This is a genomic window from Streptomyces sp. MBT65, assembly GCF_016612545.1.
Taxonomy (GTDB): domain Bacteria; phylum Actinomycetota; class Actinomycetes; order Streptomycetales; family Streptomycetaceae; genus Streptomyces.
In genome coordinates, this window is sequence record NZ_JAENRY010000082.1 from 1 (window position 1) to 53,062 (window position 53,062).

36 protein-coding genes and 1 pseudogene are annotated in these 53,062 nt (G+C 70.4%); 15 read left to right on the top strand and 22 right to left on the bottom strand.

The features are described from left to right. Nucleotides 1-121: 121 nt before the first annotated feature. Together JHN63_RS19915 and JHN63_RS19920 are read right to left on the bottom strand one after the other, a co-directional pair. Nucleotides 122-985 (bottom strand): acyl-CoA thioesterase II, encoded by an 864-nt coding sequence (locus JHN63_RS19915; protein WP_200682450.1) that lies wholly within the window; start codon nucleotides 983-985, stop codon nucleotides 122-124. A 19-nt stretch (nucleotides 986-1,004) separates the two neighbouring features. Continuing rightward, entirely contained in the window at nucleotides 1,005-3,518 is a 2,514-nt protein-coding gene (locus JHN63_RS19920; RefSeq protein ID WP_200682451.1) for a DEAD/DEAH box helicase, read from the bottom strand. Between the two features lie 145 nt (nucleotides 3,519-3,663). On the opposite strand from JHN63_RS19920, the gene JHN63_RS19925 reads away from it, so the two are divergent. Next, the gene (locus tag JHN63_RS19925) at nucleotides 3,664-4,455 is read left to right on the top strand and encodes a metal-dependent hydrolase (RefSeq protein WP_200682452.1); all 792 of its coding nucleotides are present in this window, start codon (nucleotides 3,664-3,666) and stop codon (nucleotides 4,453-4,455) included. Nucleotides 4,456-4,493: 38 nt separating this feature from the next. Here JHN63_RS19925 and JHN63_RS19930 read toward each other — a convergent pair whose 3' ends face one another. From JHN63_RS19930 to JHN63_RS19945, 4 genes are all read right to left on the bottom strand, one after another. Next, a complete protein-coding gene (locus JHN63_RS19930) occupies nucleotides 4,494-4,763 on the bottom strand; it encodes a type B 50S ribosomal protein L31 (RefSeq protein ID WP_200682453.1) in 270 nt (89 codons plus the stop codon). Nucleotides 4,764-4,814: 51 nt separating this feature from the next. Next, nucleotides 4,815-5,291, bottom strand: coding sequence for a DUF5709 domain-containing protein (locus tag JHN63_RS19935; RefSeq protein ID WP_200682454.1), 477 nt, complete (start codon nucleotides 5,289-5,291; stop codon nucleotides 4,815-4,817). 282 nt (nucleotides 5,292-5,573) lie between these two features. Continuing rightward, nucleotides 5,574-7,355: an ABC transporter ATP-binding protein gene (locus JHN63_RS19940; protein ID WP_200682455.1), complete on the bottom strand. Its 1,782-nt coding sequence runs from the start codon at nucleotides 7,353-7,355 to the stop codon at nucleotides 5,574-5,576. Next, nucleotides 7,352-9,274, bottom strand: coding sequence for an ABC transporter ATP-binding protein (locus tag JHN63_RS19945; protein ID WP_200682456.1), 1,923 nt, complete (start codon nucleotides 9,272-9,274; stop codon nucleotides 7,352-7,354). Before JHN63_RS19945 ends, JHN63_RS19940 begins: the two co-directional genes overlap by 4 nt. Before the next feature lie 208 nt (nucleotides 9,275-9,482). Between JHN63_RS19945 and JHN63_RS19950 the strand changes: the two genes are divergently transcribed. From JHN63_RS19950 to JHN63_RS19960, 3 genes are all read left to right on the top strand, one after another. Continuing rightward, complete coding sequence (locus JHN63_RS19950) at nucleotides 9,483-10,238, top strand: L,D-transpeptidase family protein (protein ID WP_200682457.1); 756 nt, start codon at nucleotides 9,483-9,485, stop codon at nucleotides 10,236-10,238. Between the two features lie 10 nt (nucleotides 10,239-10,248). Next, nucleotides 10,249-11,910 (top strand): peptide-N4-asparagine amidase, encoded by a 1,662-nt coding sequence (locus tag JHN63_RS19955; protein WP_307781927.1) that lies wholly within the window; start codon nucleotides 10,249-10,251, stop codon nucleotides 11,908-11,910. A 171-nt stretch (nucleotides 11,911-12,081) separates the two neighbouring features. After that, a complete protein-coding gene (locus JHN63_RS19960) occupies nucleotides 12,082-13,473 on the top strand; it encodes a cation:dicarboxylate symporter family transporter (protein ID WP_200682458.1) in 1,392 nt (463 codons plus the stop codon). An 84-nt stretch (nucleotides 13,474-13,557) separates the two neighbouring features. On the opposite strand, the gene JHN63_RS19965 is transcribed toward JHN63_RS19960, so the two are convergent. Then, complete coding sequence (locus JHN63_RS19965; protein WP_200682459.1) at nucleotides 13,558-14,418, bottom strand: SDR family NAD(P)-dependent oxidoreductase; 861 nt, start codon at nucleotides 14,416-14,418, stop codon at nucleotides 13,558-13,560. A gap of 59 nt (nucleotides 14,419-14,477) precedes the next feature. Between JHN63_RS19965 and JHN63_RS19970 the strand changes: the two genes are divergently transcribed. Beyond that, on the top strand, nucleotides 14,478-15,161 hold the full coding sequence (locus JHN63_RS19970; protein WP_234477410.1) for a TetR family transcriptional regulator: 684 nt from the start codon (nucleotides 14,478-14,480) through the stop codon (nucleotides 15,159-15,161). Between the two features lie 27 nt (nucleotides 15,162-15,188). On the opposite strand, the gene JHN63_RS19975 is transcribed toward JHN63_RS19970, so the two are convergent. Continuing rightward, nucleotides 15,189-16,157: a GlxA family transcriptional regulator gene (locus tag JHN63_RS19975; protein ID WP_200682461.1), complete on the bottom strand. Its 969-nt coding sequence runs from the start codon at nucleotides 16,155-16,157 to the stop codon at nucleotides 15,189-15,191. Nucleotides 16,158-16,276: 119 nt separating this feature from the next. Here JHN63_RS19975 and JHN63_RS19980 point away from each other — a divergent pair, with 119 nt between their 5' ends. Next, the gene (locus JHN63_RS19980) at nucleotides 16,277-16,915 is read left to right on the top strand and encodes an HD domain-containing protein (RefSeq protein WP_200682462.1); all 639 of its coding nucleotides are present in this window, start codon (nucleotides 16,277-16,279) and stop codon (nucleotides 16,913-16,915) included. A 282-nt stretch (nucleotides 16,916-17,197) separates the two neighbouring features. Here the strand turns inward: JHN63_RS19980 and JHN63_RS19985 are convergent. Then, nucleotides 17,198-17,626 (bottom strand): annotated as a pseudogene (locus JHN63_RS19985) (MarR family winged helix-turn-helix transcriptional regulator); the annotation flags it as partial. A 130-nt stretch (nucleotides 17,627-17,756) separates the two neighbouring features. On the opposite strand from JHN63_RS19985, the gene JHN63_RS19990 reads away from it, so the two are divergent. Beyond that, entirely contained in the window at nucleotides 17,757-19,559 is a 1,803-nt protein-coding gene (locus JHN63_RS19990) for an ABC transporter ATP-binding protein (RefSeq protein ID WP_200682463.1), read from the top strand. Nucleotides 19,560-19,602: 43 nt separating this feature from the next. Then, on the top strand, nucleotides 19,603-20,445 hold the full coding sequence (mltG, locus tag JHN63_RS19995; RefSeq protein WP_200682464.1) for an endolytic transglycosylase MltG: 843 nt from the start codon (nucleotides 19,603-19,605) through the stop codon (nucleotides 20,443-20,445). A gap of 873 nt (nucleotides 20,446-21,318) precedes the next feature. Here the strand turns inward: mltG and JHN63_RS20000 are convergent. The 6 genes from JHN63_RS20000 to JHN63_RS54720 form a co-directional block, all read right to left on the bottom strand. Continuing rightward, nucleotides 21,319-22,395: an NAD(P)-binding domain-containing protein gene (locus JHN63_RS20000; protein ID WP_200682465.1), complete on the bottom strand. Its 1,077-nt coding sequence runs from the start codon at nucleotides 22,393-22,395 to the stop codon at nucleotides 21,319-21,321. 42 nt (nucleotides 22,396-22,437) lie between these two features. Next, nucleotides 22,438-23,580: an LLM class flavin-dependent oxidoreductase gene (locus tag JHN63_RS20005; protein WP_200682466.1), complete on the bottom strand. Its 1,143-nt coding sequence runs from the start codon at nucleotides 23,578-23,580 to the stop codon at nucleotides 22,438-22,440. A gap of 1 nt (nucleotide 23,581) precedes the next feature. Next, nucleotides 23,582-24,607, bottom strand: coding sequence for an ABC transporter substrate-binding protein (locus tag JHN63_RS20010; protein ID WP_200682467.1), 1,026 nt, complete (start codon nucleotides 24,605-24,607; stop codon nucleotides 23,582-23,584). Nucleotides 24,608-24,664: 57 nt separating this feature from the next. Beyond that, nucleotides 24,665-25,432 (bottom strand): ABC transporter ATP-binding protein, encoded by a 768-nt coding sequence (locus JHN63_RS20015; RefSeq protein WP_200682468.1) that lies wholly within the window; start codon nucleotides 25,430-25,432, stop codon nucleotides 24,665-24,667. Further along, nucleotides 25,405-26,298, bottom strand: a complete 894-nt coding sequence (locus JHN63_RS20020; RefSeq protein WP_200682469.1) for an ABC transporter permease — start codon at nucleotides 26,296-26,298, stop codon at nucleotides 25,405-25,407. The genes JHN63_RS20015 and JHN63_RS20020 overlap by 28 nt, the downstream gene beginning before the upstream one ends. Nucleotides 26,299-26,425: 127 nt before the next feature. Then, the gene (locus JHN63_RS54720) at nucleotides 26,426-26,509 is read right to left on the bottom strand and encodes a putative leader peptide (RefSeq protein ID WP_315986669.1); all 84 of its coding nucleotides are present in this window, start codon (nucleotides 26,507-26,509) and stop codon (nucleotides 26,426-26,428) included. 147 nt (nucleotides 26,510-26,656) lie between these two features. On the opposite strand from JHN63_RS54720, the gene JHN63_RS20025 reads away from it, so the two are divergent. Then, a complete protein-coding gene (locus JHN63_RS20025; RefSeq protein WP_200682470.1) occupies nucleotides 26,657-27,079 on the top strand; it encodes a YjbQ family protein in 423 nt (140 codons plus the stop codon). Between the two features lie 267 nt (nucleotides 27,080-27,346). Here the strand turns inward: JHN63_RS20025 and JHN63_RS20030 are convergent, their stop codons facing one another. Further along, nucleotides 27,347-30,583 (bottom strand): alpha-L-rhamnosidase, encoded by a 3,237-nt coding sequence (locus tag JHN63_RS20030; protein WP_200682471.1) that lies wholly within the window; start codon nucleotides 30,581-30,583, stop codon nucleotides 27,347-27,349. Between the two features lie 415 nt (nucleotides 30,584-30,998). Beyond that, nucleotides 30,999-31,760, bottom strand: a complete 762-nt coding sequence (locus JHN63_RS20035) for a class I SAM-dependent methyltransferase (RefSeq protein ID WP_200682482.1) — start codon at nucleotides 31,758-31,760, stop codon at nucleotides 30,999-31,001. Nucleotides 31,761-32,533: 773 nt separating this feature from the next. Here JHN63_RS20035 and JHN63_RS54310 point away from each other — a divergent pair. Together JHN63_RS54310 and JHN63_RS20045 are read left to right on the top strand one after the other, a co-directional pair. Further along, nucleotides 32,534-39,067, top strand: coding sequence for an RHS repeat-associated core domain-containing protein (locus JHN63_RS54310; RefSeq protein ID WP_200682472.1), 6,534 nt, complete (start codon nucleotides 32,534-32,536; stop codon nucleotides 39,065-39,067). Further along, nucleotides 39,067-39,336, top strand: a complete 270-nt coding sequence (locus JHN63_RS20045; RefSeq protein ID WP_200682473.1) for a hypothetical protein — start codon at nucleotides 39,067-39,069, stop codon at nucleotides 39,334-39,336. The genes JHN63_RS54310 and JHN63_RS20045 overlap by 1 nt, the downstream gene beginning before the upstream one ends. A 215-nt stretch (nucleotides 39,337-39,551) precedes the next feature. On the opposite strand, the gene JHN63_RS20050 is transcribed toward JHN63_RS20045, so the two are convergent. Further along, the gene (locus JHN63_RS20050) at nucleotides 39,552-40,019 is read right to left on the bottom strand and encodes an RICIN domain-containing protein (protein ID WP_200682474.1); all 468 of its coding nucleotides are present in this window, start codon (nucleotides 40,017-40,019) and stop codon (nucleotides 39,552-39,554) included. 148 nt (nucleotides 40,020-40,167) lie between these two features. Between JHN63_RS20050 and JHN63_RS20055 the strand changes: the two genes are divergently transcribed. The 4 genes from JHN63_RS20055 (at nucleotide 40,168) to JHN63_RS20070 (ending at nucleotide 47,596) form a co-directional block, all read left to right on the top strand. After that, the gene (locus tag JHN63_RS20055) at nucleotides 40,168-43,131 is read left to right on the top strand and encodes a WD40 repeat domain-containing protein (RefSeq protein WP_200682475.1); all 2,964 of its coding nucleotides are present in this window, start codon (nucleotides 40,168-40,170) and stop codon (nucleotides 43,129-43,131) included. Between the two features lie 140 nt (nucleotides 43,132-43,271). Continuing rightward, on the top strand, nucleotides 43,272-45,185 hold the full coding sequence (locus JHN63_RS20060) for an N-acetylmuramoyl-L-alanine amidase (protein ID WP_234477413.1): 1,914 nt from the start codon (nucleotides 43,272-43,274) through the stop codon (nucleotides 45,183-45,185). Nucleotides 45,186-45,271: 86 nt separating this feature from the next. Continuing rightward, on the top strand, nucleotides 45,272-45,706 hold the full coding sequence (locus JHN63_RS20065; protein ID WP_200682476.1) for an OsmC family protein: 435 nt from the start codon (nucleotides 45,272-45,274) through the stop codon (nucleotides 45,704-45,706). Nucleotides 45,707-45,826: 120 nt separating this feature from the next. Further along, a complete protein-coding gene (locus JHN63_RS20070; RefSeq protein WP_374222928.1) occupies nucleotides 45,827-47,596 on the top strand; it encodes a hypothetical protein in 1,770 nt (589 codons plus the stop codon). Nucleotides 47,597-47,677: 81 nt separating this feature from the next. Here the strand turns inward: JHN63_RS20070 and JHN63_RS20075 are convergent, their stop codons facing one another. From JHN63_RS20075 to JHN63_RS20090, 4 genes are all read right to left on the bottom strand, one after another. Further along, entirely contained in the window at nucleotides 47,678-48,319 is a 642-nt protein-coding gene (locus JHN63_RS20075) for a cutinase family protein (RefSeq protein ID WP_200682477.1), read from the bottom strand. Between the two features lie 139 nt (nucleotides 48,320-48,458). Further along, complete coding sequence (locus JHN63_RS20080; protein ID WP_200682478.1) at nucleotides 48,459-49,688, bottom strand: CdaR family transcriptional regulator; 1,230 nt, start codon at nucleotides 49,686-49,688, stop codon at nucleotides 48,459-48,461. A gap of 122 nt (nucleotides 49,689-49,810) precedes the next feature. Then, nucleotides 49,811-50,800 (bottom strand): alpha/beta hydrolase family protein, encoded by a 990-nt coding sequence (locus JHN63_RS20085; protein ID WP_200682479.1) that lies wholly within the window; start codon nucleotides 50,798-50,800, stop codon nucleotides 49,811-49,813. A gap of 9 nt (nucleotides 50,801-50,809) precedes the next feature. After that, on the bottom strand, nucleotides 50,810-53,062 hold a 2,253-nt coding region (locus JHN63_RS20090; protein ID WP_200682480.1), incomplete at its 5' end, for an acyltransferase domain-containing protein.

A 53,062-nucleotide genomic window follows, 5' to 3' on the forward strand; every position in this document is an offset into this window, starting at 1 on the left:
GGGTTCCGGCGCCAACTCGAGCGGGTGGCCGCTCGAGTTGGCGCCGGAACCCGAGCGATCACGCGGCATGTTGGGCTGGCTGCGCCGCAGAAAAGCGTGAGTCACAGCGCGCGTCCACCGGCTACAGGGCCCTGAACAGCCCTTCCTGGACGACCGAGACGAGCAGGCGCCCCTCCCTGTCGTAGATGCGCCCACGCGCCAGGCCGAGGCCACCCGTCGCGATCGGGGACTCCTGGTCGTACAGGAACCACTCGTCCGCGCGGAACGGCCGGTGGAACCACATGGCGTGGTCCAGGGACGCCATGTCGAAGGTGCGCGGTCCCCACAGGGGTTCGACGGGGATGCGGACGGCGTCCAGGAGCGTCATGTCGCTGGCGTACGTCAGCGCGCAGGTGTGCACCAGCGGATCGTCGCCGAGCGGCCCGACCGCGCGCATCCACACGGCGCTGCGCGGCTCGGCGTCCTTGATCTCCTCGGCGCTCCAGCGCAGCCCGTCCGCGTACCGGATGTCGAAGGGCTGACGGCGCGCCATCCGCTCCAACTGCTCAGGCAGCACGCCCAGATGGGCCCGGACCTCCTCCGACACCGTCGGCAGGGACTCCGGGTCCGGGACCTCGCGGGCCGGCAGCTGGTGCTCGAAGGGACCTTGCTCAGGCTTGTGGAAGGAGGCGGTGAGATTGAAGATCGTGCGGCCCTGCTGCACGGCGGTGACCCGACGGGTGGTGAACGACCGCCCGTCCCGGACCCGCTCGACCTGGTACACGATCGGCACGCCCGGCCGGCCCGGGCGCAGGAAGTACGCGTGCAGCGAGTGCACGGGTCGGTCGCCCTCCGTGGTGCGCCCCGCGGCGACCAGCGCCTGGCCCGCGACCTGGCCGCCGAAGACCCGCTGCAGGGACTCGTGCGGGCTGCGGCCACGGAAGATGTTGACCTCGATCTGCTCCAGGTCGAGCAGGTCGACGAGCCGCTCTGCCGGGTTCGTCATGGGTGGGATTCTCCTGTGCTCACAGCTGGCCGACGTCGGTGACACGGACGACCGCACGGCCCTCCGTGTCGGAGGCCGCGAGATCGATCTCCGCGCTGATGCCCCAGTCATGATCGCCGTTCGGGTCGGCGAAAATCTGTCGAACGCGCCACAGGCCGTGCTGCGGCTCCTCCTCGATGAGCAGGAGCTTGGGCCCGCGGGCGTCGGGGCCGGTGCCGAGGTCCTCGTACTCGTCCCAGTACTTGTCCATCGCCTCGCCCCAGGCGTCCGCGTCCCAGCCGGCCTCGGCGTCCATCTCGCCCAGCTCCCCGACATGGTCGAGGGCGGCGAGCTCCACGCGGCGGAACATCGCGTTGCGCACCAGGACCCGGAAGGCGCGCGCGTTCGCGGTGACCGGCTTGACCTGGTCGGCCTTCTCCTGGGCCTCCTCGGCGGTCATCTCCGCCGGGTTGGCCAGTTGCTCCCACTCGTCCAGCAGGCTGGAGTCGACCTGGCGCACCATCTCGCCGAGCCAGGCGATCAGATCCTCGAGGTCCTCGGACTTGAGGTCGTCCGGGACGGTGTGGTCGAGGGCCTTGAAGGCACCGGCGAGGTAGCGCAGCACGATGCCCTCGGTGCGGGCCAGCTCGTAGTACGAGGTCAACTCCGTGAAGGACATGGCCCGTTCGTACATGTCCCGGATCACGGACTTCGGGGACAGTGGGTGGTCGCCGACCCACGGGTGGCTCTTGCGGTACGTGTTGTACGCGTGGAAGAGCAACTCCTCCATCGGCTTGGGGTAGCTGACGTCCTGGAGGCGCTCCATGCGGTCCTCGTACTCGACGCCGTCCGCCTTCATCGCGGCCACGGCCTCGCCACGCGCCTTGTTCTGCTGGGCGGCGAGGATCTGCCGCGGGTCGTCCAGCGTGGACTCGACGACGGACACCATGTCCAGCGCGTACGACGGCGATTCGGGGTCCAGCAGCTCGAACGCGGCGAGGGCGAAGGTCGACAGCGGCTGGTTCAGGGCGAAGTCCTGCTGAAGGTCGACGGTGAGGCGCACGATGCGGCCCTCGGCGTCCGGGGTGTCGAGCTTCTCGACGATGCCGCCGTCCAGGAGCGAGCGGTAGATGGCGATCGCCCGCCGGATGTGCCGCAACTGCTGCTTGCGCGGCTCGTGGTTGTCCTCCAGGAGATGCCGCATCGCGTCGAAGGCGTTGCCGGGGCGGGCGATCACCGACAGCAGCATCGTGTGCGTGACCCGGAAGCGGGACGTCAGCGGCTCCGGGTCGGAGGTGATGAGCTTCTCGAAGGTGCCCTCCGTCCACCCGACGAAGCCCTCGGGTGCCTTCTTGCGGACGACCTTCCGGCGCTTCTTCGGGTCGTCTCCCGCCTTGGCGAGGGCCTTCTCGTTCTCGACGACGTGCTCGGGAGCCTGGGCGACCACCAGACCCGCCGTGTCGAACCCCGCGCGTCCGGCGCGCCCCGCGATCTGATGGAACTCACGGGCGCGCAGCGTACGTACCCGGATGCCGTCGTACTTGGCCAGCGCCGTGAACAGCACTGTGCGGATGGGCACGTTGACGCCCACCCCCAGCGTGTCCGTGCCACAGATGACCTTCAACAGGCCCGCCTGCGCGAGCTTCTCCACCAGGCGCCGGTACTTGGGCAACATGCCGGCGTGGTGCACGCCGATGCCGTGCCGTACGTAACGGGAGAGGTTGCGGCCGAACTTGGTGGTGAAGCGGAAGTTGCCGATCAGCTCGGCGATCTGGTCCTTCTCCTCGCGCGAGCACATGTTGATGCTCATCAACGCCTGCGCCCGCTCCACGGCCTGCGCCTGGGTGAAGTGCACGATGTAGACCGGCGCCTGCCTGGTCTCCAGCAGCTCGGTCAGCGTCTCGGTGAGCGGGGTCAGCTTGTACTCGTAGGAAAGGGGCACCGGCCGGGTCGCCGAGCGGACCACCGAAGTGGGGCGCCCGGTGCGGCGGGTGAGGTCCTTCTCGAACATCGCGACGTCGCCGAGCGTGGCCGACATCAGGATGAACTGGGCCTGCGGCAGCTCCAGGATCGGGATCTGCCAGGCCCAGCCGCGGTCCGCCTCCGCGTAGAAGTGGAACTCGTCCATGATGACCTGGCCGACGTCCGCGTGCTTGCCGTCGCGCAGCGCGATCGACGCGAGGACCTCCGCGGTGCAGCAGATGATGGGCGCGTCCGAGTTGACGGACGCGTCGCCGGTCAACATGCCGACGTTCTCGGTGCCGAACATCTTGCACAGCTCGAAGAACTTCTCCGAGACCAGCGCCTTGATCGGGGCGGTGTAGAAGGTGACCTCGTCCCGGGCCAGCGCGGCGAAGTGCGCACCGGCGGCGATCATGCTCTTGCCGGAGCCGGTGGGCGTCGACACGATCACGTTCGCACCGGAGACCACCTCGATCAGCGCCTCCTCCTGATGGGGGTAGAGCGTGAGACCGCGCTCCCGGGCCCACGACTCGAAGGCTTCGTAGAGGGCGTCGGGATCTGCGGTCGGCGGCAACTGGTCGATGAGGGTCACGACCCCATCTTGCCTGGCGCCGTGGCCGATGGGGGAATCGGCCGCGGGGACGAAGATCGTTGCCGCTACGCTGTGTCGCCGACACAGTGTCAGGGCGCCCGAGCAACTGACCGGCGGCGTAAGAGGAATGGGGCGGGGAACGGCCATGATGGGACCAGCACACTCACTGTCGGGAGCGGCGGCCTGGCTCGGCGTCGGAGCGGCGACCGCCGCGGCCGGGCATCCGATGCCGTGGCCGGTGATCCTGGTCGGCGCACTGATCTGCGCCGGCGCGGCGCTCGCCCCGGACCTGGACCACAAGGCGGCGACCATCTCCCGGGCCTTCGGCCCCGTCTCCCGGACCGTGTGCGAGGTCGTCGACAAGCTGTCGTACGCCGTCTACAAGGGGACCAGGAAGCAGGGCGACCCGCGCCGCAACGGCGGGCACCGCACGCTCACCCACACCTGGCTGTGGGCGGTCCTGATCGGGGCGGGGAGTGCGGGCGTGGCGATCCTGGGCGGTCGCTGGGGAGTGCTGGCGATCCTCTTCGTGCACATGGTGCTGGCCATCGAGGGACTGCTGTGGCGGGCGGCCCGCGGCTCCAGCAGCGACATCCTGGTGTGGCTGCTGGCGGCGACCAGCGCGTGGATCCTCGCCGGAGTGCTGGACAAGCCGGGCAACGGTTCGGACTGGCTGTTCACGGACCAGCACCAGTACCTGTGGCTCGGCCTGCCGGTCGTGCTGGGTGCGCTGGTGCACGACATCGGGGATGCGCTGACCGTCTCCGGCTGCCCGATCCTGTGGCCGATCCCCTTGGGCCGCAAGCGCTGGTACCCGATCGGCCCGCCGAAGGTGATGCGGTTCCGCGCGGGCAGCTGGATCGAGCTCAAGGTGCTGATGCCGGTGTTCATACTGCTCGGGGGAGTGGGCTGCGCGGCGGCGCTCAACGTGATCTGAGGCCCGACCCCGGTTCCGGCGTCGGCGCGGTCAGTGGCTCACGCCCCGCCGGAACCCTCGCCCGCCCCGCCGCCGTAGCGCCGTTCGAACTGGGCGATGCGGCCCTCCGAGTCCACCGTCCGCGCCTTGCCGGTGTAGAAGGGATGGCTCTCCGAGGAGATCTCCACGTCCACGACCGGGTAGGTCTCGCCGTCGTCCCACTCGATGGTTCGGTCGCTGGTCGCGGTGGACCGGGTCAGGAAGGCGAATCCGGCGGCGCGGTCACGGAAGACCACGGGGTGGTAGTCGGGCTGCTTGTCCTGCTGCATGGCTGCTCCTCCTGCGGCGCTGGTGCGGTGGACGGCGGCGGGGCGGCGAGGTCAGCCGTAGAGGGAGTCCTCGTCCTCGTCGACGATGTGCATCGCGGCCTCCTCGGCGGAGGCGGCGGCGCCGTCGATGCCCACGTCCGTGGCGATCAGGGCGCTCTCCTCGTCCTCGTGCGCTCCCTCGTCGGGTGCCACGAGCCGGCCCGATCGGGTGTCGCCGACCTCGATGTCCAGGAGTTCGCCGTCGGTGTCCTCGGAATCGCCGAGGCCGTCCCCGTCGGGCACCGCGAGGTCCGGGACCTCCTCGGCGAGGCGTTGGTCGAGCGTCTCGCCGTGCTGACGCTCGGCGGCCGTCACGTCGTCGCGTTCCACCGCCCAGGGGCGGTCCGGCGGGGACCAGCCGCGGTCGAGGGGGTCCTCGACGCCGTCGGCCACCAGGGTGTCCTCCGCGTCGAGCAGACCCGCGTCGTCCTGCACCTCGGATCCGTCGGGCTGGTAGACGTCGTCTCCCCATCCGTCGACGCTGTTCACGGCTACCTCCAGGTGGTGGGGACCGGCCCGTTCTCACCGCGCTCGGCGGCGGGTCGCCGCCGTGCGGGGCACAGGCGACGCCCGGCACGGACCACATGGTCCCCGGGCACTTCCCGAACCGGTGCCGCTCCCCAGCCTTCCACCCCTTTTCCCCACCGCGCAACGGCACGGCTCGAGTGGTCCGGCTTCCCACCAGCCCCCACCGACCCGCGGACCGGTCACTTCGCACTCCGACCGGCGCGGCAACCGACCCGCGGATCGGTCACCGCTCCACCGGCGGAGCTACCCGTGCCAGGACCGCCAGAGCGCCGCGTACGCCCCCTCCGCCGCCACCAACTCGTCGTGGCTGCCCAGTTCGCTGATGCGGCCGTTCTCGACGACGGCGATGACGTCCGCGTCGTGGGCGGTGTGCAGGCGGTGGGCGATCGCGACGACCGTGCGGCCGTCGAGGACGCGGGCCAGGGAGCGTTCCAGGTGACGGGCCGCGCGCGGGTCGAGCAGCGAGGTCGCCTCGTCCAGGACCAGCGTGTGCGGGTCGGCCAGCACCAGCCGGGCCAGCGCGATCTGCTGGGCCTGGGCCGGTGTGAGCGCCAGCCCACCCGAGCCCACCTCGGTGTCGAGGCCCTCGTCCAGCGCCCGCGCCCAGCCGTCCGCGTCGACCGCGCCCAGCGCCGCCCACAGCTCGGCGTCCGCCGCGTCGGTCCGGGCGAGCAGGAGGTTGTCGCGCAGGGAGCCCACGAACACGTGGTGCTCCTGGTTGACGAGGGCAACATGGGAGCGGACGTGTTCCGCGGTCATCCGGGAGAGTTCGGCGCCGCCCAGGGTGATCCGGCCGTCCCGGGGCGCGTAGATGCCGGCGAGGAGCCTGCCCAGGGTGGACTTGCCCGCGCCCGAGGGGCCCACAAGGGCCAGCCGGGTGCCGGGCGCGACCTCCAGGGACACCTTGCGCAGCACGTCGACGCCCTCGATGTAGCCGAAGTGCACCCGGTCCGCGTGCACGTCCCGGCCCTCGGGCGACAGTGCGGCATCCCCGGCGTCGGGCTCGATGTCCCGGACGCCGACCAGCCGGGCCAGCGAGACCTGGGCGACCTGGAGCTCGTCGTACCAGCGCAGGATCAGGTTCACCGGGTCGACGAGCATCTGCGCGAGCAGGGCACCCGTCGTCAGCTCGCCCACCCCGATCCAGCCGTTCAGGACGAACACCCCGCCGAGCATCAGGACCGAACAGAGCACGGTGACATGAGTGATGTTGATGACCGGGAAGAGCACCGACCGCAGCCAGAGCGTGTAGTTCTCCCAGGCGGTCCACTCCTTGACGCGGCGTTCCGAGAGGGCGATGCGCCGGTCGCCGAGGCGGTGCGCCTCGACGGTGCGGCCGGCGTCCACGGTCTCGGCCAGGGCCGCGGCCACGGCGGCGTACCCGGCGGCCTCGGAGCGGTAGCCGGCCGGTGCGCGCTTGAAGTACCAGCGGCAGCCGATCACCAGCACCGGCACCGCGATCAGCACGGCGGGCGCCAGCGACGGCACGGTGACGACCAGACCGCCGAGCAGCAGCAGCGCCCACACCACCCCGATCGCCAGTTGCGGCACGGCTTCGCGCATCGCGTTGGCGAGCCGGTCGATGTCGGTGGTGATGCGGGACAGGAGGTCGCCGGTGCCCGCCCGTTCCAGGACCCCCGGAGGCAGCCCGACCGACCGGACGAGGAAGTCCTCGCGCAGGTCGGCCAGCATCCGCTCGCCGAGCATCGCGCCGCGCAACCGCACCTGATGGGTGAACACGGCCTGGACGACGAGCGCGACCGCGAACACCCCGATGGTCAGGCCCAGATGCAGTTCCCGCGCTCTGTCCGACACCCGCTCGACGAGATCGCCGAGCAGATAGGGGCCCACCATCGAGGCGACCACGGCGACCGTGTTCACGCCGACGAGAAGGAGGAAGGCACGGCGATGCCGGTGGAACAGTTCGGACACGTAGGCCCGTACGGTCGTGGGGGCGCCGACCGGCAGGGTGTTCGCCGTGGTCGGGGCCGCCGGGTCGTAGGCCGGGGGCGCCACGCCGATCATGCGCTCTCCTCGATTTCTTCCAGTGCGCTCCGCAGCGCGGCTTCGTCGTCCAGGGCATCGTCGTCGGACAAGGCACCCCGCAAGGAGGCTTCATCGTCCAAGGCACTCCGGAGGGAGGCCTCGTCGTCCAAGGCACCCCGCAGGGTGGCCCCGTCGTCCGTCGGCGGGCCGCCCCGCGACGCGGACTCCTCCTCGGTCTCGCGGGTCACCACGGCCCGGTACCGGGGCTCGCTCCGGAGCAGCTCGCGGTGGGCGCCGACGGCCACCACCGCGCCCTCGTGCACGAGCACGACCCGGTCCGCCTGGTCCAGGAGCAGCGGCGAGGAGGTGAACACCACCGTGGTCCGGCCCGCCCTCAACTCCCGTACGCCGTCGGCGATCCGGGCCTCGGTGTGGGAGTCGACGGCGGAGGTCGGCTCGTCCAGGACCAGGACCTCCGGGTCCGTGATCAACGACCGCGCAAGGGCGAGCCGTTGGCGCTGGCCGCCGGAGAGGGAGCGTCCGCGTTCGGTGACGCGGGAGTCCATCGGGTCCTCGGTGCCGAGGGAGCCCTGGGCGAGCGCCACCAGCACGTCCCCGCACTGCGCGGCGGCCAGGGCCTCCGCCGCGCCGACCGCACCCGAGGCGGGCACGTCGAGCAGCTCGCGCAGCGAACCGGACAGCAGCACCGGGTCCTTGTCCTGGACGAGGACGGCGGTGCGCGCCGAGTCGAGGGGGAGTTCGTCGAGCGGTACGCCGTCCAGGAGCACGGAGGTGCCGGCCTCGGCGGGGTGTCCGCCGAGGCGTTCCGCCAGCCGCCCGGCCGCGTCCGGATCGCCGCACACCACGGCGGTGAGCCGGCCGGAGGGCGCCAGCAGACCGGTGTCCGGGTCGTACAGATCCCCGGCGGGCACCTCGGCCGCGCGCGTCCCCACGGTGTCGGTGACCCGCTCCAGGGACAGCACGTGCGCGGCGCGCTTGGCCGAGGGCCGGGAGAAGGAGTACGCCATGGCGATCTCCTCGAAGTGCCGCAGCGGGTAGGACATGATCATCACCGCGCTGTAGACGGTGACCAGTTCGCCCACCGTGACCCGGCCCTGGCGGGCGAGTTGCACACCGTGCCAGACGATCGCGATCAGCAGCAGACCCGGCATCAGCACCTGGATCGCGGAGATGACCGCCCACATCCGGGCACTGCGCACGGCCGCGTGGCGGACCTCCTGCGAGGCGCGGCGGTAGCGGTCGAGGAACAGTTCCTCGCCGCCGATGCCGCGCAGCACCCGCAGTCCGGCGACGGTGTCGGAGGCGAGCTCGGTGGCGCGGCCCGCCTTCTCGCGCTGTACGTCGGCACGCCGGGTGGCGCGGGGCAGCAGCGGCAGCACGGAGATCGCCAGCACGGGCACACTCACGGCGACGACGACACCGAGCGCCGGCTGGTACACGAACAGACCGACGCACACGATGACGATCGTCAGCGCGGCGGCCAGGAAGCGCGACAGCGCCTCCACGAACCAGCCGATCTTCTCGACGTCCCCCGTGGACACGGCCACGACCTCACCGGCGGCGACCCGCCGGGTCAGCGCCGAGCCGAGGTGGGACGCCTGGCGGGCCAGCAGTTGTTGGACGCGGGCGGCGGCCGTGATCCAGTTGGTGACGGCGGTCCGGTGCAGGAAGGTGTCGCCCACGGCGATGCCCGCCCCGCACAGCACCATCAGCCCGCCGGTCAGGGCCAGCCGGCTCCCGGAGCGGTCGACCACGGCCTGCACGGCGAACCCCACACAGAACGGCAGCGCGGAGACGGACACGAAGTGCAGCAGCCCCCAGGCCAGGGACTTGAACTGTCCACCGAGCTGATTCCGGCCGAGCCACCACAGGAATCGAGGCCCCGAGCGCGCGTCCGGCACACCCGGGTCGGGATACGGAAGGTCTTGAATCTGCATGACGTCCCAGTGGCTCTTGTCAGACGGGAAGGGGAGGGGAAAGGAGGGAACCGCGGAACGCGGCAACAAACCGTGAAAGGTTCGCGTCGCAGAGTGGTCGGAAGCAAGGGGTTTTCCCGGCCGGGGGTCAGAACCGGCGTTCACCCATCAGGGGCGAGATGTCCGTGACCTCACACAATGCCGCTGAACGCGATGTGACCATGGCCGAATGCAGAGTGGCGGCACACGACGTGCGACGGTCGCGATGGCGGCTCTCGGTTCCCTCCTGACGATGACGACCCTGTCCGCGTGCGGAAGCGCGCACACCGGACACCCCGGCGGCCGGGAGGGAAGACCCGGCGCACCGGCGACCCACCCGAGAAAGGCCGTAGCCACCCCGGACCCGACCCGCATCCCGGATGTCGGCGACCGGCTCCAGCGCGCCCTCCCCGCCGACACCGGCCAGGTCCTCGCGGTCTACGGCGACGGCAAGGACTCCCCGAACTCCAGCGCCGTGCTGTTCACCAAGCACGGCTCCACCTGGCACCGGGACGCCAGTTGGCCCGCGCACAACGGCAAACGGGGCTGGACCACCGACCACCACCTCGACGACAAGCGCAGCCCCGTCGGCGTGTTCACGCTGACCGCCGCGGGCGGTGTCCTCGACGACCCCGGCACCGAACTCCCGTACTTCCAGGACGAGTCGTACGAGGCGCCCCGCGACTGGGACGAGTCGCACTGGCACGACTTCGACTACGTCATCGCCATCGACTACAACCGCGTGCCCGGCACCCCGCCCGACGACGGGGAGCAGCCCGAGGGCGAGGACAAGGGTGGCGGGATCTGGCTGCACCTGGACCACGGCAGCGGTACGTCGGCGTGCGTCAGCCTGTCCAAAGAGGCGCTGGAACATCTGCTGCGCACGCTCGACCCGGACCGGCATCCCGTCGTGCTGATGGGGGACAGGACGCATCTCAAGGGGTAGGACACCGCCCATGAGAAGCCGGATAGTCATGTCCATGCTCGCCGGAGCGACCCTCCTGGCGAGCACCCTCCTAGGAGCGGGCCCCGCCCAAGCGGCCGATATGCAGACCCAGTTGGCCCTCGCGAAGACCCGTGCAGTCGACACGCAAGCCCAAGTCGCCTACGTCCCCGCCGAGTTCGGCACCGACTGGCACGACCCCCTCACCGCCGCCCCGCCCATCGCCAAGCCCAAGACCAAGTCCTGCCAAGTCACCCTCGCCGACACCGAGTTCCGCGACTTCACCCCGTACCGCGGCACCTACACACCACCCACGGCCTGCGGCGACCACTGGAGCAAGGTCGTCCTGCGCCTCGACGGCACGGTCAAGGGACGGCAGTACGACCGGCTCGGCTATCTGCACGTCGGCGGTGTCGAGATCCTCCGTACCTCGACACCGGAGCCATCCCCCGACGGCATCGCCTGGTCCGTCGAGAAGGACGTCACGCGCTACAGCGCCACCTTCCGCAGCACCCAGGACGTCGAGATGCTCATCGGCAACGTCGTCGACGACACCTACACCGGTGTCATCGGCGTCAAGGCCACGCTGACCTTCTACGAGGGCAGACCCGCCGCGGCGCAGACCCCCGACCGCGTCCTCACCCTCGCCGCCGACTCCACCGTCACCACCCCGCGCAACAGCGAACGCATCGTCGCCGAGGTGTACGCCACCGGATCCGGCGGTGGCTGCGAGGAGTTCTGGTATCTCGCGGTGCCCGACTCGGCGCCGTACTCCTGCCAGGCCGACAAGGGCCCCTACCGCGAGGTGCAGATCAAGGTCGACGGTCAACTCGCCGGAATCGCCGCCCCGTTCCCGAACGTCTGGACCGGGGGCTGGTCCGACCCCTTTCTCTGGTATGTCATTCCGGGCCCGCGTGCCTTCGACGTGAAGCCGATCGAATACGACCTCACCCCCTTCGCCGGGCTGCTCAACGACGGTCGCCCGCACCACGTGGACGTCTCCGTCGTGGGCGTGCCCGAGGGGCAGAGCGGTTGGAGCGCGCCGGTGAACGTGCTCGTCTGGCAGGACGCGCAGCGCGCCCACGTCACCGGGAAGCTCACCCTCGACCGGGCGGGCGAGCTCGCCAACTCCTCGACGTACACGCCCGGTTCGGAGGAACGCGTGGACACCGACGCGGGCCATCGGCTGACCGTCGCCGGGTACGTCGACACCTCGCACGGCCGGGTGCGGACCACCGTCGACCGGACGCTCGCGAACACCTCCGTACACCGTTGGACCGACGGCGAGAACATGGACGGGCTCGACGCGACCTGGACGGACGACGAGTCGGTGACCGTCGACGGGCGTGGACCGGCGCGGGCGACGGCCACGCACCGGACGTACACGATGAACGGCGTGACGACGATCGGGGCGGACGACCGGCTGCGTACCGTACTCGCGCTGGGCGACCGGGCGGCGGTCGTCGACACGCGGGACGGGCGGCGGACCGGGTGGTCACGGCTCGACGACACCTACAGCGGGGACGCGACCTACACGCTGAATGTGCCGCGCGACCAGCGGCACGCGGTCGGGACGTCGAGTGAGCGCTACCGGCTGTACGGCTCGAGTGGCTGCTACGACCGCTCGTTGAAGACCGCGCAGGGGGTGCTCACCGAGGACCTCAGCGGCTGCTGAGGTGGTGTGCGTGCGACGCGTCACTCAGGTGCGTGTTTTACACGGCTGTCACACAGAGGTTTTCCGGGGGATCAACAACGGCTCCAAAGTGTCCACTTGGAAGCCGCTTTCCGTATCGCAGAAGTCACCCCACTCGACTCCGCGAACGACCGTCCCCCTCAAGGAGTGCCCGTGCCGCCGTCCGTCCCGCCTCTGCCGCGACGCGTCGCACGCATATTGCGTACCTCTCTCTTCGCGCAGGTCGCCTGCGCGCTCGTCCTCGGAATCCTCGTCGGAAAGCTGTGGCCGGACGTGGCCACCGACCTCCAGCCCCTCGGCGACGGATTCACCCGGCTCATCAAGACGATCATCTCACCGCTCGTGTTCTGCGTGGTCGTCGTCGGCATCGCCAAGGCCGGTGACCTCAAGGCCTTCGGCCGGATCGGCCTCAAAGCGCTGATCTGGTTCGAGGTCGCGAGCACCGCGGCGCTGATCATCGGTCTGGTCCTCGCCAACGTCGTCCAGCCCGGCTCCGGGATGCATGTCGACCCGGCCACGCTCAATACCTCGGCGGTGGACGCGAAGACGGGCGGCGGCTCGCTGCCCTCGACGACCGAGTTCATCGTCAACGCGCTCCCGACCAGCTTCATCGGCGCCTTCGCCGAGAACTCCCTGCTCCAAGTCCTCATCCTGGCCTGCCTGGTGGGCGCCGCCCTGCTCCACCTCGGCCACACCAAGGTGCCGCAGGTGCTGCCCGCGATCGAGCAGGCACAGGAGATCATCTTCGCGATCGTCGGCTTCGTCATGCGGCTCGCCCCGCTCGCCGTGTTCGGCGCGATGGCCGTCCTGGTCGGCCAGTACGGACTCGGCGTCATCAAGACCTACGCCAAGCTGATCATCCTCTGCTACGTCGCCGCCGCGCTCTTCGTCGCCCTGCTCGCCGTCGCGCTGCGGCTGGTCACCGGGCTCAGCCTCTGGAAGTTCCTCCGCTACATCCGCGAGGAGATGCTCCTCGCCCTCGGCACCGCCTCCACCGAGTCCGTCATGCCGCGCGTGATGCAGAAGCTGCGCAAGGCCGGCGCCCGGGACGACGCGGTCGGCCTGGTGCTGCCCACCGGCTACTCCTTCAACCTCGACGGCGCCTCGCTCTATCTCTCCATCGGCACGCTGTTCATCGCCCAGGCCGTCGGCGTCGACCTCAGCCTCGGCCAGCAGATCACCGTGATCCTGGTGCTCATGCTCACCAGCAAGGGCATGGCCGGCATCCCCGGCTCCGCCTTCCTCGCCCTGTCCGCGACCGCGTCCTCGCTGGGCGCGATCCCGGCCGGCGCGGTCGCCCTGCTCCTCGGCGTGGACCGCATCATGGACTCGATGCGCGTCGTCACCAACCTCCTCGGCAACTGCGTCGCCGTCTTCGCGGTCTCCCGCTGGGAGGGCGCACTCGACATCGAGCGGGCGAAGAAGGTCCTCGACGGTGAGATCACGACCGTGGAGAACGATGGGGCGGAGGCTGACGTGGAGGCGGAGGCCGACGCGGAGGTCCCTGCTCAGCTCGTCAAGGAACCGGCCGCCGAGGCCAGTTGAGAGGTGTCGTGACGGGTCGCGGCTCCTGATCCATCGGAATCCATGGGAATCCATCGGGTCGGTGGGGAGTCGCGGCCCGTTCTCCTATGCGTGGTCGACGAGGTCGGCCGGGTAGGGCTGGTCGAAGTCGGCCGACTGGCTCACCCGTGCCCATGCCGCCGCTTGCGCTATCTGATCGCGTGAGTAGCTCTGCGCCATATCGACGGCACCGGCTCCCAGGAGGAGGTGGGACGGGAGGGTCGGCTGCTTCACGATCCGGACCAGGATCTCCCCGGCGCGCTTCGGGTCACCCGCGGCGACCACGGGACCGTCGAAGTGGCGGATCAGCGCGCCGACGGTCTCGTCGTACTCCGGCGGCACGTCCGGGATCTGCATGGACGAACCGGCCCAGTCGGTCGCGAACCCGCCCGGTTCCACGACGAGGTACCTGATGCCGAACGGCGCGGTCTCGGCCGCGAGCACGCGCGTGAAGCCGTCGACCGCGAACTTCGCCGCCTGGTACGACCCGAGCCCGGAGTTCCCGCCGACCCGGCCACCGACGGACGAGAACTGTACGACCGTGCCAGCGCCCCGCGCCCTGAGGAACGGGAGCGCCGCCGTCGAGACGTTGTAGACCCCCCAGAAGTTCGTGTCGAACTGTCGGCGGAAGTCGTCCTCGGGGGTCGTCTCGACGGGGGAGAGGTTGGCGTACCCGGCGTTGTTCACGACCACGTCGATGCCGCCGAAGCGGTCGACTCCCGCCTGTAGAGCCGCCGTTGCGGCCGCCCGGTCGGTGACGTCGAGTGCGACCGGCAGGACGCGGTCGCCGTACTTGTCCACGAGGTCGTCCAACTGCTCCGGCTTGCGTGCCGTGGCGACGACCCGGTCGCCGGCCTCCAGGGCCGCGACGGTGAGGTTGCGGCCGAAGCCGCGGGACGATCCGGTGATGAACCATGTCTGAGTCACGGGTATAGCAAAACACTGTTTCGTTATTAGTGCAACCGTGTTGCGCTATGCTGTGCATCATGAGCACGCCCGGTCCCCAACGCGCCCGCAGCGCCGCGGCCAAGCAGCAGCGAGAACGAGCGATCCTCGACGCCGCACGGTCCCTCGGCGCCGAACGCAGCGTGCGCGAGGTCACACTCACGGACATCGCCGCCGCCGTGGGCATGCACAAGTCCGCCATGCTGCGGTACTTCGAGACCCGGGAGCAGATCTTCCTGGCGCTCACCGCCGAGGGCTGGGAGGACTGGTCGGCGGCGCTCCGCGCGCGGTTGGGGGAACTCGCCGACGGGGACTCCGACGCGGTCGCCGTCGTCGTCGCGCGGTCGCTGGTCGAGCGGCCGTTCTTCTGCGACCTGCTCGCCCAGGCGCCGTTGAACCTGGAACGCAACGTGTCGCTCGAGTCGGTGTACGAGTTCAAGACGGTCGCGCTCGGCGAAGTCGCCGCCGTGGCAACCGAGTTGTGCCGGATACTCGCGATCACCGAGCGCTCGGCCATCGACGTGATCGCCACCGCGACGAGCATGGCCGGAGCGCTGCTCCAGATGGCCGCTCCCGGTACGCGCCTCCGTACGTTCTACGAAACCCGACCCGAGATGGCGCATGCGCTGGTCGACGTCGAACCCCAACTGACCCGCATCCTGGCCGCGTTGCTGACGGGCCTGCGCGCCACTACGACGCCGACGCGCCCTTCCGCGAAGGCGTGACCTGAGCCGACGCCGGTCGACCGCGGCTCACGGCATCGGTGATGGGCCGCGCGTACTGGCGAACCGGCTCCGATAGTGCGTCGGTGTCGTGTCCAGGTGGCGGGCGAAGGCGCGGCGCAGGGTCTCGTCGGTGCCGAGGCCGCTGTGGTGCGCGGCGGAGGTGACGCTGTGGCCTTCGAGGAGGAGATGCTGGGCGCGGTCGAGCCGGACCCGTTCCACCCAACGGGCGGGTGTGGTGCCGAGTTCGGTACGGAAGAGCCGCGTCAGGTGCCGGGGGCTGACGGCCGCCGTCGCCGCCATGGCGGGCAGGCTGTGGTCGCCGGCCGGGTCGGCCAGCACGGACGCGATCAGGGACCGTAGCGGATCGGTGCGCGGTGGCCGGGTCGCGGTGGCGGTGGAGAACTGCGACTGCCCGCCCGGGCGTTGCATGAAGACGACCAGTTCACGTGCAATGTCCCTGGCCACGTCCGCTCCGTGGTCGTCCTCGACGAGGGCGAGCGCCAGGTCGATCCCGGCGCTGATGCCGGCCGAGGTGACGAAGCGGCCGTCGCGGACATGGATGGCGTCCGGTTCGACGCGCACCCGGGGGTAACGGCGGGCCAGCGTCTCGGCCTGTCGCCAGTGGGTCGTGGCCGAACGGCCGTCGAGCAGGCCGAGTTGGGCGAGGACGAAGGCGCCCGTACAGACGGACGTGACCCGCGCGGAGTGGTCGGTGAGGGTGCGGGCCGCGCTCAACAGGGCTTCCTCGGCGGGCTGTTGGGCGAGCCGGTCGCCTCCCGTCACCACGATCGTGTCGACCGGTCCGGCGTCCACCGCGGTCACCGTGCCGGTCAGCGTCAGCCCGTTGGCCGCCGTGACCGCGCCGCCGTGGGGAGAGACCAGCACCAGTTCGTAGGGGTGACCGAGCCGGCCCGACTGGTGCAGCACCTCGGCGGGGCCGCTGACATCGAGCATGGTCACGCCGTCGAAGACGAGGAATCCGACTCGGTGCGTCATCGCATGAGCCGTGTCTGAATCTGTGGTTTACATGGCCGTGAGGACATGGCTCCAGCGTACGACGCCGCCGATCCTGGAGACACAGCCCATGGCGAAGAGATCGAGGAGAGGGAAAGACGATGAGTGAAGTGATCGCAGGCGTGGAGATCCCGGACAGCGTGCTGGCGCGCGAGGCGACCGAGCTGGTGCGCGATGCCGCGTCGCAGTTGCTGTACGACCACTCCCGGCGGGTGTTCCTGTGGGGAGCCCTGCGCGGACGGGACCAGGGGCTCGCCTACGACCCCGAACTGCTCTACGTGGCCGCGATGTTCCACGACCTCGGACTCACCGAGAAGTTCCGCCGCACCGACCAGCGCTTCGAGATCGACGGCGCCGACGAGGCCCGCCGGTTCCTGCACGCCCACGGCATCACCGGTGAACCGGCCGACCGGGTCTGGGCGAGCGTCGCGCTGCACACCACGCAGGAGATCCCGTTGCACATGTCGGCCGAGATCGCCCTGGTCAACCGGGGCGTCTCGCTGGACGTCGTGGGCATCGGCTATGACGCCGTCTCCGACGAGCAGCGTGCGGCGGTCGTGGCGGCACACCCCCGCCCGGACTTCAAGAACGGGATCCTCGCCGCCTTCACCGAGGGCATCAAGGACCGCCCCGAGACCACCTTCGGCAACATCAAGGCGGATGTGCTGGCGCACTTCGTGCCCGGTTTCGTGCGGGGCGACTTCGTCGAGAAGATCAAGGGCTCCAGCTGGGCGGAGTGAGACCGGGTGGCGGGTGGCTGGCGCGGGCGGCAGATAGCGCTTGATGGTGAGCGGCGGGGGCGGTTAGTGGTGAGCGGCGTTCAGTGGCGGGGTCGGCCGTTAGCGGTTGGGCGCTGAGCGGCGTTCAGGGGCGGTTGCCGGCGGTCAGCAGGAGTGCCCGTGCCCCTCGTGCACGCCGTGCGCCCCGTGTCCTTCGTGCGCCCCGTGTCCTTCGTGCGTGCCGTGCTCTTCATGCGGGCCATGACCCGCATGCGCCCCGTGGTCCTCATGCGCACCAGGCGCCCCATCCACCAACGTGTCCAGCAACGCCCGCAACACCTCACGCTCGACATCCGTGAGCGGCGCGAGAATCTCGTTCGCCGCCCCCCGCCGCGCTCCGCGCAACTCGCTCAGCGCCTTGCGGCCGTCGTCCGTGATCTCGATCCGGATCACCCGGCGGTTGGACGGATCGGGCACCCGCCGCACCTTGCCGCTCGCCTCCAGGCCGTCGACCAGCGTCGTCACGGCGCGCGGCACCACCTCAAGCCGCTCGGCGAGGTCGGCCATGCGCGGTGGGGAGTCGAAGTGCGCGAGGGTGCGCAGCAGCCGGGACTGGGCGGGGGTGATGCCGAGGTCGCGCTGCTCCAGATGACGCTTCTGGATGCGGTGCACCCGGCGGGTGAGCCGCAGCAACTGCTCCGCGAGCAGGCCGTCGGAATCGGGGGTGGTCATACGGGAACAATATCAGGACCAAGTGCATTGTGAGTATAGGTAACAATGAGCTATGCTCCATCAGGTCTCATCGCTCCACGAGCTCTGAGCGCCTGAACAGTCCTGATCGCCTCACCATCCGTAGGAGACCATGCCCCGCGACGACATCAACTGGACACCGTCCCCCGGCACCTCGACCGACCAACCCCGGCAGGTGCGCCGCATCCTCAAGCTCTTCAAGCCCTACCGCGCCCGGCTCGCGGTCGTCGGCCTCCTGGTCGGTGCCGCGTCCCTGGTCACCGTGGCGACCCCGTTCCTGCTGAAGGCCACGCTCGACACCGCCATCCCGCAGGGCCGCACGGGTCTGCTGAGCCTGCTCGCGCTCGGCATGATCCTGAGCGCCGTACTGACCAGCATCTTCGGCGTGCTGCAGACCCTGATCTCCACGACGGTCGGCCAGCGCGTCATGCACGACCTGCGCACAGCGGTCTACGGCCGCCTGCAGCGCATGTCGCTCGCCTTCTTCACCCGGACCCGCACCGGCGAGGTCCAGTCCCGCATAGCCAACGACATCGGCGGCATGCAGGCCACCGTCACCTCCACGGCCACCTCCCTGGTCTCCAACCTCACCAGCGTGGTCGCCACGATCATCGCGATGATCGCCCTGGACTGGCGCCTGACCGTCGTCTCGCTGCTGCTGCTCCCGGTCTTCGTGTGGATCAGCCGCCGGGTGGGCAACGAACGCAAGAAGATCGCCACCCAACGCCAGCGGCAGATGGCCGAGATGGCCGCCACGGTCACCGAGTCGCTGTCCGTCAGCGGCATCCTGCTCGGCCGCACGATGGGCCGCTCCGACTCGCTCACCCGGTCCTTCGCCGAGGAGTCCGAGGGGCTGGTCGACCTGGAGGTCCGGTCGAACATGGCCGGCCGCTGGCGCATGGCCGTCATCTCGATCGTGATGGCCGCGATGCCCGCCGTCATCTACTGGACCGCCGGCATGACCCTCCACCTGGGTGGCCCGGACGCCTCGATCGGCACGATCGTCGCCTTCGTCTCGCTCCAGCAGGGCCTGTTCCGCCCGGCCGTCAGCCTGCTGTCGACCGGCGTCCAGATCCAGACCTCGCTGGCGCTCTTCGCGCGCATCTTCGAGTACCTCGACCTGCCGATCGACATCACCGAGCGCGAGAACCCGGTCCACCTCGACACCGTCAAGGGTGAAGTCGCTTTCGAGGGCGTGGAGTTCCACTACGACGACAAGAGCGGCCCGATCCTCGACGGCATAGACATCGCCGTCCCGGCCGGCAACAGCCTCGCGATCGTCGGCCCGACCGGCGCCGGAAAGTCGACCCTCGGCTATCTCGTGCCCCGGCTCTACGACGTGACGGGCGGCCGGGTCACCCTCGACGGGGTCGATGTCCGTGACCTGGACTTCGACACGCTCGCGCGTGCCGTCGGCGTCGTCTCCCAGGAGACGTACCTCTTCCATGCCTCGGTCGCCGACAACCTCCGCTTCGCGAAGCCGGACGCCACCGACGAGGAGCTGTACACGGCGGCGCGCGCTGCGCAGATCCACGAGCACATCGCGGGCCTGCCCGACGGCTACGACACCGTTGTCGGTGAGCGCGGACACCGGTTCTCCGGCGGCGAGAAGCAGCGCCTGGCCATCGCCCGCACGATCCTGCGCGACCCGCCGGTCCTCATCCTGGACGAGGCGACCAGCGCGTTGGACAACCGCACCGAAGCGGCCGTCCAGGACGCCATCGACGCCCTGTCGGCCAACCGCACCACGCTCACCATCGCCCACAGGTTGTCCACCATCCGCAGCGCCGACCAGATCGTGGTCCTCGACTCCGGGCGCGTTGCGGAGCGGGGCACGCACGAAGAACTGCTCGACCAGGACGGGCGGTACGCGGCCCTCGTACGCCGGGATGCCCAACTGGAACCGACAAGCTGAAGATATGCCGGGTTTGTGACGATATGCGGGTTACCGTGCCCGCATGCAGATGAACACTCCGCCACGGAGCACGATTCGACTGACCCGCAGGGGCCGGGTCGCCCTCATCGCGACCGGGGCCGTCGTGGCCGGCACCGCCGTGGCGGTGCCGCTGCTGAGCCTGGAGAGCGAGGGGGACACCCGGCCCACGTCACTGGTGATCCCGGAGGGCTGGCGCTCGGGCCAGATCTACGAAGCCGTCGACAAGGCCCTCGCGCTGCCGGTCGGCACCACCAAGAAGTCGATCGCGAAATCCGGCCTGAAGCTGCCCACCGACGCGGAGGGCAATCCCGAGGGGTATCTCTTCCCGGCGACGTATCCGCTGGAGAAGAAGTCGACGCCCGCGTCGCTGCTGTCGTTCATGGTCAACACCGCGAACAAGAAGTTCAACGGCGCCCCGGTCGCCGCGGGCGCCCAGCGCAACGCGATGAACGTCTACCAGGCCGTCACCATCGCGAGCATCGTGCAGGCCGAGGCGGCCTCCACAGCGGACATGGGGAAGGTGGCCCGGGTCATCTTCAACCGCCTCGAACGCGGGATGCCGTTGCAGATGGACTCGACCATCAACTACGCGCTGAACCGCGCCACGTTGAGGACCACCACCAGCGACACCCGCCTCGACAGCCCCTACAACTCCTACCAGCGCATGGGCCTGCCGCCCACCCCGATCGACAACCCGGGCGAGGACGCGATGCGCGCCGCGATCAACCCGCCCCCGGGCGACTGGCTGTACTTCGTCACGGTCAAGCCCGGCGACACCCGCTTCGCGGCCACGTACGAGGAACACCAGCGCAACGTGGCCGAGTTCAACGCGGCCCAGAAGAGCAGCGCGTCACCCACGAGGTGACCCGCTCAGGACACAGAACGACGTCAGGTGGCGGCACTCGGCTCTCGGGCCGACGGCCGCCTGATGTCTTTGGGGCTGTTCGGAGGCGTTCGCGGACGGGTGTCTGTGGTGGTGCGGCGGGCGCGAGGGCCGGTGGCGCTGCGTGTGCCCTACGCGGGCTGCTGCGCCCGGCGCCCGAGAAGTGACCTCCGGGGGAGGGGCGGTGTCGGGTGGCCATCGGTTCTGCGGCGGGCGGTTGCCGTTGTTCCGTCCGGCTGCGCGATTGGGCGCCGTTAAGTGTGCCTGCAGCGGGGATGCTGCGGCTCGGCCCGCGAAGTGACCTGGGCGTCGGGCGGTGATCACCTCTCCCGCGAGCAGTTGCTTGCTGCCGCACGAAGCTGCGCGGATCACCACCGTGGACAAGGCTCGCGAATGGCCCGCAGCCGAGGAAGTTGGAGGCGCGGATCGGCGACCGCGTGCGCGCCCTCGATGTGCCCGCGCCACTCATGAATGCCCTCGCCGGAGGACCCTCAGACCGTGACCGGTTCCCGCTCAGCAGTCGCCTGATGTCTCGCACGGTGGTGCGATCGGCGCTGGTGGTGCTTACCGAGGGCCGGTAACCGGCTAGGCGAAGGCGTAGTTCGACGACGGTATGTGTGCCTCCGACGCGGCGCCTCCGCGCCACCCAGGAATTGGCCCCGTCGGAGTGGTCAGTTCCGCAGCCAGTAATCGTCTGATGTCCCCTGCGGCCGAGCGTCCCGTCTGATTTGCGCCGATGGTGCTCGCAGAGGGGGCCCATGGCCGGCACGGTGGAGGCGTAGCTCGGCGACGGCGTACTCGCCCTCGATGAGGCCTTCCGCCCACCCAGGTAGTGACCTCGCTGCCCGAACGACCTCAGACCGCGACCGCTTCCCCGGTCAGCAACCGTCTGATGTCCCGTACGGCCGCGCGCCCCGCGCGATTGGCGCCGATCGTGCTTGCCGATGGTCCGTAGCCGACCAGGTGGATGCGTGGGTCCGCGGACACGCGGGTGCCGTCGAGGCGGATGCCGCCGCCCGGGCCGCGTAGCTTCAGTGGGGCCAGGTGGTCGATCGCCGCTCGGAAGCCGGTTGCCCACAGGATGACATCGGCGTCCACATGGCGGCCGTCGTTCCAGTCCACCCCGTCGGGCGTGATTCGGTCGAACATCGGCTGCCGGTCCAGGACCCCGTCCGCGATCGCCTGCCGGATCGCGTCGTTCAGCGGCAGCCCGGTCACGGAGACGACACTCTTCGGCGGCAGCCCCTGCCGTACGCGTTCCTCCACCAGCGCCACGGCCGCCCGGCCCACGTCTTCGCTGAAGGGCCCCTCGCGGAAGACCGGTGGACGCCGGGTCACCCACGTCGTCGCGGACGCGTACGGGGCGAGTTCCATCAGATGCTGGGTACCGGACGCGCCCCCGCCCACCACGACCACCCGCAACCCGGCGAACTCCTCCGGCCCCGGATACTGCGCGGTGTGCAACTGCCGCCCCCGGAAGGTCTCTTGACCCGGATAGCGCGGCCAGAACGGCCGGTCCCAGGTACCCGTCGCATTGATCAGCGCCCGCGTCGACCACACCCCGTCGGACGTCTCGACGAGCAGCCGACCGTCCACCCCCTCCCGTACCGCCCTCACATCCACCGGCCGCCGCACCCGCAGGTCGAAGGCCCGCTCGTACGCGGTGAAGTACTCGGCGATCACCTCGGCGGACGGGCGGGCCGGATCGGCGTCGGTGAGTTCCATGCCCGGCAGCGCGTGCATCGCGTGCACCTTGCCGTACGTCAGCGACGGCCACCGGAACTGCCAGGCCCCGCCCGGCGCGGGCGCATGGTCCAGCACCACGAAGTCGCGTTCCGGCTCGAAACCGGTGCGCCGCAGGTGATAGGCGCCGGCCAGCCCCGCCTGTCCGGCGCCTATGACGACCACGTCGACCTCACGCATGTTGTTCACGTTCGTACGAACAGCACCGGGGCCGTCGATCTTCCCGCCCGCTCAGCGTCCGCCGCTCACCAGCAACGGCAGGCCGACCTTCGTCCTCCCCTCGACCAACCCACGCGCCGCCAGCTCGGGAATCACGCCCTCCCCGAACCAGTACGACTCCTCCAGATGCGGATACCCGGACAGCACGAACTGCTCGACGCCCAGGGCGTGGTACTCCTCGATCAGGTCGGCGACCTCCGCATGGCTGCCCACGAGCGCCGTGCCCGCGCCACCCCGGACGAGACCGACCCCCGCCCACAGGTTCGGATGGATCTCCAGATCGGCCCGCGATCCGCCGTGCAGCGCCAGCATCCGCTGCTGCCCCACCGACTCACTGCGCCCGAGGGCGGTCTGCGCCGCCGCGATCGTGTCCGCGTCGAGGTCGTCGAGCAGCCGGTTCGCGGTCGCCCACGCCTCGGCCGACGAGTCCCGCGAGATGGTGTGCAGCCGTACCCCGAACCGCACGTCACGCCCCTCCCGCTCGGCGAGCCCGCGAATCCAGTCGATCTTCTCCTTCACCTGCGCCGGCGGTTCTCCCCAGGTGAGATACACGTCCGCATGCCGGGCGGCGACCGGCCCGGCCGCCGCTGACGACCCGCCGAAGAACACCTCCGGCACGGGATCCGGCGGCAGCGCCGTCAGCCCGCCCTCGACCTGGTAGTGCACACCGCCGAAGTCGTACGGCTCTCCCCGCCACACACCGCGTACGACCGACAGGAACTCGTCCGTACGGGCATACCGCCGGTCGTGGTCGAGATGGTCGCCGAAGCGCCGCTGTTCGGCCGAGTCGCCACCGGTGACGACATTGAGCAACAGCCGCCCGCGCGTGAGACGTTGATAGGTCGCCGCCATCTGCGCGGCCAGCGTCGGCGAGATCACCCCGGGCCGGAACGCCACCAGGAACTTCAACCGCTCGGTGTGCTGCGCGAGCGCCACGGTGGTCAGCCAGGCGTCCTCGCACCACGTGCCGGTCGGCGTGAGCACCGCCTCGAAACCCAACTGCTCGGCCGCCTTGGCGATTTGGGCCAGGTACTCGATGTCCGGCGGCCGCACACCGCGGACCGCCCCGGCGCGGTTGGGCCCGTAGGCGTGCCGGTCGACGAGCGTACGGCCGTCGCCGCCGGTCGGCAGGAACCAGTGCAGACGCACGCCCATGTCACGAACGTCCCGTCGTACGCGGAGCGGAGGTGGAGGCCGGCAGGCCGCCGTTGTAGCGCGTGTCCACGAACTCGGCGAAGTCCACCTTCCCCGGAATCAGCTTGAGTTGGGTGAAGGTGTCGGCGATCCGCTGCTCCGAGGCGATGAGCGGTTTGTCGACGGCGACCGACACCCGGGTGGAGTTGGTCCGCTTCACCGACGCCAGCGCCACCTCGTACGGCAGCCCGGTGTCCTTCGACCACACCTTGGCCCACGCCTCCTGGTGGGAGAACACCCATGTCTGGGCGCGGCGCAGCCGGTCGAGGTAGTCCTTGATGGCGGCGGCCTTCTTCTTGTCCGCCAGCGCGCCGGGCGCCGCCACCTGGAAGGTGAGGCCGTTGGTCACGCCCTGGCCGGTGGTCAGCACGCGGCCCTTCCTGGCCTGGAGGATCTGCGAGGTGTACGGGTCCCACACCGCCCACGCGTCGACCTTGCCGGAGGTGAACGCGGCCAGCGCGTCGGCCGGTTGGAGGTACTTCACCTTGACGTCGCTCAGCGAGAGCCCCGCCGCCTTGAGGGAGGCGACCAGTTGGAAGTGCGCGGACGAACCCTGCGCCACGGCGATGGACTTGCCCTTCAACTGCTGCGGCGCGGTGAGCTTCGAGTCCTTCGGTACGAGGACGGCGTCGCCCTGTGACGTGCCGTGCCAGGCGGCCACCACCTTGATCTTCGAACCCGCGCCCGCGGCGAACACCGGCGGGGTGTTGCCGACACCGCCGATGTCGACGGCCTTGGCGTTGACGGCCTCCAGAAGTGGCGGGCCCGAGGTGAACGTGGACCACTTGATCTTGTAGTCCAGGTTCTCGAGTTCACCGGCGGCCCGCAGGACCGCCTCCGAACCGCCCTTCTGGTCACCGACGTCGAGCGTGAGCGAGCCCTTGCCGTCGGTGCCGGTCGAGGTCTCGGCGGCCGAGTTCCCGCCGCAGGCGCTGAGCAGGAGGGCGAGCGGGAGCAGCAGGGCGGCGGGGACGAGGCTTCGTCGCATGAGGGGGGAGTCCGTTCTCGGTAACTGGGCTGATACGTGGGGGAGTTCCGGGGGAGTTCAGGCGGCTTCGGCGGCCGTGTCGACACCGAGGCGTTCCAGGAGTCCGGCGCGCAGCTCGGCGAACCGGGGGTCGGTGATGTCGCGCGGCCGGTCCAGGTCGATGCGCTGCTCGTGCGCGATGACACCGCCGTCCATCACCAGGACACGGTCGGCGAGCAGCACCGCCTCCTCGACGTCGTGCGTCACCAACAGGACGGCGCAGCCCCGCCGTTGCCACAGCTCGCCCACCAGCCGCTGGGCCTTGATACGGGTCAGCGCGTCGAGCGCGCCGAACGGCTCGTCGAGCAGCAGCAGATCGGGCTCGCGCACCAGAGCGCGGGCCAGCGAGGCACGCTGCGCCTCACCGCCGGACAGCGTCTTGGGCCAGGCGTCGGCGTGGTCCCCGAGTCCGACCTCCGCCAACGCCCGCTCGGCGACGGCACGTTCGGGTTTGCCGGGCAGCCCGAGGAGGACGTTGCGCCACACCTTCTTCCACGGCATCAGCCGGGGCGCCTGGAACGCGACGGCCTTGCGGCGCGGTACGAGGACGGTGCCTTCGATGTCCCGGTCGAGCCCGGCGAGGATGCGCAGCAACGTGGACTTGCCGCAGCCGCTGCGGCCCAGCAGTGCCACGAACTCGCCCTGCTGCACGTCGAGTTGAAGCCTGTCGATGACGGGGTGGCCGTCGAAGGAGCGGGTCAGCCCCTCGACCCGTACCGCCTGCGCTGTCGTCGGCGACCCGGTCGCCGATTGCGCGGTCACCGGCCCGTGAACGTCGGTCGCCATTGCAGCAGCAGCCTTTCGAGGGTTCGGACGACGAAGTCGGCCAGCAGGCCGAGGAAGGCGTAGACGATCAGGCAGACCACGATCACGTCGGTCTGCAGGAAGTCCCGTGCCTGCACCATGAGGAAGCCGATCCCGGCGTCCGCGTTGATCTGCTCGGCGAAGACGAGCGCCAGCCAGGCGATGCCGAGCGAGTAGCGCAGCCCGGTCATCGCGTTGGGCAGCGCACCCGGCAGCACCACATGCCGTACGAGCCCCCAGCGGGACAGCCCCAGCGACTCCCCGGCCTCGATCAACTGGCTGTCCACGCCCCGGATTCCGGCGTAGACGTTGAGATAGAGCGGGAAGGTCACACCGAGCGTGATGATGGCTACCTTGGGCGCCTCGCCGATGCCAAACCAGATGATGAACAGCGGGATCAGCCCGACGAAGGGCACGGTCCGCAGCATCTGCACGGGGGCGTCGACCAGGTCCTCGCCGATCCTGAACAGGCCGGAGACCAGGGCGAGTCCGGTGCCGATGACGGTGCCGAGGAGCAGCCCGATCGCGACCCGCTGGAGCGAGGTGGTCATCGCCGACGTCAGCGAACCGCTGTCGATCAGATCCCAGCCGACGTGCGCGATCCGTCCGGGCGAGGCGAGCACGTCGGAGCTCAACACACCGGTGCTGCTGAGGAGTTGCCACAGCGCGAGCAGTACGAGCGGGCCGGTGGTGCGGCGCAGCCAGCGCGGGACACGGGTGCGGCGGGCGGAGGTGGGGACGAGCGGGACGAGGTCGAGGGGCGAGGGGGCGTCCGTGTCGGCCTTCGCGGCGGATATACGGGAAATGTCGGGCCCGGAAGAGTCGGGTGGGGCATGACTGATGCTCATGGGTGCTCCACGGAGTGGGGGAGAGCGTCCGGTGAGAAAGGGGATACGCCTCAACGCCGCCGCGTCACGCCGGTGTACGCGGGCGCGACGAAGTGCGGGAAAAGAGGGGGTGGGGCGGAAGGAGGCGTCAGCAGCCGCGGCAACACGCGGCGGAGGCCACCCGCAGCAGGTCGATGTGACCGCGCGTGGTGAGCAGAACTGAACGCAACATGCGGCCGAAAGTAGGTCAGATGGCGTGCCACGGTCAACGGTGTCTCGCGGACTGGACCTCTCGTATCAGGGGCTGGGCGATCGCTCTGACGGGGAGCCCGATGCATGGTTCAGGGTGGTGGCCCGGCGGATGGTTCAGGATGGAGGCATGTCAGCTGCGTTCACCACCCGAGTCCTCGACGTCGCCACCGGTTCCAGGGAGCGGGTCATGGATCTGACCCGCGACTGCGAGGCCTTCCTCCGGGAGGTGGCGACCGGCCGCGACGGCCTCCTCAACATCTTCGTCCCGCACGCCACGGCGGGCGTCGCGATCCTGGAGACGGGCGCCGGCAGCGACGACGACCTCCTCGCCGCCCTGCGCACCCTCCTCCCCGCCGACGACCGCTGGCGGCACCGCCACGGCAGCCCCGGCCACGGCCGCGACCACGTCCTCCCGGCCTTCGTACCGCCGCATGCGACGTTGCCGGTGGTGGGCGGACGGCTGGAGTTGGGGACGTGGCAGTCGGTGTGCCTGGTCGATACGAACAGGGACAACCCGGACAGGCAGGTTCGGTTGTCGTTCCTTGGCTGAGGCCCGAGGCCCGAGGCCCGAGGCCCGAGGCCCGAGGCCCGAGGCCCGAGGCCCGAAGCCCGAAGCCCGAAGCCTGAGACTCGGCGGCTCGTCCGGCACACCGGTTCCCGTGCCCACGGCCCCCGGGCAGGGTCGCCAAGTACTCCGCAGGTGCCCGCCGGGACCTGGAGCGCCTGGGCCTTCCACGAGGAGCCGCGCGGCCCCGCCACCATGCGGCACGACCTCCGGGGTGTCGTGCCGCCCGGAGCGCCGGCCGTACCGCAGTGATCAGGTGGTGAAGCGGTGGGTGCCGGAGCCGACCCGGTACACCGCGCTGCCGTCCTCCTGACGCAGGTAGGTCCCGTGTGTGTGGGTCACCGACTTCGGGGTGGACGTGGGGATCCACACCTCGGCGGTCGTGTTGGGCGGCACCGTGCAGGTCAGCGTGAACCGGCCGGACCGCTGCCGCCAACGGGTGGCGACCGGGCCGTAGACCGAAGTGAACGTGGCACGGGCGGTGTTGACGGCTCCGCCGGGGCGCGGGCGGATGACGATCTCGCGGTAACCGGGCCGGCCCGCCGAGATGCCGGCGATGTTCGTGTACATCCATTCCCCCACCGAGCCGTAGGCGTAGTGGTTGAAGGAGTTCATGCCCGCGTCCTGGAAGCTGCCGTCGGGCCGGATGGAGTCCCAGCGTTCCCACATCGTCGTGGAGCCCCGGTCGATCTGGTAGCCCCAACTGGGGAACGAGCGCTGCTGCAGGAGGCGGTAGGCGACGTCGGTGTGGCCCGTGTCGGTCAGGACGGGCAGCAGTCGGGGAGTGCCGAGGAAACCTGTCGACAGGTGCCAGTCCCTGGCCTCGATCAGGGCGACGAGCCGGTCTGCCGCGGGCTTCCGTGCCGTGTCCGGCAGCAGGTTCATCGACAGGGCCAGGACGTACGCCGTCTGCGTATCGCCCTTGATACGGCCGTCGGAGGTGACGTAGGCGTCCTGGAAGGCTGTCCGGATCCGCTCGAAGAGATCGCGGTACGGGGCGGTGTCCTCGCCGAGTTCGCCGGCCATCCGTGCCGCGAGGTCGGCGCTGTGCGCGAAGTACGCGGTGGCGATGACGTCCTTGGGGGTCTCGTCCTGGACGTTCAGCCAGTCGCCGTAGCCCTGGTCCGGGCGCAGCAGTCGGTCGCTGTGCTGCTCCAGGTACGTGAGCCAGGTCCGGACGGACGGCCAGGCGTCCGCGAGGACTTGGCGGTCTCCGTACGCCTCGTAGAGGGACCAGGGGACCGTGACCCCCGCGTCGCCCCAGCCCGCCGTGCCGTTGCCGACCGTGCCGACCATCGGTGCCACGTCCGTGAACGAGCCCTCCGCGGTCCGGGAGTCCCGAAGGTCGACGAGCCACTTGGACAGGAAGCGGGCCGACTCCATCGTGTAAGCGGCCGTGGGCGCGAAGACGTTGATATCTCCCGTCCAGCCCAGCCGCTCGTCGCGCGCGGGTGTGTCGGTCGGAACGGAGAGGAAGTTGCCGCGCTGGCCCCAAGTGATGTTGTGGTGCAGCTGGTTGAGCATCGGTACGTCGGTCTCGAAGTCGAGGGTGAAGGGGGCGGACGTGTGCATGACCCGGCCGGTGACGGCCCTCGCCGAGGGCGTGCCGGGGAATCCGGTCACCTCGACGTACCGGAAACCGTGGAAGGTGAAGCGGGGTTCGTAGATCTCCTCCTTGCCGCCTTTGAGGGTGTACGTGTCGGTCGCCGCCGCGGTCCGCAGGTTCGCGGTGTAGAGGGTGCCGTCGGGGTTGAGCACCTCGGCGTGTCTGAGCCGGACGGTCGTCCCCGCGGCGCCCGAGACGCGCAGCCGCACCGAGCCGACCATGTTCTGGCCGAGGTCCAACACGTAGACGCCGGGCATGGGTTGGGTGATCTGTTTCGGCGTCAGCTCCTGCTCCACCCGTACCGGACCGTCCACCTGCGCGACGATCAGGTCGGGACCGATGGCGCCGACGCCGCCCATCCCTCGTACGCCGAGCCAGCCTGTGTCGTCGAAGCCGGGCGAGGTCCAGCCGGGGGTCTCCTTGCGGGCGTCGTACGTCTCGCCGTTGAGCAGATCGGCGGCGACGATCGGCCCTGCGGCGGCCCGCCAGTCGGCGTCCGATAGGATGCGCTCGCTCGTCCCGTCCGCGTACTCCACCTCCAACTGGGCCAGAAGCGCCGGGACTTGGCCGTACTGGCCGGGCCCGAACATGCCCACGTTGCCGGCGTACCAGCCGGGCGCCAGATACGCCCCGATGACGTTGGCACCGGGCCGCAGGAGTTCGGTGACGTCGTACGTCCGGTACTGGACGCGGGTGCGGTAGTCCGTCCAGCCGGGAGCGAGTTGGTCGAGTCCCACCCGGCTGCCGTTGAGGTGGCTCTCGTAGAGGCCGAGCGCGGTGGCGTACAGGCGCGCGCGGGACAACTTCCGGCGTGGCAGCCGGAATTCGTGCCGCAGCTGCGTGACGGCGTAGGACACCGGGACGACTCGTCCCCAGGGTCCGCTGCCCCAGGCCGCCGCCACCCGGACCGCCGGCCAGCTCGCGTCGTCGAAGCCCAACTCCCGCCAGCCGTCTGCCGGTTCCTGGTCCGTGGTCTTCCAGGAGGCGTCGGTGAACACCTTCTGCTCACCGGAGGCGGTCCGGACGACCAGCACGGCGACGAGCCCCGCCGGGCCTTCGGTCGCGTTGGTGGCGGCGGCGGCGATAACGTTGTCACCGGCCCGCACGCGGTCCAGTACGTCGATCACCGCCGGGCGTTTCCAGTCCTCGTTGTCCGTGTCGAGGTCGGTGTGGGCGACCTCGACTCCGTTCAGGGAGACGGCGTACACGTTGTCGGCGGTGATGGCGAGCGTGGCCGACGTGATTCCGTCGGGCAGCCGGGCGGTACGGCGGAACCAACGGGTGGCCGCGGGAACGCTGTTGGTCGGATCGCCCTCGGGGAACCAGATCCAGGAACCGCCCTCGAAGGACGGCGCGTCCACGAGGCCCGCCGGTGCGGAGATCCAGTCGGCGGTCCACTGCCCGGCATCCATCAGTCCGGTCTCCCACCAGGAGGGCGCGCTCCAGCCGGAGACCTGTCCGTCGGCGTCCCACACGCGTACGGACCAGTGGTAGCGCGTACGGGGCTTGAGTCCAGGACCACCGTAGGTCACGAGGACGGACTCGCCGGACGTGACCTTCCCGCTGTCCCAGACGTCCGGGCGGTCCAGTCCCGACGTGGTGGTGGCGACGCGGATCTGATAGGCGCTCTGGCGCATGTCCACTCTGTCGGACGCCAACGGCCAGCTCAGCCGGGGCCGTTGGGCGTCGATCCCCAGCGGGTGTCGGACGTATTCCACGGTCGGCGCCGTCACGCGCAGTCCGCCGCGCAGCGGCTGTGTCCCTGTCTGTGTTCCTGCCTGCGTCTGTCCGGATGCCGACGCGGCCATCGCCGGTACGCCGTCGACGGTCGCTGCCGCGACCGTGGCGACCGCGCCCGCGAGCATGTTCCTCCTGCTGATCATTACGGCTCCTCACTCGCACGGAATGGGGTGAATCGATTCAGATGGGAGAGGCGTGGGTAACGTAGAGCCTGGTGATGCCGGGGTCAATCGTCCTGCAACTGTTTTCGTGACACGGTCACTTGGCGGTCGCTCCGGGCGAAGTCGGCGTTCGAGGTGGATGAGAGGAGATTGAACGGTTTCAATCGCGACCCGAAAGGTCTTGGAACAGAGGGTGGTCGGCCGCCAACCCCGTCGGGCGACCAGGGCCCGCTCTTCAGGGCGGCGGGGGCGACAGATCTCGGCGCGCGGTGGTCGGCGCGGCGACGCTTCTTCCTCAGCGGCGAGCCGGCCAGCCAGCCGGCCTGTCGCCCGGTGCGGAGCTTCCGCGTCAGCGTTCTGCTCGGGCCGCCTTTCGCGTCCTGGCGGCGGGCGCTGCCTACCGGTGCGCTGTGTAGACGGTCGCGGTCATCGGTGCCGTAACGGAGCCGGTGCCGAGCCGGTCCGTCATCTTCTGTGTGACGGCGGCCTGGAGGGCCCGCGCGTCGTCGCGGGCCTGTACGACGGCGCTCACCGGTGTGCCGGTGAGGAACCCGGTGGCGATGGAGGCCGCGGACTCCGCGACGCCCTCCAGAGTGATCTCCTCGGCGGTGGCCAAGGTCAGTCCGGCGGCCGACAGGTCCGCGGTGACCACGGCCGGGTCGGAGTAGCCGTGGGGCACGTCCTTCAGGAACGGGGGTGCTCCGTCGGGCATGGACTGTTCCAGGGCGGTCTGGAAGGCGGCCCCGAATCCGTGCGAGGCCAGCGGGCCCCAGCTGTTGAACAAGAACCGTCCCTGCGGGGCCAGGACGCGGCGCACCTCGGCGTAGGCGGCGGGTCTGTCGGGGAAGAACATCACCCCGAACTGGCACACGACGAGGTCGAAGCGGTCGTCCTCGAAGGGCAGGATCTGGGCGTCCGCCTGCCGCCAGTCCGCACGTGGTTCCCGTGCCGATCCCGCGGTGACCATCGCTTCGTTGAGGTCGGTCGCCACCACCGAGGCCGTGGGCACCGAGGTGAGCAGGGCCGAGGTCAACGCCCCGGTCCCGGCGGCGAGTTCCAGGACCGTGCGGGGCCGCAGCACTGCCGCCCTGGCGGCCAGGTCGACGGCGAAGGGCCGGAAGAAGACCGGCACCAGGTGGCGTTCGTAGGCCTCGGGCATGGACCGTGTCCAGAGCCGGTTCGCATCGTCTGTACTCACCCGACGGACCTTAGTCCCGCGGGAGGGCCCGGGGCGGATCGCCGGGGCCACCGTGGCTTCGTGTCGGTGTGGCGGCCCGGCCACAGGTTGGGGCCGACAGGAGAATCCTGGAGCCAGGAGGCGGTCAGGGCGACAGCGGGTTCTCGGTCCGCTGGTGGTACAGGCCGCAGGCGTCGATGACCTGCGAAGATGCGGGGCTTGGAACAACGTCCCGTACGCCCCTTTCCGTAGGAGCAGCGGGCCGACACGCGCCGCGGGGTTGCCGTCGCGGTCCTCAAGAAGGAGGCCTGCTCCTACGATCAACCGACGCGCACGGGTCCGGGTTTGTTTGAGGAAGCCCGGCTGACGAAGAGCCGCGCACGCCATGCCTGGCGGAGAACGCTTGCGCGTGACGGCCTACGGGAGCAGCCGCCCATGCGGTGAAGGGGCATCAAGAATCCCCTGGTTGCTGATCCCGAGGGACAGCAGACGGAGGCAGGAAGTCTCGCTCCCTTCCGACCGGAGGAGATCGGACCGGAATTGCGCCAACTCGCCTTTAATGCTGCCCAAATCCGATCACATAGGTTTCACAAAGAAACGTCCATGAACCGGTTCCTGTGATCACGCCGATGGTGCCGCCGGGATACGTTCCCGGTCGTTTCGAACACACAGCGGCAGCACAGACGACTTGCGGGGGCGGGGCGGTGGCAGGCACCAGGGCACGGGCGGCACGGGCCAAGAGACCAGGACACGGCGTGGGGTTCGGGCGAGGCCGGTCAGCGGCACGCTGGCCGGCGGCGCTCGTGGCGGCCGTACTGGTGCTGACCCTGCCGGGCATGGGTCCGCCCGCGGCGGCAGCCACCCCCCGGCACGCCCCAACTCCGCGGCAGACCAAGCCTGTTGCCGTACACGCCGTGCGCTCGCACTACCGCGCACCCCGGCCCATGCCGGCCTACAGGAGTCCGAAGGTCAGCTGGCCCACCGGCACCGCCACCCTCGGAGTTCCCCAGTCGGGCGGCGAGACGGCGGGCGCGGGCTCACTGCCGGTACGGATCGGGCGAGCGGGCCACAGCGGTGCCCCGGGCCGGGTCCAAGTACGCCTGTTCCCGCACCGGTTCGCCACCGCCGCCGGCGTTCGCGGTGTGCTGCTGAACCTCACGAGCGCCGCCGGCACCACGGCTCGCCCGACGGGCGGCAAGGTCGCGGTGAGCCTTGACTACGCGGCGTACGCGGGCGCGTTCGGCGGTGACTTCGCCTCCCGCCTGCACCTGGTGCGGCTGCCCGCGTGCGCACTGACCACTCCGAAGATCCGTGCCTGCCGCACCCAGACGCCACTGCTCTCCCGCAACGACCTGCGCGGCCACGCACTGCACGCGGACGTGACGCTGACGGGCGCGCAGCCGACCGGCTCACGCCAACCCGCCGCCTCCGACGCCGAATCGACCGCACTCCGGACCCGGGGTGCCGTGATCGCGGCGACCTCGGACAGCGGAGGCGGAGGCGGTGACTTCTCGGCCACCTCGCTCAGCCCGTCCGGGTCCTGGCAGGCAGGCGGCAGCTCCGACGGCTTCGAGTGGTCGTACCCGATGTCCGTCCCCGGTGTGCCCGGCGGAATGGCGCCGAAGCTCGGGCTGAGCTACAACTCCCAGGCGGTCGACGGGCTCATCTCCTCCACCAACAACCAGGCGTCCGTCGTCGGCGACGGCTTCGGCCTCCCGGCCAGCTTCGTCGAGCGCTCGTACAGGTCCTGCAACGAGAACCCCGCGGGCACCACCAAGACCCGGGACTACTGCTGGTCGGACGACAACCAGCTGACCCTCTCGCTCAACGGCCAGACCTCCACGCTCATCAAGGACGACAAGACCGGCACGTACCACCCGGCAGCCGACGCCAACGAGAAGGTGGAGTACCTCACCGGCGCCGCCAACGGCGCGCAGGGCGGCGAGTACTTCCGGGTCACCACCGACGACGGCACCCAATACACCTTCGGCCTCGACGAGTTGCCCGGCTGGGCCACGGGCGACACGAAGACGAACTCCGTGCTGACCGAGCCCGTCTACGCCACCGCCTCGACCCAGCCCTGCTACAACGCCACGTTCGCCAACTCCTGGTGCCAGCAGGCCTACCGCTGGAATCTGGACTATGTGAAGGACACCCACGGCGACGTGATGTCCTCCTTCTACACGGTCGACACCGCCTACTACGCGCGCGACCTCGGCACCACGGCGAACACCCCCTACAGCAGGGACTCCCGCCTCACCCGCATCCAGTACGGCCAGCGCGACGGCGCCGTCTACACGACCAGCCCCGCGGCACAGGTCACCTTCGGCTACAACGGCCGCTGCAAGACGTCCGCGACCGGCTGCGCGACCTCCACGCTGTCCTCGTCGACGGCCACCGACTGGCCGGACGTCCCGTACGACCTGAACTGTGCCAACGCCTCCTCCTGCACCGTCGACTCGCCCACCTTCTGGTCCGAGTACGAGCTGAGCACGGTGCAGACGCAGGCGCTGTCCGGCACCACCGAGACGAACGTCGACAAGTGGGACTTCACGTACTCCTTCCCGGCGACGGGTGACACGACCTCGCCGGCGCTGTGGCTGGCCGGCCTCGTCCACACCGGTCAGGACACCACGGGCGGCGGTTCCACCGCGCCCATCGCCATGAAGCCCGTCACCTTCACCGGAACACCGCTGTCGAACCGGGTGAACCTCACCAACGGCTATCCGCCCATCACCCGCCACCGGCTCAACACGATCACCACCGAGACCGGCGCGATCATCAGCGTCGGCTACTCCGCGCCCGACTGTGCCTCCGGCACCCCCTCCGACCCGAGCACCAACACCAAGCGCTGCTACCCGGTGTACTGGACGCCCACCGGACACACCGATCCGATCATGGACTGGTTCAACAAGTTCATCGTCACCGGCGTCACCCAGCAGGACCCGACCGGCGGCGGTGTCAACGACACCATCGCCACCCACTACACCCCCATCGGCGGCGGCGCCTGGCACTACGACACCAACCCGCTGACGAAGTCCTCGCAGCGCACCTGGAACCAGTGGCGCGGCTACCAGGGCATGACGACGACCACGGGCACCGCCCCCGACCCCGTCACGCAGACCGACACCACGTTCTTCCGCGGTATGGACGGTGACACCCTGCCGGGCGGCGCTACCCGCTCGGTGAGCGTCACGGACTCCCGTGGTGACCCCCCGGTCAAGGACTCCGACCAGTTCGCCGGTCAGACGTACGAGTCGATCACGTACAACGGCAGCGGCAGCAACAAGGTGGTCAGCGATGCCGTCACCACCCCGTGGACGTCGGCCGCCACCGCCACCCATGCCGTCGCCGGGCTGCCCGACCAGCAGGCGTTCCTCACCGGTGCCGCGGACAGCAAGGTCTACACCCCGCTGGCCTCCGGCGGCACCCGGGCGACCGAGACCGCCTTCACCCATGACACCGACGGCCGCGTCACCAGGACCGACGACCGCGGCGACGTATCCACCACGGCCGACGACGTGTGTACGACGACCAGTTACGCGGAGAACACGTCGAAGTGGATCCTTGACACCGTCGACGAGGTCCGCACGGTCTCCGTCGACTGCGACACCACTCCGACGCTGCCGAAGGACGCGATCTCCGACACCCTGACCTTCTACGACCTGTCCACCACCCTGGGCGCGGCCCCGACCGTCGGCGACCCCACCTCGACACAGAAGGCCAGCGGCTACAACGGGTCCACCCCGGTCTACACGACGATGGCGAGCAGCACGCTCGACCAGTACGGTCGCGCCCTCACGTCGACCGACGCCGACAACCGCACGGTCCATACCGCGTACTCGCCGACGACCGGTGCCGAGCCGACGTCGATCACCGAGACCGACCCGCTGGGCCACGCGACCGTCAAGACCTACGACCAGCTGCGCAACGTCCCGCTGTCGGTGACCGATCCGGCCGGCTACAAGGCCTCCGGCACGTACGACGCACTGGGCCGCCTCACCCAGGTCTTCAACCCCGGCATCACCTCACCGGTCACCAAGTACGGCTACACGCTGAGCAACACCGCCCCGTCGACCATCACCACCCAGTCCCTCGAGGACGACGGCACCTACCGCAGCGCGACGATGCTCTACGACGCGCTGCTGCGGCTGCGGGAGACCCAGACCCCCACGCCCGACGGCAGCCGGGAGGTCAGCGACACCGTCTACAACACCAACGGCCAGGTGGCCAAGACGTCCAGCCCGTACAACGCGAGCGGTGCCCCGGACAGCACTCTGGTCCAGGCGCAGGACGGCCAGATCCCCTCGGAGACCGGCTACACCTACGACGGAGCCGGCCGCAGGACGGTCGCCACCGCGTACAAGCTCGGCTCCGAGACCTGGCACACGACCACGGTCTACGGCGGCAACTTCACCACCACGGTCCCGCCGTCCGGCGCCACGGCCCAGAGCCTGCTGACCGACGCCCGCGGCCGTGTCACGGACCTGTACGAGTACCACACCGGTGCGGCCGCCGATCCGGTGAACGACACCGCCTCGGACCACTCGGACACGAAGTACACCTACTACCCGGACGGGAACCGGGCCTCGGAGACCGACGCCGCCGGCAACACCTGGTCCTGGAAGTACGACCTGCTCGGCCGGCAGACCTCCGCCTCCGACCCCGACAGCGGCACGGGCAGCACGGCCTACGACGACGGCGGGCTGGTGCTCAACACCACCGACTCGCGCGGCAAACAGGTCTCGTACAGCTACGACGGCGACGGACGCAAGACCGGCGCGTACGACACCACCGGAGGCGTCGCCCAGTCGACCGCCAACCAGATCGGCGCGTGGACGTACGACACCGTCAAGAAGGGCATGCCCACCGCCAGTACCTCCTACCAGATGGGCACCGGCAGCCCCTCGGTCACCACGACGGCCCTGGCGTACAACTCGCTGGGCAAGGTCGTCGCGGAGAAGACCACCCTGGCGAACCTGCCGGCCGACGAGGCGACGCTGGCTCCCACGGCCGGCTACACCACCAGCTACACCTACAAGACGACCGGGTCGCTTGCCACCGAGGCCGATCCGGCCGAAGGCGGTCTGCCCGCCGAGACACTCACCACCGGCTACGACACGTTCGGGGAGCCGACCAGCCTCACCGGCAGTGGCACGAACGCCTGGAGCTATGTCAGCGCGATCGGCTACTCCGAGTCGGGCCAACCGCTGCAGTACACGTTCGGCCCCTCCACCAGCTGGGTCGTGCTGTCCCTCGGCTACGACGAGCAGACGGGCGCGCTGACGGACGCGCAGACCACGGACTCCACCAGCAGCACCGTGGTGGACCACACCCGGTACACCTGGGGCGATGCGAGGATCTCCAAGGGCGCGGGCCTGCTCACCGCCGTCAGCGACGCGCAGGACGGCGGAGCCGTCACGGACACCCAGTGCTACACCTACGACTTCTCCGACCGGCTGAGCAGCGCCTGGACCGCCACCGACGCCTGCGCCGCCGTCCCTGCCGCGGGGGCGAGCAGCACCGTCGGCGGCCCGAACCCGTACTGGCAGAGCTGGACCTACACCGACGACGGCCTGCGCAAGACGCAGACCGATCACGACACCACCGGCGCCACCGCCAACGACACCACGACCACCTACAACTACCCTGCGCCCGGCTCGTCCACCGACCAGCCGCACACCCTCACCAGCACCACCGCCACCGGACCCGCCGCCGCCGCGAACACCGCCTCGTACACGTACGACTCGGCCGGCAACACCCTGAGCATCAGCGGCGGTGCGGCCGGAAAACAGGACCTGACCCTCAACGACCAGGGCAAGCTCGCCACCGACACCACCAGCGGCGGCACGACCAGCTATCTGTACGACGCCGCCGGCGGTCTCGTCCTGCGCACCGACCCCGGAAAGGCCACGCTGTTCCTCGCGAACGCCCAGATCGTCGAGGACACGACGACCCACACGCTCTCGGGCACCCGCTACTACTCGGTCGCCGGTCACACCATCGCGGAGCGCAGCAGTTCGGGCGACATCCAGTACCTCGTCCCGAACCGGCAGGGGACCGAGACTCTCGCCGTCGACTACCAGACCCAGTCCGTCACCCGCCGCCAGTACCTGCCCTTCGGCCAGACCCGCAGCGGCTCCGCGAGCACGTTCCCGAACGGCACGGGCTTCGTGGGCGGCACCCCCGATCCGGCCACCTCGCTGGTCAACCTCGGGGCCCGGGAGTACGACCCGTACACCGGCCGGTTCCTCTCGGACGACCCGGTGTTCGAGTCCATGGACACGAACGAACTGCCCGGCTACGACTATGCGGGCAATGACCCCGTGACCCTGTCCGACCCCACCGGCGAGGACAACTGGTGGGCCGACCCCACGATGAACAAACCGGTCACGCCGGACGCCCCGCCGATCTCACAGAGCCTCGCCGACGAGCAGGGCTTCGGCAGCCTGTGCAACGCGCACAACTGCTCGAACTACCACCCGCATCCCGTCTTCATCTCGCCCCACTTCGGCTTCAGCGCGAACACGCCGAATGTCAAACAGCTGGCCGCCGCGTTCGCGAAGGCCTTGAAGACGCACTACGACAAGATGTTCGACCCGCGTGCGTCGACGTACAAGATGCCCGACAAGCTGCTCTCGTACGGCACCGAGGTCGGCACTTGGGACGACGTGTGCAACGGGAAGCCCGGTCTGTGTTCCAAGTCGTTCGCCGAGGAGGTCAGCGGGCTGCACGCGGCGCTCGACAAACAGGCCAAGGCGAACGAGCGCGGCACGATGTGCATGTTCTTCGGTGACTGCCACTGGTGGAAGGTGACCGCGGCCGGCGCCATCTACTTCCGTACGATGCGCGCCGGGGCTGACGGAAAACCGATGCTCGGCAACTCCGCCAAGACGTTGGGCGGCCGGGACAGGGATTACGAGGAGAACCTCGACGAAGACGGGAACATCGTCGTCGACGAGGAGGGGGACGCGCCTCCGGGCCTGTCGACCAGCACCAATCTGCCGAAGATGTTCAGGGTGGCACGGCCGAACTGGCTCTCGGGCGGCCAGTCCAAGGACCCGCTGTGGGCCATCAAGGACGATGCGCTCGCCGCGCGTGGTCTCACCGCGCGGCCGGATCCCGGGGACAAGTTCCATATCATGCTCGGGCCGGACGAGAACGGCGTCTCACCTGATGAGTACAACGCACGGATCCAGTCGACCCAGGGCGACTGGATGAACGTCCAGGCCGAGTCCATGGAGGACGTCCAGGCCTTCCTCGCGGAAGCCGAGGGCGAGGAACCCTGATGAAGGTGGAAGACAGCGTGGAGCTCAAGGAGATCCTGGCCGACTGGCGGGACTACGACGACGCGGCGTTTCGACTCGGGGTATTCCTGGGCGTCTTTCCGCGTGACCAGAAATTCTCCTCGGTGAAGCGGATGTTCTGGCAGGACGGATATCCGCTGGGCGACATGCTGGTGGACATGCTCGACCGGATGGCGGAGGCCGGGGTTCTGCTCAAGAACGACGAAGACGTGCAGTACAAGTGGAACCCGACCGCTGTCGACCTGTCATGAAGTCGACCTGTCATGAAGACGCACGCTCGGCCGCGATGGGACGACCGCGGTGACCGACCCGCGGGAGCCGCAGCCCCGTCCGGGTGACAGCGGGCCGTTCCGCCCCTGCCACCCGCGCGGTGCGCGACGCTCGTTCCGTGTGTGATCGACGCGAGTACCGTGCGCGAACGACCGCGGCCCGGCCCGGCACGCCAGGTGCCGGGCCGGGCCGTCGTTCAGAAGTCCCAGCTCTGACTCCTCGCTCCGTTGCAGCTCCAACTCACCAGCAGCTGGCCGTTCTCGGGCCGGCCGGCCAGGATGTCGAGGCACTTGCCGTTCATCCGGCTGCGGATCTCGCCGCCGTTGCGGTACCACTTCTGTTGGCTGCCGCCGTTGCAGTCCCAGGTGCTCACCGATCCCTGGTCACCGGGGTTGGCGGCGTAGATCTCCAGACACTTGCCGTTCATCCCGGAACGGATCTGCTCACCGTCCCAGCGCCACTGCTGGTTGGTGTTGCCGGTGCAGTCCCACGTCACGGTCGAGGCGCCGTTCTCGTTGTGGAACATGAAGATGTCGGCGCACCTCCCGTTCAGGTTGGACCGGAGCAGCGGTGCCGCGGCGTGTGCCGGCAGTGCCGTCACGAGAGCGCCGATCGTGAGCGCGATCGCCGCAAGCAGCGGCACCAGTCGTTTCGCAGCCTTCATGGTGTCCCTCCACAGAGCCGGTGCGCGGTTGCGCTGACTCATGGCTACGCGCCGAGGGTTGTCCGGCGCCGGGGCGTCGGCGCCGGACATCAACAGCCGGACAACCAGCGCGCGTTCCGGCTGTCGACGGGCACGGGAGGGGAAGGCCGTGCCACGCGCCGAACGGCCGCTTGACCTGGACGCCGGTCCGCTCACGTGCTTCGCGGCCGAGCTGCGGAAGCTGCGCGAGACGGCGGGCCGACCGCCGTACCGGACGATGGCCAAGCGGGCGCACTACTCGTCGACGACGCTGTCCGACGCCGCGGGCGGACGCACGTTCCCGAGCCTGAGCGTCACGCTCGCCTACGTCGAGGCGTGCCAGGGCGACCGCTGCGCATGGGAGGCCCGCTGGCACGCGGTCGCCGCCGAGATCGCCGCGGCCGCGCGGGGCGAGGAGCCCGCGGAACCCGGCGGGCCGGGCACGCCGTACGCCGGACTGTCGGCGTTCCAACCGGAGGACGCCGACCGCTTCTTCGGACGCGAGCGGCTCACCGACGAGGTGCTCGCGCGGGTGCGGGAACGGCGGTTCCTGACGGTCTTCGGGCCGTCCGGTTCGGGGAAGTCCTCGCTGCTGCGGGCGGGGCTCGTCGCCCGGGCGCGGGCGGCGGGGTGGCCGGTGCTGCTCCTCACCCCCGGGCCGCACCCCCTGGAGGAGTGCGCCGTCCGCCTCGCCGCGGTGACGGGCGAGGCCCCCGGCGCGCTGCAGACCGAGCTGCGTGCCGACCCCGAGGCACTGCACCTGCGGATCCGGCAGGCGATGGTCGACCGAGCGCTGGACCTGGCCGCCGTGGACGGCGCTCAACTGACGTGCAGGGAAAGGAGTTTCCTCGACGCGAGCAGCGACGCGCAGGCCGGCGAGCTGGCGGCGGTCAGACGGCGGACGGTCCGCCTGCGCCAACTGGCCACGCTGCTCATGGTGTTGGTGATCACCGCGGTCACCACCGGAGTGCTGGCCGTCGCCTCGCGCGACTCGGCCGTACGGCAGCGCAACGTGGCCATCGCGCGCAAGGTCGCCACCGACGCGGCCGAGCTACGCCAGCAGAACCCGGCGCTGGCCGCGCAGTTGAACCTGGCCGCCTACCGGCTGGCCCCCACCGCCGACGTCCGTGCTCAACTCATGAACACCTTCGCGACGCCGTACACGAGCCGCCTCACCGGCCACACTGCCGATGTCGTCTCGACCGCCTTCGCTCCCCGGAACTCGGTGGTGGCCACCGCGAGTTGGGACCGCACGGTCCGACTGTGGGACGTGCGCAGCACCCACCGCCCGGTCCGACTCGCGGTCCTGCGCCAGCCCTGGCGGATGCTGTCGGTCTCGTTCGGGCAGGGCGGTCGCGTGCTGGCGACGGCGAGCGAACGGTCGGTGCGGCTGTGGGACGTGACCGACCCGCGGGCGCCCGCCGCGCTGAGCACCCTGCCGGAGTCGACCACCGGGCCGTCGTGGCTGGTGTTCCGGCCCGACGGGGACCTGATCGCCGTCGGTCACACCGACGGCGTGACCCGGCTCTGGAACGTACGGGATCCCCGGCATCCCCGGTGGCTGGCCACCCTCCCCGGCCACACGAGCGCGGTCACCTCGGTGGCGTTCAGCCCGGACGGGCACACGCTGGCGACCACCGGCGACACCACCGCCAGGTTGTGGGACGTCACGGACCCCTCCGATCCACGCCGACTCGACGTGCTGCGCGGACACACCGACACCGTGACCTCGGTGGCGTTCAGTCCGGACGGACGGAGCCTGGCGACCGGCAGTTGGGACCACACCGCACGGATCTGGCACCTCGGCGACGGCGGCTCCCGGGCGCGACCACCGACCGTCCTGCTCGGTCATACGGCGATCGTCTGGTCGGTGGCGTTCGGCCCCGACGGCCGCACCCTCGTCTCGGTCGGCGGGTCCACCCTGTTCTGGGACCTCACCGAGCCGGACCGTCCGCAGCGCGTCAGCGCGATTCCCGGCGGGGCCTACCAGGCCGTGTTCAGTCCGGACGGCCGTGTGCTCGCCAACGCCGACCGGCTGCTGGACCTGCGGGACCTGTCGCTGGCGACGCACGACGACGTCGTCACGTCCCTCGCGTTCGCCCCCGGCGGCAGGCTGCTCGCCAGCGCCAGTTGGGACGGCACCGCACGGCTGTGGCGGGTCACCGGCGGCCGCGCCCTGCGGTCGCTGGCGGTCCTGCGCGGACACACCAGGTTCGTCCGGTCCGTGGCCTTCAGCCCGGACGGGCGCACCCTCGCCACCGCGAGCGAGGACACCACCGTCCGCGTCTGGGACGTGACCGACCCAAGGAGACCACGGCTCAGGTCGGTCCTCCCCTGCGCCGCGGGCGAGGTCGCCGGGGCCGCTTTCGGTCCCGGCGGTCACCTGCTCGTCGTATGGGCGCAGCACGGCGCCGGACTGTGGGACCTGACCGACCCCGGCCGTCCCCGGCCGCTGAGCCGGATCGCCGAGGGTGCCGATGTCACGATGGCGTCGTTCCGGCCGGACGGCCGCACGCTGGTGACGAGCACGGGCAACGTCGGCTCCCTGCGGTTCTGGGGCATTGGGGATCCGCGCAGCCCCCGCGAACTCCCTTCCCCCTTGCGGTCGTTGCCGCTGACCGACGGCATGTTCAGCCCCGACGACCGAATCCTGGCCGCGGTCCACCGCCCGGACCGCACGGTCTGGCTGATGGACCTCGGGGCCCACGGAGACCTCGGCCGCCCGCCGAAGGTGACGCGGCTCCGGCCGTCCGGCGCCTGGCTCTACGCCCTGGCCTTCTCCCCGGACGGCCGCCGACTGGTGGCAGGCGCGGCCGACGGCAGGGCCCTGCTGTGGGACGTGCGCGATACGACCACGACCGCTCCCGCCGTCCTCACCGGCCACGCGGGCCCGGTACCGGCCGTGGCGTTCGGCCCGCACGGCGACACGCTGGCCACCGGCGGCAACGACTTCACGATCCGGCTCCGGGACACCGCCCTGGACCGGGTCGCCGCCCGCGTCTGCGACAGCGCGTACCCGAGGATCAGCAGAGCGGAATGGGCACGGTACTTCGCGGCGACGGACTTCGACCCGCCCTGCCGTGCCCGTGGCTGACGCCCCGGAAGGCGCCGACTCGCCTACCGGGTAGGGGAGTTGCCAAGTCCGGTCGGCGATGCCGGAAACTTCCGCACAGTGGTTCCGGCAGTCGTCGCACCGGACGTCTGCCGTAGAGCACCGGACACAAGGGAAGATCCTTGCAGCAATCCTCGCGCAGAAGATCACCTCGGAAGGCGCTGGCCGCGATCCTGGCCGGCGGCACCGTGGCCGCGGGCTGTCTCGCCGTTCTGCCGTCGGCGGCACAGGCCGCGCAGACCCCGGCCGCCGACCGCCAGTCCTCCTTCACCGACGCGGCAAGGGAGTTCGGCGTACCGCTGCCCGTGCTCATGGCCGTGTCGTACCAGGAGTCGCGATGGGACGATCACGACGGGCAGTACAACACCTCGGGCGGCTACGGCCCGATGAACCTCACGGACGTCACCGCCGCGATGCTGTCCGGGAGTTCGGCGGGTACCGCCGGCCGCGGCGACCTCGCCGAACTGACCTCGGACCCGGCCCTGCACACCCTCGACAAGGCGGCCGGACTCACCGGCACCCCGACGGCGAGGCTGCGCACCGACGACCGTGAGAACATCCGGGCCGGTGCCGCCCTACTCGCCTCCTACGAGAGGGAGTTGACGGGGAAGGAATCCGCCGACCCGGCCGACTGGTACGGAGCGGTGGCCAAGTACAGCCAGTCCTCGGACCGGAGGGCCGCACAGCTCTTCGCCGACCGCGTCTTCAGGACCGTGTCCACGGGTGCCTCGCGCACCACCGGCGACGGACAGCACGTCCACCTCGCGGCGCAGCGAGCGGTCCACCCCGAGACGCGGCAGCTGTCCGAACTGAAGCTGAAACCAGCCGTGTCGGCCACCGACACGGAGTGCCCGCCCACGGTCGACTGCACCTTCCTCGCCGCGGCCGCCTCCAACGGGCAGGTGGCGGGCCGGCCGGACGACGGGGTGCAGATCAAGTACATTGTCCTGCACGACACCGAGTCGTCCTACGACGCCGCGATCAAGACGTTCCAGACGGCGGGGACGGGCGACTCGGCGCACTACGTCATGCGGGCCTCGGACGGTGCCGTCACGCATATGACCCACACCAAGGACATCGCGTTCCACGCCGGCAACTACTGGTTCAACATGCACTCGATCGGCATCGAGCACGAGGGCTACGCCGCCCATGGCGCCACGTGGTACTCGCAGGCGCAGTATCAGGCGACGGCCGATCTGGTGAAGTACCTCGCCGCGAAGTTCGACATCCCGCTCGACCGCGAGCACATCATCGGCCACGACAACGTGCCCGGCCCGCAGGACAGTTACATCACCGGCATGCACTGGGACCCCGGCCCCTACTGGGACTGGACGGCCTTCATGAACATGGTCGCCCCGGCGAAGGCGGTCCAGGAGCGGAGCGCCGCGCGGCGTGTCCCGAGGGTGGGCTCGGCGGTCACCATCAGCCCGCGGTTCTCGACCAACGAGCAGACCGTCCAGGTCTGCCCGGCCGACGACCCCACGGGCGCCACCACCGAGTGCACCGAACAGACCGAACCGTCGAACTTCCTTCCCGTGCGCACCGCGCCCAGCGCCGACGCGCCCCTCTTCGCCGACCCCGCCATCCACCCCGGCGCGAGCGCGGGCACCGACTCGATCCACGACTGGGGCAGCACCGTCGAGGCGGGCCAGCAGTTCGTGGTCGCCGACACCGACGGCGACTGGACGGCCATCTGGTTCAGCGGCGCGAAGGTGTGGTTCTACAACCCCCGAGGCATCAACACCTGTGCCGCTCCGGACGCCACGGTCCTCCACTCCGGCGACCAGCCCGCGACCCTCTACGGCTCCGGCTACCCGCAGGCGTCGGAGTACCCCTCGGGCCTGTCCCCGTCCGCCCAGAAACCCCTGACCGTCTACGCCTTCCCGGCGGGCCAGGCCTACGTCGCCACCCAACCCCCGGTCAGCGCCGACGACTTCTTCGTCTCGGGCGACACCTATGTCACCGGGGCGGCGAAGTATTACACCGTCCAGTACAACCACCGGGTCGTCCTGGTCGACGCGGCTCAGGTGTCCTGAACCGGCCGGTGCGGGCGGTGCGGACACGCCCTGCCCGCACCCGCCGACATCGAGATCCGGTGGCGCTCTCTGGAAAGATCCCCACCATGACCGACAACCCCCTGCGCCAAGTAACCGTCGACCGCACCGCCCCCGGCCGCTTCACCGCGACCAACGCCCGCGGCGGCACCCTCGACTTCGGCACCGCCGCCGGCGGTGCCACCGAGTTCACCCCGGTCGAGCTGCTGCTCGCCGCGATCGGGGGCTGTACCGCGGCCGACGTCGATGTGGCGACCACCCGGCACGCGGAGCCGGACGGGTTCACCGTCACCGTGACCGGCAACAAGGTCAGCGACGATCTGGGCAACCGGATGACCGACCTGGCGGTCACCTTCGCCGTGACCTTCCCGGAGGGGGAGGCCGGGGACCGGGCCCGCGCGATTCTGCCCCGCGCGGTCACCGTCTCCCACGACCGGCTGTGCACGGTCAGCCGTACGGTGGAGACCGGTACGCCCGTCACCGTGACGATCAAGGACGCCTGACCTCATGAGCCCCTTGTCACCGTCCCGTTCTCTGCGGGCCGGTGACAAGCGGATCGCCGGGCGCTGCGTTCTTGTGAGCACCGCCTGATCCCGTGGTCCCGACCGCCCTACGGTCCGGCCATGAAGACGAGTCGCAGCACAGGACGGACAAGTCCCAGCACAGGACAGGCACTTCGCAGCACAGGCCGGACAAGGACGTGGCGCGGTGCCGCGCTCGCGGCGCTGTTGACCGCGGGCGCGCTCACCGCGGCCGCGCCACAGGCCCAGGGGGACGGAGCCCGCACCGAGACCCCGGTCGCGTCGACGCATCCCGCCGACGGTGTGGTCGAGTCGGTGGTGCGGGTGAAAGTCCCGTTATCGCAGTCGTTCGGCGCCCGTCCGGGGGCGTGCGACTGGCTGGCGTATCTGCGCTACCGCGCCGCCGACGGCCCGAGCGCGGCGGCCGACGCCGACCGGATCCTCGTGGCCCAGCCGGGCATCCTGGAAGGGGCCGGCGCGTTCGACAGCGTCGCCCGCGACACGGTCGCCCAAGCCGCCGCGCAGGGGCGGCACATCGAGTTCTGGGCCCTGGACCGGCGCTCCAACTGCCTTGAGGATCCGACCGGTATCGCCTCCGGCGACCAGCACACGGCCGTCGACTACTACTACCGGGGCAAGGCCGTCGGCGGCCGGACCTTCGCCGGGTACGTCGGCAACGACCACCTCGGCTGGATGGCCAAGCTCGGCATCGAGCAGACCGTGCGCGACGAGTACGACCTGCTCGTCGCCGAGTTGCCCGACCAGGCCGTGCGCAAGCGCAAGGTGCTGTGCGGCGGGCACTCGCTCGGCGGTGTCATCACCGGGTACTTCGCGGCGGCCGACTTCGACGGCGATCCCGCCACCACGGCGGACGCCGGACAGAACCAGTGCGCCGGGTACTTCGCCCTCGACACGACCATCTCCACCTCGCTCGCCGACCTGAGCGGCAGCATCCCGGACGACACCAACCTGCCCGACAGCGGGCTTGGTTACGGCGTCGTCCAGGCCGGGCTCGACAGCGGCATCCTGTCGCGGTCGCTGTCCGCGCCCGTGCTGCTCAACCCCGAGACCATGACCCTGCTGGCGATCGCGGGACTCGGCGCCGTCCGCGCCCCGGACGCCGAGGCGGACCTGCCCGCCTATCTCCCCTCCAACGTCAACATCGAGGCCACGAACCGCTTCCTGTTCTCCAAGGACACCGCCACCTTCCTCACCGGCTCACCCGCGGTGAAGGACTTCCGGCTCACCAACGACGCCGTCCTCGGCTCGCTCATGGACGACAACTCCGTCCCCCTCGCATTCCTCCAGAGCAGCGTCGGCCTCTTCGACGGCGGCCCGCTCACCGACAAGAACTTCCCCGCCGCCAACGGGAGTTCGGACCAGTCCCAACTCTTCGGCGTCGAGTACAAGGCCATCCCGGCCCAGCCGCACGGCCCGCTCTACACCTGGCGGAACTACGACCGGGTCGGCGCCGCCGACGACCCCGGGTACCGGTCCGCGGACGGCACCCCCTTCACCGACGCGTCCAAGGAAGTCACCGACATCCACGAACTGGCCCGCAGCATGGGGGAGCAGCCACTGGACTTCACCGAGCAGTACTTCCCGACGAAGCTGGTCACCGACCTCGAGCTGTCCACCTCGCCCCAGGTGAAGCAACTCCTCGTGCACCCGGGCGGGTTGACCGCCAACCCGACACTCACCGTGCTCGCGGGCGACGGGCTGCTCGCCGGTCGCATCCCGGCCGACCTGCACCCCGTGATCGCCCCCGGCTACCAGCACCTGGACGTCCTCACGGTGGCACCCGTCCAGAACAACGGCCGCCCCGAGATCGTGTCCAGCAACCTCGCCGCGTTCGCCCGCTCGCCCAAGTAGCCCCCCCGCACACCAGTAGGGCCCAGGAGGATCAACTCCCGGGCCCCACCGCGTTGTTCGGTACGACCGACTTGCTACGGCTCAGATCTTGCCCGCGGCGAACGTGGCCGCCGCGCCCGCGTCGGAGGTGTAGCCGAGGTGGGCGAGGACGTCGGTTCCGCCGTTCTGGCAGATGGGGTCACCGTTGGCGCAGAAGTCGATGGTGCGGCTCCGGTAGGTGCCGGTGACGCTCTTGCCGAGGGCCCGGATGGGGTTGCCGAACAGCAGCACCGCGGCGACCTTCGGCTCTACCGCCGCGGGGATGGTCGCCACGATCGGGCTGCCGACCACCGCGCCGTCGCTGCTGATACCGATGGAGTTGTCGACGACGTTCGCGCCCTGCGAATAGCCGACGAGAATGAAACGCTGATTCGGACAGGCCGCCGCCTGCGCGTTGACGTGGTTCACCACATCGAGGTTTCCCGTCGCCGCGGACGTGAGGGAAAGGTCGGCGGGATAGTTCACCGCATAGCTGGAGAGCGTCTTTCCGGTGATTTTCTGCTGGAGCGCGGAGAACACCGGGTCGCCGACGATCAGGCCGAGTGTGCCCGGCTCGAAGGTGCCGCGAGCCGCCACTACATCGAGATCCGAGCAGGTGGCGGCCGATGCGGAGGGCGCGGAGAGGGTGGCGAGCCCGGCCCCGCCGGCCAGCGAGAGCGCGGCGAGGCACAATCGAATACGCATGGGAATCCTTTGAGGGTGGGGCGCGTGCGGCGCCTGTGGAAAGGACTGTCCCGAAGGTATTCGCGTTCCCGTGACCGGTGTTATGGACGGGAATTCAGAAACCGTCTCTGTTTTTGTCGGCTCGTGAGTCGCGGTCGCTTCATGAGTCCCGCTCACCCTCCCGCAATTCCGCCGAACGCAGCGCGAGGATCAGATCGAGCCGGGTTCCCGGATCGTGCAGGGACGCGCCGAAGAGCTTCTCCAGTTGACGCAGGCGGTAGCGGACCGTCTGCGGGTGGATATGGAGCCGGGCGGCGACATCGGGGACGTTGCTGCCGCTGAGCAGCCAGGCCAGCAAGGTCTCGGCCAGCCGAGGGCGTTGGCCCTCGGACGCGGCGTCGAGCGGCGCGAGGGCCCGTGACTCCAGTTGGGCCAGCAGGGGTTCGTCGCTGTGCAGCAGCAGCGTCGAGAGATGGTCGGCGCACAGCACCACGCCCTGCCGGGGCAGCACCCCGCGCCCCATCAGCCCCAGCGCCCGCGTGGCCCAGTGCAAGGACCGCGCGGCCTCGACGACCGGGACCGTGGGCCCGATCGCCGCCGGACGGCCGCCCAGGCCGAGGACGAACGACCGCCCGCCGAACCGGCCGTAGCCCTCGGGATCCGGCACCAGCACCCGCGGCGGCCGTGACTCCATGTCCGCCAGCGCGCCCGGCATCGCCGGCGCCCGGTCTTCCGCACGTGGGTCGGCGGGGCCCGCCAGCGCGATCACGGCGACCCGTGACGGCACCCGCCAGCGCGCGCCGTGCGCCAGGTCCTGGAGCGCCTCCGGCGCCAACGGCCCATCGCCCAGCAGCAGTTCGAGCAGTCTTCGGCGCCGCCGCTCCACCTCGCCCGCGCTGCGCGACTGCCCCTGCGCGTACCCGGCGGCGGCCGCCTCCGCGACCTCGTGCACGGTACGGAACGCCAGCTCGCCCAGCGCGGCCACCACCGCCGAATCCAGGCCGAGCTCCTCCGCCGTACGACCCATCAGCCGCCAGGCGTGCAGCCCGCCCACGCGGATCGCCGACTGCAACGCCTCCAGGCTGCGGCCCTCCAGGGCCTCGCCACGGCCGAGTTCCTCGTAGTACGCCGCCGCCATCGCGGCGTTCTGGCCCTGCGGGTCCGCGATGTGGTCGACGAACAGCGTGAGCGCCTGCACCACCCCGGACCTGAGGTTCTCGCGGTAGGTCCCGTCGGCAGGCCGCGCGTACTCGGGCACCTGGCTGCGCACCACCTCCTCCACCTCGCTGGAAACGGCGGCCAGTTGGGCACGCAGCAGCTCGGCCAGGTCGGGGGGAAGCAGCACGCCTCCGGGCTCGGTGGGTACTCCGCGCGGGGTGGGGACAGCCACGACGGACACTCCTTTCCCCCGGAGGCGGCTCGCCCACGGACCGTTGCCCGTGGGACGAGGGGGACGTCCCGTGTTGGACGGACGTCCCCTGCGCTCCGTTCCGTGCCCCGGCTGCACCGACATCACTCCGGCAGCCCCAGCGCACCGGCGAGCATCGGCCACGAGGCGGTGAACTCCCCTTTCCAGTAGGCCCAACTGTGTCCACCACCCGAGTAGAAGTGCGTCGTGACCGGAATCCCGAGCAGCGCGAGAACACCGGTGAAACTGTGCGCGGAGGGCCACAGCAGACTCTCCAACGCCTCGGGCAGCCAGTCGCCCGAACCCCCCACCACACCACTGCCGTTGGACACGTACAGAGGCGTCCCGCGCAGCCCGCCGGCCTGGGCACGCGGATTGAAGACGCGCCAAGTGAGCGCGTCCAGCAGGGGATTGCCCCACAGGGACAGCGGCGACAGGCTCTCGCGGGCCACGATCGCGTCCACCAGCGAGGGCACCCCGGGCGCCGTGGTGTCGAGGATCCCGCTGTAGGACGCGGCGGCGGTGAACGCGCCCGGGTGACGGGCCGCGTGCGCCATCGCGCCGTAGCCCCCGGTGGACACCCCGGCGACGGCCCGCACCCCGGACGCCCGGTAGTCGCGGGCCAACAGCGCCGGAATCTCCCGGAGTTGGAAGGTCTCGTAGTCGGGGCCGCCGCGCCAGACGCTCGGGATCCCCGTCGGACCCGCGTCCGGCATCGCCACGATCAGGTCGCGGCCCTCGGTGAACGCCTCGATGTCCGTCTCCCGCGTCCAGGACGTGTAGTCGTCGTGCGCCCCGTGCAGCAGATACAGCACGGGATACGTCCGAGCGGGCTGCGCGGCGAAGTCCGACGGCAGGATCAGCCGCACCGGCGCGCTGTGCCCCAGCGCGGGCGAGGACACGGACACGTCGAAGGTGCGCGCCGAGACCTGGGTCGCGGCCCGCGCCCGGCCCGCGGAGACCGTGGCGCCGAACAGCGCGGCCAGTCCCGTGGCCGCCGTGGCCCGGGCGACCGTACGGCGGGACAGGCCGACGGGCGGGCGGTGCGGCCCGTCGGCGCTCGGGGACGTTCCGGCAGGGCGATGGCAGGGCATGGCGGCTCCTCAGTCCGGTTCGGCGGGTCCGCCCGGCGAGGCGAGCACCCGCCGCAGATGGGCGGCGATCTCGTCGACGTACGGCGGGTCGAGCAGCGACAGGTGATGCCCCGCCACCGGTACGACCGTCAGCCGCGAGCACACCTCGTCCCAGCCGAGCCCGTCGTCGTCCCGTTCGTACGCCGGGTCGCGCACGGTGTGCGGAGCCGGTTCGGTGGCCCGGTACAGGACCACCCGGCCGTCGTACCGTCCCGGCCGGTGCGCCTCGCCGATCCGCAGGTCCAGGTACGAGGCACGCTGATGCTCCAACGCGGCCGACGGCACCTGCACGGCCTCGCGCAGGATGCGCAGCACGAGGTCGATGCGCTCGCGGTCGTCGTCCATCGCCACGAGCTCGTCGTAGGGCAGGGCGAGTTGGACCCCGAAGGTGTCGGCGATGTGCCGGGCGAAGCCCGTGAGGTGGGTGCGGACACGGTCCGGCCGGGGGAGCGGACGTACGGCATCGATGAGCACGACGAGTGCGACCTCCCGCCCGGACGCGGTGAGTTGACGTGCCGTCTCCTGGGCGACGAATCCGCCGAAGGACCAACCAGCCAGCAGATACGGCCCGTTGGGACAGGCGGCGATGATCTCCTCGGCATAGCGGCGGGCCTTCTCGGACACCGTGCGGGCGTCGTCGATCCGGTCCAGTCCGTGCACCGGCCGGTCGGCGCCCAGGTGTTGGGCGAGTGCGTGGTAGACGTCGGTGGTGCCGCCGGCGGCGTGGAAGAGGAAGAGCGGAGGGTGTGCCGAGTTGATCAACCGGCCTACGCGGTCGGCCAGTTCGGCGACCGTGGTGGCCTCGAACAACTCGCGCAGATGCAGCGTGACGCCGAAGTCACCTTCCAGGGCGGTACGGATACGGACGGCCATGAGGGAATCCAGACCGAGGTCGGTCAGTGTCGTCGTGGAGGTGATCCGGGCCGCCGGATGACCGGTGACGGTGGCGATGTGGTGACTGACGCGGGTAGCCACCGGGTCCTCCGGAACCGGAGCTGGGGTCGGCTCGGCCCATCCCTGCGTGGCTGTCGCCGCGACGGGAGTTCGGCCGTCGGTCCACCAGTACCGGACGTGGCGCCAGCGCGGCGCCGGGAGGTCGATGACGCGGCCGGACGGCAGCGGCAGGTCCAGTCCCGCCGCGTACAAGGTGCCCAACTCCGCGAGGAACGCGGCGGATCCGGCCGCGTCGCGGCGCAGCGTGCCGACGGTGAGGGCGCCGGGCACGTTGTCGGCGACGGCCCGGGTGAGGACCGGATGCGGCGAGATCTCCATGAACGCGGTGTGGCCGTCGGCCGCCGCGGCGGCGAGCGCCCGGTCCAGGCGCACCGGCCGACGCAGGTTGGCGGCCCAGTACTCGGCATCGAACTCAGAGGCGCCGCGCGGCTCGTCGAGGACGGTGGAGTAGACGGGGATGCGCGGAGACCGGCCCCGCACGTCCGCGAGAGCCTCGACCAGTTCCGGCAGCAGCGGGTCCACCTGCGGCGAGTGCCCGGCTCCGACGACCCGCATCGCCCGGGCGGCCCGCCCGCGCTCCTCCAGCCCCCGCACCAGTCGCGCTACGGCCATCTCGTCGCCGGTGACGACCTTCTGCCGGGGCGAGGTGTGCACGGCGACCTGCACACCCGGGAAGTCCCGCTCCAGGGTGGCCAGTTCACCGTCCTCCAGGTCGACCACGGCCATCGCGCCACCCTGTAAACGCCCGAGCAGCCGCGCCCGTACGGCGACGATCCGGGCCGCGTCCGCCACGTCCAGCGCGCCCGCGCAGACGGCGGCGGCCACCTCACCCAGGGAGTGGCCGATCACGGCGACCGGTTCGACGCCGTACGACCGCCACATCTCGGCGAGCGCCAACTGGACCCCGAACAGGACGGGTTGGGCGACGTCCAGCCGGTCGAGATCCCCGGCGGAGGCGAGGTGCTCCTGAAGGGAGAAGTCGAACACATCGGCCACCTGAGCGTCGAGTTTCCCCACGGCGGCGGCGAACGCCGGTTCCTCCAGGAGCAGTTGGCGCCCCATGCCGGTCCACTGGCTGCCGTATCCGGAGAACACCCATACGGGACCGCGCCCCACGAGATCACGGTCGCCGGTCACCACTCGAGGGTCCTGGCCACCCTGCCCCAACGCGCCCAGAACATCGCCCAGTTCACCCCCGCTACCCGCGAGGATCGCGGCACGTACCGGCCCCCGCCCCGCCCGTCCCACCGATGTGGCGCGCACCCTCGC

Excerpts from the sequence above, each read along its gene's own strand:
- JHN63_RS19915 (WP_200682450.1), bottom strand. The coding sequence starts at position 985 with ATGACGAACCCGGCAGAGCGGCTCGTCGACCTGCTCGACCTGGAGCAG.
- JHN63_RS19925 (WP_200682452.1), top strand. The coding sequence starts at position 3,664 with ATGATGGGACCAGCACACTCACTGTCGGGAGCGGCGGCCTGGCTCGGC.
- JHN63_RS19930 (WP_200682453.1), bottom strand. The coding sequence starts at position 4,763 with ATGCAGCAGGACAAGCAGCCCGACTACCACCCCGTGGTCTTCCGTGAC.
- JHN63_RS19940 (WP_200682455.1), bottom strand. The coding sequence starts at position 7,355 with ATGATCGGCGTGGCGCCCCCGGCCTACGACCCGGCGGCCCCGACCACG.
- JHN63_RS19945 (WP_200682456.1), bottom strand. The coding sequence starts at position 9,274 with ATGCAGATTCAAGACCTTCCGTATCCCGACCCGGGTGTGCCGGACGCG.
- JHN63_RS19950 (WP_200682457.1), top strand. The coding sequence starts at position 9,483 with ATGCAGAGTGGCGGCACACGACGTGCGACGGTCGCGATGGCGGCTCTC.
- JHN63_RS19955 (WP_307781927.1), top strand. The coding sequence starts at position 10,249 with ATGAGAAGCCGGATAGTCATGTCCATGCTCGCCGGAGCGACCCTCCTG.
- JHN63_RS19970 (WP_234477410.1), top strand. The coding sequence starts at position 14,478 with ATGAGCACGCCCGGTCCCCAACGCGCCCGCAGCGCCGCGGCCAAGCAG.
- JHN63_RS19975 (WP_200682461.1), bottom strand. The coding sequence starts at position 16,157 with ATGACGCACCGAGTCGGATTCCTCGTCTTCGACGGCGTGACCATGCTC.
- JHN63_RS19980 (WP_200682462.1), top strand. The coding sequence starts at position 16,277 with ATGAGTGAAGTGATCGCAGGCGTGGAGATCCCGGACAGCGTGCTGGCG.
- JHN63_RS19990 (WP_200682463.1), top strand. The coding sequence starts at position 17,757 with ATGCCCCGCGACGACATCAACTGGACACCGTCCCCCGGCACCTCGACC.
- mltG (WP_200682464.1), top strand. The coding sequence starts at position 19,603 with ATGCAGATGAACACTCCGCCACGGAGCACGATTCGACTGACCCGCAGG.
- JHN63_RS20005 (WP_200682466.1), bottom strand. The coding sequence starts at position 23,580 with ATGGGCGTGCGTCTGCACTGGTTCCTGCCGACCGGCGGCGACGGCCGT.
- JHN63_RS20010 (WP_200682467.1), bottom strand. The coding sequence starts at position 24,607 with ATGCGACGAAGCCTCGTCCCCGCCGCCCTGCTGCTCCCGCTCGCCCTC.
- JHN63_RS20015 (WP_200682468.1), bottom strand. The coding sequence starts at position 25,432 with ATGGCGACCGACGTTCACGGGCCGGTGACCGCGCAATCGGCGACCGGG.
- JHN63_RS20020 (WP_200682469.1), bottom strand. The coding sequence starts at position 26,298 with ATGAGCATCAGTCATGCCCCACCCGACTCTTCCGGGCCCGACATTTCC.
- JHN63_RS54720 (WP_315986669.1), bottom strand. The coding sequence starts at position 26,509 with ATGTTGCGTTCAGTTCTGCTCACCACGCGCGGTCACATCGACCTGCTG.
- JHN63_RS20025 (WP_200682470.1), top strand. The coding sequence starts at position 26,657 with ATGTCAGCTGCGTTCACCACCCGAGTCCTCGACGTCGCCACCGGTTCC.
- JHN63_RS20030 (WP_200682471.1), bottom strand. The coding sequence starts at position 30,583 with ATGATCAGCAGGAGGAACATGCTCGCGGGCGCGGTCGCCACGGTCGCG.
- JHN63_RS20035 (WP_200682482.1), bottom strand. The coding sequence starts at position 31,760 with ATGCCCGAGGCCTACGAACGCCACCTGGTGCCGGTCTTCTTCCGGCCC.
- JHN63_RS20045 (WP_200682473.1), top strand. The coding sequence starts at position 39,067 with ATGAAGGTGGAAGACAGCGTGGAGCTCAAGGAGATCCTGGCCGACTGG.
- JHN63_RS20050 (WP_200682474.1), bottom strand. The coding sequence starts at position 40,019 with ATGAAGGCTGCGAAACGACTGGTGCCGCTGCTTGCGGCGATCGCGCTC.
- JHN63_RS20065 (WP_200682476.1), top strand. The coding sequence starts at position 45,272 with ATGACCGACAACCCCCTGCGCCAAGTAACCGTCGACCGCACCGCCCCC.
- JHN63_RS20070 (WP_374222928.1), top strand. The coding sequence starts at position 45,827 with ATGAAGACGAGTCGCAGCACAGGACGGACAAGTCCCAGCACAGGACAG.
- JHN63_RS20075 (WP_200682477.1), bottom strand. The coding sequence starts at position 48,319 with ATGCGTATTCGATTGTGCCTCGCCGCGCTCTCGCTGGCCGGCGGGGCC.
- JHN63_RS20085 (WP_200682479.1), bottom strand. The coding sequence starts at position 50,800 with ATGCCCTGCCATCGCCCTGCCGGAACGTCCCCGAGCGCCGACGGGCCG.